Raw genomic sequence first — 55,213 nt, forward strand, 5'->3', positions numbered from 1 at the left:
CCCGAACGAGTGACCATGCCGCGCCTCGGGACGAGGTAATTGGCATCGATTTTTGACACGCTGTTGAGTTCTCAAGAATCGGACACACACCATCAGCTGGCTCTGGGAACCAACCTCCGGGGCTCATCCACCCTACCGGGCTGATGACCGTGGTCTGACCACGCTCATCCGTCTCGCTGTCGCTGTTTCCACGCCGTCCTCGTGGGACGTCATGACTCGAGCGACTGCCACCCGCGGGACCGGCCAACTTCGCTCTCGACCATGTCGATCGCGGTGGCGTCCGTTTCTCCCTGTCGGGCTGACGAAGAGAACATTACAGGTCTTGCGCCGAACCGCCAAAACGGCCCTCTCCCCTACCCGCTGGACCCCTGCCGGCACCGCCTCAGCGGCCTCTGGGTGAGACCGCCGCCGTGCACGCTCGCCCGGTTGCGCCCCCGCGACCGGCGGGTAGGACCCATGGGACCGCAACCCGATCGAAGGAGCGCAGATGTCTGACGACGCGAAGTACGCCAAGGAGCTCGTGGAGACCCTCAAGGACGGGGAGCGGGGCTTCGCCTCGGCCGCCGAGAAGCTGCGGGACAGCGACCGCGCCGAGTGGGCCGCGACCATGCAGCGGCTCGCGGAGCAGCGTGCCGGCTTCAGCCGCGAGATCGTCGAGATGGGCCACGAGTACGGCGACGACGTCGACAAGAGCGGGTCGGCCACCGCGGCCGTCCACCGCGGCTGGATCGCCCTGAAGGACGCCGTGACCGGTGACGACGCCGGCAGCGTCCTCGGTGCCGCTGTCACGGGCGAGGACCACGCCGTGTCGGAGTACGAGAAGGCCCTCGAGGGTGACCTCAGCGCCGGCTTCCGCGAGCTGGTGACCCGCCAGCACGCGGCCATCGTCGCGGCCCGGGACGAGGTCAAGGGCCTCCAGGTCGCCGACTGACACCACGGCAGATCCTGCCGACACACGAACGCCCCTGCGAGGACCTCTCCCGCAGGGGTGTTCGTGTGTCTGGGCCGGAAAAGCTGGGTCAGGCGTCGAGGTGCCGGTCCGCGAGCTTGCGCAGCACGGGGACGGCAGCCGCCAGAGCAGCCTTCTCGTCGGCGCTCAGGTCTGCGAGCTCGGCGCTCAGCTGCGTCGCGGCCTCGTCGCGCAGCGTGTCGAGGACCCCTTGCCCGGCGGGCGAGAGCGCGAGAAGCAGGCAGCGCTGGTCGCTCGGGTCGCGGCGCCGTTCGACCCAGCCGGCCTCCGTCAGGATCTCGACGAGGCGGGTCATGCTCGGCGCCGAGACGTTCATCAGCTCGGCGAGGTCACCCTGGCGGACGCCCTCCGGGTAGCGCGTCAGCGCTGCCAGGGCGGCGAGCCGGGTCGGCGTCACCCCGGAGCGGGTCGCAGGGGTCCGCAGGTGGAAGGCGAGGCGCCCCACCTCGGTGCGCAGCTCGCCGGCCAGCCGCTCGACATCGCCCGCCAGCCGCTCGACATCGCCCGCCAGCCGCTCGACATCGCCCGCCAGCCGCTCGACATCGCCGGCCGGCCGCTCGACGGCACTGGACGGCATACCGGTCGGCGTCACGACCTCACCTGCTCCGGCTCTGCGACACCCACTCGGGGTCCGTCGGCGGCGATCTCGGCGCCCTCGTGCTGGTCATCGGCGTGGACGAACTTCCCACCCATGAACCACGACGCCACGGCGGCGACGAGGCAGGCCGCGATCGCGAAGGCGAACGCGACGATGAGCCCGTCGTGGAAGGGCCCCGAGATGAGGGACGGGAAGAACGAGTGGCCGGTCAGGTACTGCGCGTCAGTGGGGTTGAGCCGGCTGAGCGTGTGGCTCCCGAGCAGCTGCTGCACCGGGTTGTAGCCGAGCAGCGAGGCGAAGAGCACCGCGACCGGGGGCAGCCCGGCGATGGCGTGCGCCTGGGCGCCCGGCACCCCGTGGGCGCTGAGGCCCGACTGCATCGTCCCCGGCAGCGATCCGGCGAGGCCGATGATCATGAGCGAGAAGAAGATGCCGATCGAGAGCACCATCGACGCGTTCTGGAAGGTGGTGCTCATGCCGCTGCCGACACCGCGCCGGTTGGCGGGCAGCGCGTTCATGATCGCGGCGCGGTTGGGCGAGGCGAACAGGCCCATGCCGAAGCCGTTGAGGAAGAGGGCCGCCGCGAACGTCCAGTACGTGAAGTCGACGGGCAGCACCGCGAGCCACACGAAGCTGAGCGCCGCGATGACCATGCCGCCGGTGGCGAAGGGCCGGGCGCCGTGGCGGTCGGACAGCCAGCCCGAGAGCGGCCCGGCGAGCAGGAACCCGACGGTCATCGGGAGCATGAAGATGCCCGCCCACAGGGGGGTCGACTCGAAGGAGTAGCCGTGCCGCGGCAGCCAGATGCCCTGGAGCCAGATGATGAGGATGAACATCAGGCCGCCACGGCCGAGACCCGACAGCAGGCTCGCGACGTTGCCGAAGGTGAAGGCGCGGATGCGGAAGAGGTCGAGGTGGAACATGGGGTGCTCGACCCGCAGCTCGATGGCGCAGAAGACCCCGAGCAGCACGAGGCCGCCGATCATCGAGGCGAGCACCCACGGGTTGGTCCAGCCCATGACGTGGTCGCCGTAGGGCTGGATGCCGTAGGTGATGGCGACCAGCACGCCGATCAGGCCCAAGGCGAAGGTGATGTTGCCCCACCAGTCCATGACGTGGTGGCGGCGGGGGCTGAGGTCGCGCAGCTTGAGGTAGCCCCAGAGGGTGCCGAAGATGCTGAACGGCACCGACACGAGGAACACGTAGCGCCAGTGCAGGGGCGCGAGCACGCCGCCGATGACCAGGCCGAGGAACGAGCCCGCGATGCCCGAGACCATGTTGAGGCCGAGCGCCAGTCCGCGCTGGTGGGACGGGAAGGCGTCGGTGATGATCGCCGAGGAGTTCGCCATGAGCAGCGCGCCGCCGACGCCCTGCAGGATGCGCATGACGATGAGCCACAGGACGCCCGGCGTGCCGGTGAGCCAGGTGACCGACAGGGCGATCGAGAAGAGCGTGAAGATCGCGAAGCCGGCGTTGAACATCTTGACCCGGCCGTACATGTCACCGAGGCGCCCGAACGTCACGACGAGCACGGCCGTCACGACGAGGTAGCCCATGATCAGCCACAGCAGGTAGCTGGAGTTGCCCGAGGCGAGCGGGTCGATCTTCAGTCCCCGGAAGATGTCGGGCAGGGCGATGAGCAGGATCGAGGAGTTGATCGTGGCGATGAGGACACCGAGCGTCGTGGTCGACAGCGCGACCCACTTGTAGCGCGGGCCGAGGGCGGCGGGAGCGGCTGGAGAAGTCATTAGTTCAAGGCTACTAACGACATCTGGGCCTTCCCTGAGACGAGGAAGGCGGCCACTGCCGTATGCCGGGTGGCCGGGTCGCGCGGGTCAGATGCCGACGCCGGAGCGCTGGGCCTCGATGCCGAGCAGGTGGTTCAGGCTCTCGATCACCTGGCCCTTGGGGCCCTCGCCGTCCGGCGGCCCCTCGAGGACGGTGTCCTGCTCGAGGACGTACCACCCGGCATACCCGGCGTCCTCGAGGGCGCCGACGATGGCGCGCACGTCGACGTCTCCGCGGCCGAGCGGCACGTACATTCCGCCCCGGACCGCGTCCGTGTAGGTGAGGTCGCCCGACCGGACCCGCCGGGCGAGGTCGGCCCGGACGTCCTTGAGGTGGACGTGGGCGACGCGCTCCGGGTGCGCGGTGGCCAGCGCCACCGGGTCGCTGCCGCCGACGAGGAGGTGACCGGTGTCGAGGCAGAGCCCGACCGCCGAGCCGGCGAGGACGCGCTCGACGTCGGCCTCGCTCTCGACCAGGGTGCCCACGTGCGGGTGCAGGGTCGGGATGAGTCCCCGGGAGCGCACCGCCTCCGCGACCCGGTCCAGGTTGGACAGGAGGGTGGTCCACCCGTCGTCGTCGAGATCGGGCCGACGGTCGTAGCCCTCGGCTCCGCTGGCAGCGGCGAGGACGACGGTCGACGCCTCGGCCGCCACCAGGGACTCGAGCGCGCGCTCGAGCTCGGGGAGTGGGTCGTGACCCGAGTCGTGCAGGACCACAGGGACGAACTGCCCGACGGCCTGCAGGCCGTGCGCCCGCAGGGTCGCCGCCTTCTCACCGGGATCCTCGGGCAGGAAGCCGTCCGGCCCGAACTCCGTTGCCACGAGGCCACACTCGGCCATCTCGGCCAGCACCGTCGCGGCGTCGTACCGCCAGCCCCAGCCGGGCACCTCGCACACGCCCCACGAGATCGGGGCCCCGGCAACGCGCTCGTCCAGGGGCGGGACGACATCGGGGTTGCCCGGGTGGGTGCTCGTCGGGTTCACAGCGCCTCCTTCGTCTCCCACGAGCGTAGGGGAGATGGAGTGCCCGTACCCGGACGGTGCGGGCAGCGACGACGGTCAGGCGATGGGCTTCAGGACCTCCAGCCCGAGGAAGGGGCGCAGCGCCTCTGGCACGCGCACCGACCCGTCGGGCTGCTGGTGGTTCTCGAGGATCGCGACGAGCCAGCGCGTCGTGCCGAGCGTGCCGTTGAGCGTCGCGACGGCGCGGGTGCCCGAGCCGTTCGGGTCGCGCTCGCGCGTGTTGAGCCGACGCGCCTGGTAGGTCGTGCAGTTCGACGTCGAGGTGAGCTCGCGGTACTTGCCCTGCGTCGGCACCCAGGCCTCGCAGTCGAACTTGCGGGCCGCCGGGCCACCGAGGTCGCCGGCGGCCGTGTCGATGATGCGGTAGGGCACCTCGATCTTGGCGAGCATCTCGCGCTCCCAGCCGAGGAGGCGCTGGTGCTCGGCCTCGGCGTCCTCCGGACGGCAGTAGCTGAACATCTCGACCTTGTGGAACTGGTGCACCCGGATGATGCCGCGGGTGTCCTTGCCGTGCGACCCGGCCTCGCGGCGGTAGCAGGCCGACCACCCGGCATACCGCTTCGGGCCGTCGCTGAGGTCGATGATCTCGTCGGCGTGGTAGCCGGCGAGGGCGACCTCCGAGGTGCCGGTGAGGTAGAGGTCGTCGGCCTCGAGGCGGTAGACCTCCTCGGCGTGCGCGTCCATGAAGCCGGCGCCGACCATGATCTCGGGACGGGCCAGCGTCGGGGTGATCATCGGGGTGAAGCCGGCCGCGGTGGCCTGCGCGATCGCCATGTTGAGCAGGGCCAGCTCCAGCAGGGCCCCGACGCCCGTGAGGTAGTAGAAGCGCGCGCCGCCGACCTTGGCGCCGCGCTCCATGTCGATGGCACCGAGCTTCTCGCCGAGGGCGAGGTGGTCGAGCGGCTCGAAGCCCTCCGCCGCGAAGTCCCTTGGCGTGCCGACGGTCTCGAGCACGACGTAGTCGTCCTCGCCGCCGACGGGGACGCCGTCGATGATGACGTTGCCGACCTTGCGCAGCAGCGTCTCGAGCTCCGCACCGGCCTCGTCGGCGGTCGACTCGAGCGCCTTGACCTGCTCGCTGAGGCGCGCCGCGTGCGTGCGCGCCTCGTGGGCCACCTTCTCGAGGTGCTCGGCGTCGTCGGCGCCCGCCTTCTTGGCCTTCTGGAACGCGCCCATCGCGGCGCCGACCGACTTGCTCACGGTCTTCTGCTCGGCGCGCAGCGACTCGAACTCGCCGAGGGACGACCGACGGCGCTCGTCGGCGGCGAGGATCGCGTCCACGATCCCCGGGTCCTCTCCACGGGCCTGTTGCGAGGCGCGGACCCGGTCGGGTTCGTCGCGCACGAGCTTGATGTCGATCACGCGGGCCAGCCTAACGGCGCGCCACGCGCCCTCTCGACCGAGTTCAGCGGGCTCACTCCGGGTGGATGAGCACGTAGGCCGTCACGGCGTCGGGCGGCAGGTCGCGGACGTCCACCTGCACGGGCCCCGGAGGCAGCCCGAGGCGGCTCGTGCGATGCACGTGACCGTCGCAGGGGAACGCCTGCGAGTAGATCGAGTCGCCGTGCCCGTAGACGCCCGGGGCGGCGTCGTAGACGGCATAGCTCGTCCCGGTCGAGGGGCGGCTCGCGGTGCACGCGGCCTCGACGCTGTAGGTGCGCCCGGCCACCAACGGCTCGCCGCGCTCGACGCGGAAGGCCTTCGTGGCACCCTGCCGCGTCACCTCCACCCTCGCCACCTCGCCGGCGAGGCGGCGTGGCAGGGCCAGCGGCGGTGGCGCGGTCGGGTCGACCGGCGTGAACTCCACGTCCGGTCCCGTCGCGGTGAGCGAGGCCGTGGGGACCGGAGCAACGGCGGACGCCCCGCCGGTCGGCCCCACCACGGGGCCGCCGCTCGTGCAGCCCGCGACGAGGATGGTGGCCAGGGCGGTGACCGCCCCTCCGACGCGGGTCTGCCTCATCGAACGACTGTAGGTCGCCAGGGCAACCCGCGAGCGCCACCCGTGGAGGTATGCCGCGTGCCCCCGTCAGGCACGCGGCACACCTCCCGTTCGTGGTGTCGGCTACTTCACCTCGGCGCGGGTGAGGCGCCAGATGCCGACGGCCAGGGGCGCGACGACCCAGACGGCGACGGAGGTGCCGAGGTGGGCCCACTGCTGCCCGGTCAGCGAGCCCTCGAAGAGCGGCTGCATCGTCTGGTTGAGGTCGAGCCACACCGCGGCGTCGCGCAGCCACGAGACCATCGAGCCGAGGATCGACCACGCGGTCGGCAGGACGAAGTAGGTGACCACGGCGGCCGGCGTGTTCTTGAAGAGCATGCCGAAGCCGACGCCCTGGGCGATGCCGAGCAGCACGTAGCCGCCGGCCCCCACGAGCACGAGCCCGTCGATCGACCAGCTGCCGTCGATGCCGCGGAAGGTGATCGCGGCCTGGTGGGCCAGGGCCGCGAGGACGAGCGCCAGCGCGAAGGCGCCGACTCCGACGACGAGGGCCGACAGCAGCTTGGCCCACGCGATGCGCATGCGGCGCGGCTCGAGGCCGAAGGTGACGAGGCCGGTGCGCTGGCTCCACTCCGAGGTGACGGCGAGGATGCCGACGACGGGGAGGATGAGCGCCATCGGCATCGTCGTGGCCTGGAGGTACTCACCGAAGGCGTGCCGGCCGCCCTCGTTGAAGAACATGATCGTCAGGGCGATCGCGATGATCGCCGCGATGCCGATCAGGAGCCAGCGGCCGGCCCGGGTGTCGAGCATCTTGCGCAGCTCGACGTGCACGAGGCGACCGAACGGCACCCCGCTGGTGGGGCGCGGACCCTCGATGCGGCTGGGCACCTTGGCATGGGTCGGCAGCGCGGACTCGGCGTTCTTCGACGCGGGAGCCCCGGGGGAAGCGGGCGTGGTGGTCGTGGTCGCGGTCATGCCGCCACCTCCTCTCGTGCGGCGTCGGCCGTGAGGTCGAGGAACATCTCCTCGAGGCCCCGGCTGTCTGCGCCGCGAAGCTCGGTCAGGACGATCTGGTGGGCCACGGCAACCCGGCCGACGGCGATCGGCTCGGCCTCGACCTGCAGGCCGCCGGTCGGCGTGCGCTGCGCGACGATCGACTGCTCGGCCAGGGCAGCCATGAGGGCGTCGTCGTCGGTGGAGCGGGTGAACGTGCCTGCGCCGGCGAGCAGCTCGTCCTTGGTGCCCTGGGCGACGATCTTGCCGTGGCCGATGACGATGATCTCGTCGGCGACCCGCTCGATCTCGTTGAGCAGGTGGGAGCTGAGCAGCACGGTGCCGCCCTCGTTGGCGTAGCCGCGCAGCAGGTCGCGCATCCACCGGATGCCGGCCGGGTCGAGGCCGTTGGCCGGCTCGTCGAGGATGAGCACCTCCGGGTCGCCGAGCAGGGCGTGCGCGATGCCGAGGCGCTGGCGCATACCGAGGGAGTAGTTGCGCACCCGCCGGTTCGCCTCCTTCTCGGTGAGGCCGACGAGCTCGACCATCTCGTCGACGCGGTGCTTGCCGACGCCCATCAGGATGGCGCCGAGGGTCAGGACCTCGCGTCCGGTGCGGCCGGCGTGCTGCGCCGAGGCGTCGAGGAGCAGGCCGACGTGGCGGCCCGGGTTCGGCAGGGCGGCATACGGCTTCCCGAGCACCGTGGCGCGGCCCGACGTGGCGGGCGTCAGGCCGGCCATGATCCGCATGGCCGTGGTCTTGCCGGCGCCGTTCGGCCCGAGGAAGCCGGTGACGAGGCCCGGCTTGACGTCGAAGGAGACGTCGTCGACGGCCGTGAACGGGCCGTAGCGCTTGGTGAGTCGTTCCACTGTGATCATGGGCTCCACCCTCTCGAACCGGGCGAGTGCGGCACATCCGTCACAAGCCTGAATCCGACCCCTACCTTGGTCGCATGCGACCCTGACGCCGGTCAGGGTCCGTGCTCAGGGTCCGTGCTTGGAGTCGGGGTCGGCGGGGTGCGGGAGCAGACCTTGGTCGTATGCCGTCGCGTGCCGTCCGCCCCTAGGCTGGCCGGGTGTCGCCGCCCCGGATCGCCCGCACCCGGGGCGGTCACGTGTGGGGCGAGTCCTGGCGGCTCGGGACCGCGTTCCTCTTCGGGCTCGCGATCTGGGGCGCCGTGCAGGCGCAGCTCGACCAGCGCGGGGTCGACCCGGCCTTCGGCAAGGACTGGCTCCTCGTCGACCTCGGGGTCGGGGCCTGTGCGACCGCGCTGCTGCTGTGGCGTCGCCGGTGGCCGCTCGTGGTGGCCCTCGCCACGACGGCGCTCTCGGGGGTGTCCTCGGTCAGCGTGGGGGCCTCCCTCGTCGCGCTGGTGTCGCTCTCGACGCGGCAGCGCTGGCGCGAGATCGCCGTCGTCGCCCTGCCGTGGATGCTCGCCGGGGTGTCGCACTCGCTCGTCTACCCCACCGAAGCCGCGGCGATCACCCTGCCCGACATCATCATCGGGCTGCTCAGCCTCGCCGTCAGTGTCGCCATCGGGTGGGCCGTCGGCGAGCGTCGCGCCTTCGTCGCCTCGCTGCACGAGCGTGCCCTGACCGCCGAGCGCGAGCAGGCGATGCGGGTCGTGCAGGCGCAGGTCGCCGAGCGGGCCCGCATCGCGCGCGAGATGCACGACGTCCTCGCCCACCGGATCTCCTTGGTGGCCATGCACTCCGGGGCGCTCGCCTACCGCACCGACCTCACTCCCGAACAGGTCGCCGAGACGGCCGAGATCGTCCGCGCGAGCGCCAACCGCGCCCTGACCGAGCTGCGTGCCGTCCTCGGCGTGCTCCGCGACGTGCCGGGCCCCGGGGCGTCGGAGCACGGCTCGCCCGAGGCCCCGCAGCCCACCTTGGACGACCTCGACACCGTTGTGGCAGAGGCGCGCTCGGCAGGAACGACAGTGCACCTGGAGCGCTCCGGCGACCTCGACGCCGTGCCCGAGCAGGTCTCGCGCAGCGCCTACCGGATCGTCCAGGAGGGCCTGACCAACGCCCGGAAGCACGCCGCGGGTGCGGCGGTCCGCGTCAGCGTCTCGACGGCTCCCGGCGGCGGGCCCGACGACGAGGCGGTGCAGGTGACGCTGCGCAACGCGGTGCCGCGCCACGACGCCCGCGCAGCCGAAGGCATACGCCCTGAGCCCACGGTCGGGTCCGGGCTGGGACTGCTCGGCCTCACCGAGCGCGCCGTCCTCGCGGGCGGCGAGCTGACCTACGGCCCCGACAGGGCAGGCGATTTCGTCCTCAGGGCTCGGCTACCGTGGTCGCGGTGAGCGGGGACCGAGGGCGCACGCGCGTCGTCATCGTCGACGACGACGCACTGGTGCGCGCAGGACTGCGGATGATCCTCGGTGGCGCACCCGACCTCGAGGTCGTGGCCGAGGCCGGCGACGGCATCGACGCCGAGCGCGTCGTCGGCGAGCACCAGCCCGACGTCGTCCTGATGGACATCCGCATGCCGCGGCGCGACGGCCTCGAGACCACGAGATCGCTTCTCTCCGGGTCGGCTCGGGCTGCCCGCACGGCGCGTGGCGACGACCTCAAGGTCATCGTCCTCACGACTTTCGACGCCGACGACATGGTGGTGCAGGCCCTCCGGGCCGGCGCGCACGGCTTCCTCCTGAAGGACACCGAGCCACGCCGGCTCGTCGAGGCGGTGCGGCTCGTCGCGACCGGAGAGCCGATCCTGTCCCCCAGCGTCACCGCGACCCTCATCGCCCACGTCGCGACCGGCGGGGTCGCCGACGAAGCGGTCGACCCGCGCCGGGCCGACGCGGAGGCGCGGCTGGCCACGCTCACCGACCGTGAGCGCGAAGTCGCCCTGGCCATCGGACGCGGCCTGTCCAACGCGGACATCTCGCGTGAGCTCTACCTCTCGGTGCCGACCGTCAAGGCGCACGTGTCGCGCGTGCTGGACAAGCTCGGCGCCGACAACCGCGTCCAGATCGCCATCGTCGTCCACGACGCCGACCTCGTCTGAGGCGGACGCCGAAAAAGTCGGTGGACGGGCGCGCGTCCCGGCGTCTACGGTCGCACCCGTGTGGATGTCCTGATGCCTCGAGCCCGCCCGCTCGCCGCCTCCCGATGATCGGTCGAGGTCGCGCGCGGGGCCCTGCCGACCATCAAGGAACCCCACATGTCCTGTGCCCTCACGATCACCGGTCTCGACGTCGCCTTCGGCGCGCGGACCCTCTTCTCCGGACTCGACCTGACGCTCGCCGACGGCGACGTGACGGCCGTCGTCGGCCCCAACGGCTCGGGCAAGTCGACGCTGATGCGCACGATCGTCGGCGAGCTGCCCGTCGAGGCCGGTGCGATCCGGCTCGCCCCGCGCGACGCGACCGTCGGCTGGCTGCCGCAGGTCGTGCCCGACCCGGCGGAGACGCTGCTGGCGTACGCGCGCCGCCGCACCGGCGTGACCGCCGCCGACACTGAGCTCGAGGCCGCGTCGGCCGCGCTGGCGGAGGGCGCCGACGGCAGCGAAGACCGCTACGCGACCGCGCTCGAGCGCTGGCTCGCCCTCGGCGCGGCCGACCTCGAGGAGCGCCTGCCGGAGGTCACCGCCCGCGTCGGCCTCGAGGTCGCGCTGGACCGGCCGCTGGGCACGCTCTCGGGCGGGCAGGCGGCCAGGGCGTGCCTCGTCGCAGTGCTGCTCAGCCAGTACGACGTGCTCCTGCTCGACGAGCCGACCAACGACCTCGACGCCCGCGGCCTCGCCCTCGTCGCCGACTTCGTGCGCGCCCACGAGGGTCCGGTGATGATCGCCAGCCACGACCGCGCCTTCCTCGACGCGGTCGCCACGGACGTCGTCGAGCTCGATGTGAAGCAGCAGCGGATCGGGCACTACTCCGGCGGGTGGAGCGACTTCGTCGCGCAGCGAGAGCTCGCCCGCGCGCACGCGTGGGAGGCGTACGAGGGGTATGCCGCCCACCGTGACTCCCTGCTCGCGCAGTCCCGGCAGCGCCAGAGCTGGGCCGAGAAGGGCCGGCGGAGCGTGGCCGCGGGCGGGGAGCCCGACAAGCACATCCGCGAGAAGCACAAGGCGAGGGCGGATCGTCAGGGTGCCAAGGGTGCCCGGCTCGAGCGGGCTGCCGACCGGCTCGCCGCCGTCGAGCAGCCGCGCAAGGAGTGGCAGCTGCGCTATGCGATCACCGAGGGAGGACCGTCTGCCGACGTCGTGGCGACCCTCTCCGACGCGGTCGTCGAGCGGCACGGCTTCCGCCTGGGCCCGGTCAGCCTGGCCGTCGGGCGCGGTGACCGGATCGCCCTGGTCGGGAACAACGGCTCCGGCAAGACCACCCTGCTCGGCGCCCTCCTCGGCGACCTGCCCCTGACCCGCGGCCGGCAGTCCCTCGGCACGCGCGTCTCGGTCGGCGTCATCGACCAGCGGCGGCAGCTGCTCGACGACGACGCGAGCGTGCTGGAGGTCGTGCGCCGTGAGCTCGGTGCTGACCCGAAGACCGGCCGTGAGCGGCCGATCGCCGAGGTGCGCACGCTGCTGGCGAAGTTCGCCCTCGGCTCGGAGCACGTGGCACGTCCTGCACGCAGCCTGTCGATGGGCGAGCGCACCCGCGCGCTCATGGCCCTCTTCCAGGGCCGCGAGGTCAACGTGCTCGTGCTCGACGAGCCGACCAACCACCTCGATATCGACGCGATCGAGCAGCTCGAGGCCGCCGTGGCGGCCTTCGGCGGGACGGTGCTCGTGGTGAGCCACGACGAGGGCTTCCTGGACGGCATACGGCTGACGCACCGGTGGGTCGTGGCCCGTGGGCGCGTGCGGGTCGAGGCGCTCTGAGCCGGACGGGAACGCATACGGCACAATCGCGCCCATGAGTGCGCACAGGGGAGCACGGGTCCGTCGTGTCGTCGACACGTTCCGTCGTGACGGGAGGGTGGAGGTCCGGTTCAGCCGGGCGATGGTGTGGGTCTACCTCGCGATCGGAGGGGGACTGATGGCGGCCGGCCTGACCTTGGTCGGGTTGTGGACGGGCACCATCCCTCCCGGCACCGGGGAGCCGGCCGACGGCGGCGAGGCCGTCATGGGCGCCCTCTTCGCCCTCATCGGCCTCTTCATCTTCGGGCTCGGCATCGGGCAGGACCGGCCGGCCGGACCGCCCGTGGTCGCCGACGCCGAGGGCGTGCACATCCAGGGCAGGTGCGTCCCGTGGTCGGTCATCTCGGGCTTCGGCACCGGCCTGCAGGGCAATGCCGTGGACAAGAGCCACCGCGTTGCCACGATCCTCGTCGACGAGTCGACCGTGGACGCGTGGGCCGCGCAGCGCAAGAGCGCCGGTGGGCGACGTTCGCGCCTCTACGCACCCGGGGTCATCGGGAGCGAGGGGATCTGCCTCCCCTACAACCTCGCCGTCAACCCCGCACCGCTCAGCGAGGCCCTCGAGACCATCCGCGCGGACGTGCTCGCGGGACGCCAGGACCGGAACATCGAGTGACCGTGGACCGCTCCCCGCGCTCGTACGAGGTCAGTGCCCGGATGCAGTCGGCAGCCGCCTGAACTGTCGCCCGGGCAGAGCACATCCCCCGCACGGAGCACGATCTGGGGCACGCTGGAGGCATGCCTGCCACGACGGTCGTCCTGTTCGGTGCCACCGGAGACCTAGCCCGGCGCAAGCTGCTGCCGGGCATGCTTCACCTGCACGAGTCGAAGCTGCTCGCGGGCCTGCGCGTGGTCGCCACCTCCCTCGACGAGCTGACCCGCGACGAGTTCCTCGACATCGTCTTCGCCTCGGTGCGCGAGCACAGCAGCCACGACGTCAGCGACGACGACCTGCGGGAGTTCGCCGACCGCATCCACTGGGTCCCGGGGAGCGCCGGCCCCCAGGGGATTCGGGCGGCCGTGGACGACTCCGAGGCGATCCTCGGCCCCGAGGCCAGGCGCCTGCACTACCTGTCGGTGCCCCCGAAGGCGGCTCTCGCCGTCGTGCACGAGCTCGGCCAGGCGGGGCTCGTCGAGCGCAGCCGCATCGTCATGGAGAAGCCCTTCGGCACCGACCTCGAGAGCGCCCGCGCGCTCAACGCCGAGCTGCACCAGGTGTTCTCGGAGGAGCAGATCTTCCGCATCGACCACTTCCTCGGCAAGGAGCCGGCGCAGAACATCCTCGCCTTCCGCTTCGCCAACGGCCTCTTCGAGCCGATCTGGCATCGCAACCACATCGACCACGTGCAGATCGACGTGCCCGAGACGCTGGGGCTCTCCCAGCGGGCCGACTTCTACGAGGGCACCGGCGCCTACCGCGACATGGTCGTGACGCACCTGTTCCAGGTGCTCGCCTTCACCGCGATGGAGCCGCCGACGGCCCTCGAGCCGGCGGCCATCAGTGAGGAGAAGAACAAGGTCTTCCGCTCGATGTCGCCGATCGAGCCGCACGACGTCGTGCGCGGCCAGTACGTCGGCTACCGCGACGAGCCCGGCGTCGACCCGGAGAGCCAGACCGAGACGTTCGTCGCGCTCAAGTGCTTCGTCGACAACTGGCGCTGGGCGGGCGTGCCCTTCTACCTGCGCACCGGCAAGCGCCTGGCCGAGGGGGCGCGGATCATCTCGATCGCCTTCAAGGAGCCCCCGCGCTCGATGTTCCCGGCGGCGTCGGGCGTCGGCGACGAGGGCCCGGACCACCTGACCTTCGACCTCGCCGACAAGGCCCGGATGTCGCTGTCCTTCTACGGCAAGCGTCCCGGACCGGGCATGAAGCTCGACAAGCTCTCGATGCAGTTCTCGATGCAGGAGACGCACTGGGCCGGGGCGGTGCTCGAGGCCTACGAACGGCTCATCTACGACGCCGCCCGCGGCGACCGCACCCTCTTCACCTCAGCCGAGGGCATCGAGCGGCTCTGGGAGATCAGCCAGACGCTCCTCGAGAACCCGCCGCCCGTGCGGCCCTACGACCCGGGCAGCTGGGGGCCGAACCAGATCCACCAGCTCATCGCGCCGTTCGCGTGGCGGCTGCCGTTCGAGCGCCGCTGGCGCGACCCCAACGAGATGGGCGCCTGACCGCACCACACCGAGGGCGTATGCCGCCGGGCCGGGTCAGCGGGGACCGGGCACCTGGCGGGTGAACCCCTTGTAGCGCGTGCCCTGGTGGATCAGGTGGCCCCGGTCACCCTCTGCCAGCTGTCCGTAGTCGACGCCGCTCAGCTGCAGCTCGCGCCGCTCCCCCGAGGGCTCCTCGAAGGTCACGAAGTAGCTCGTGCTCGTGCTGGGGCCGGTCATCGCGACGGCCGTGCCGGAGCCGTCCACCGGTGCACCGGTCGAGCCGGCGCGGCGCCGCACGTCGGTGCGGCGCGAGACCACCATTGCGTCGACGCTGCGCAGCGGCGAGGCCTCGTTGGCCCGCCACTGCGAGATCCCGTTGACGGCGACCAAGACGAAGCCCAGGACGACCAGCGTCATGACCAGGCCGAAGAAGACGACGAAGATCGTCGAGGGACCGGGCAGGTCCGGGGAGAACGGGCCGAACTCGTCGGTGAGCATCGCAGACCTCGGTGTCTCGGGCGGGTGAGGACGGCAGTATGACTGCGGCAGGGCCCGGATGGTTGCACCGACGCTACGAGGCGTGTGCGGCCCGTCCCAGGGCTAGCGGATGGGCCGTCGGGTGAGCACCTCGGCGCCGTCGTCGGTGATCGCGATCGTGTGCTCGCTGTGGGCGGTGCGGCAGCCGGTCGCGCTCCGCAGCGTCCACCCGTCCTCCGCAGTGACGAGCTCGTCGGTGTCGGCCATCACCCACGGCTCCAGAGCCAGCAGCAGGCCGGGCCGGAGCCGGTAGCCGCGACCGGGGCGCCCGAGGTTGGGCACGTGCGGCTCCTGGTGCATGGTCGAGCCGATGCCGTGGCCGCCGAAGTCCGTGTTGACCGGGTAGCCGGCCTCCGCCAGCACCGAGCCGATGGCGTGCGAGACGTCACCGAGGCGCGCGCCGGGTCCGGCAGCGGCGATGCCGGCTGCGAGGGCGCGCTCAGTCGTCTCGATGAGCGCCACGCTCTCCGCCGGGCGGGAGCCGCCGATGACGAAGCTGACGGCCGAGTCGGCGGCGATGCCGTCGAGCGAGACGGCGAGGTCGAGCGACACGAGGTCGCCGTCCGCGAGGGCGTAGTCGTGCGGTCGGCCGTGGAGCACGGCATCGTTGACCGAGGTGCAGATGTAGTGGGCGAACGGGCCGCGGCCGAACGACGGGGCGTAGTCGACGTAGCAGGACTGCGCCCCGGCCTCGGCGATCATGGCCCTCGCCCACCCGTCGACCTCGAGCAGGTTGGTCCCCACCGCGCACCGCTCGCGCAGGGTGGCCAGGATCTCTCCCACGAGGGCCCCGGTGGCCCGCGCCCGGCGGAGCTCGTCGGCGTTCAGGATCTCGATCACGTACTGCCCCACTCTTGGTGCCAATACATATCCCGGCAATGTTATACCGGTACTAGAGTTGGTGCCATGGTCCGGTTGCCCCTCACCCCCGCAGAGCTCGCCCGCGGACAGCGCCTCGGCGCCCTGCTGCGCCGTGCCAGAGGCTCGCGGTCGATGCTCGAGACCGCGCTCGACGCCCAGGTCTCACCGGAGACCCTGCGCAAGATCGAGTCGGGTCGTGTCGCGACCCCCGCCTTCCCCACGATCGCCGCCATCGCCGACGTGCTCGGGCTCTCCCTGGACGCCGTCTGGGCGGAGATCAACGAGCCGGACCGGGCCCGCTCCCGGCGTGACGTCCGGGCGGGCGAGCGCCGAGCCTCCTGAGGCCGGGCGCGCTCACTCGCCGGGGTAGACGACCCCCACCTGGCGGCGTACGTCGTCCATCGTCTCCATGACGCGCAGCGTCGCGGCGTGCGGCATGAGCGGCGACTCCTTCTCACCGGCGACGAGGCACCGTGCGAACTCCGCTGCCTCGTAGGAGAACCCACGCACGTCGTCCGTCAGCCCCCCGGGACGTTCGTCGATCGTCTCGTTGTGGCGGTCGACGAGCCGGATCGTCGAGCCGGGCGAGTAGAACGTGCCGGAGAGCTCGAGCCGCGCCTCGGTCCCGGCCACGACGGCGGTGCAGGGCGTGACCGCGGCCATCGTGCACGACAGCAGGCCCTGGGCCCCGCCGGCGCCGGTCACGGTCATCGTGGTCGTCGCGTCGACACCCAGGTCGGTGAGCACCCCGACGGCCGAGACCGACGACGGGCCGCCGAGGACGAGGTCGGCGAAGGAGACGGGGTAGACGCCGAGGTCGAGCAGCGCCCCGCCGGCCAGCTCCGGCTGCGACAGGCGCTCCGGGCCGTCGGGGTAGAGCCGCTGCCCGTGGTCGGCGAAGACCGCGACGAGCTCGCCGACGAGGCCGGTCTCGACGACGTGTCGCACGACGTCGTAGTGCGGCAGGAACCGGCTCCACATCGCCTCGACGACGAGCAGCCCCTGCTCCTCGGCCGCCGTGAGCACGTCACGCGCCTCGGCAGCGTTGCGGGTGAACGACTTCTCGACGAGCACGGGCTTGCCCGCCTCGATCGCCAGCAGCGCGTGGTCGCGGTGCTCCGAGTGCGGCGACGCGACGTAGACGGCGTCGACCTCCGGGTCGGCGACGAGGTCCTCGTAGGAGCCGTGCGCCCGGGGGATGCCGAACTCGTCGGCGAAGTCCTTGGCCCGGTCGAGGCTGCGGGAGCCGACCGCGACGACCGACGAGGCGGTGCCGACCGCGACGGCGTCCGCGAAGGTGTGCGCGATGCCGCCCGGCGCGAGGACACCCCAGCGGATGGCGGGCGCGTCGTGCGGGTCGGGCGTGCGGGCCTCGGGCAGCCGGAGCGGCACGTCGATCGGCAGGGTCATGCGGTCACATCCCAGAGGTGGTGGCGGACGTCGTGGACGAAGTAGAGCGCGAGCGTGCGGGCGGTGAAGCGGGAGCCGTTGCTGCGCAACGCCGGCCACTCCCACTGCGTACCCGACGGGCGGGCGTATGCCGTCGCCGCCGTCTCGCACGCAGCGGTGACCTCGCGCGCCACGACCTGCGGGTCGCTCCGCCAGTACTCACCCTCGACGGCTGTCGCATCCTGGTCCCAGTTCGCGAACGTGACGACCTCGCCACCGCCGGCCAGGATCTGCTCGAGCCGGCCGGTCATGACCTCGCAGACGTCGCGGACGTGGCACGCGTACTCCAGTGGTGACCACACGCCCGCCTCCGGGCGGGTCCGCGCATCGTCGCGACCGAGCCGGACGGCATACCTCTCGGCCGCCTCACGCAGCAGTGCCGGGACGTCGGCCGTCTCGACGGCGCCGGGGTCGAAGCCACAGTCCGGGCACGGGCGCTCGAGGACCCACGTCCAGTCGGCGTCGTCGGGCCGCGAGGGTCCCGGGTCGCGGATCGGCTCGCTCATGCGCTCACCCTAGGCCCGGGCGCTCGCCCGGGCAGCGGCTGTTCGGGAGCCGTTCACGCTCGGGATACCGTATGTCTTCGTGCTCAAGGACTACCTGCCGTGGATCATCGCCGGCATCGTCGTGCTGGCGCTGGTCGTCGGAGGGCTCGTCCTCACGCGGGTGGCGCCGGAGGCGACGGCGACCCTGCGCCGCCGTCCGCGGCCGCCGCGTGACCACTTCCGGGGCGGCGACGAGCCGCCGGCACCGCTCAAGCGTGCCGGGGTGGTCATCAACCCGACGAAGTTCACCGACCTCGTGGCGGTCGAGCAGCGCATCACTGCGGCGTGCCTCGCCAACGGCTGGGGCGAGCCGCTCTTCTACGAGACCACGGTCGAGGACCCCGGCACCGGCCAGGCCGCGCAGGCCGTGCGCGACGGGGTCGACCTCGTGTGCACCCTCGGCGGTGACGGGACGGTGCGCAACGTCGCGAGCGCCCTCATCGGCACCGAGACGGCCCTGGGCATCCTGCCGGCGGGGACCGGGAACCTGCTGGCCCGCAACCTCGACCTGCCCGTCGCGCTGGAGATGGCCGTCACCGTCGCCCTGACCGGACGCAACCGCCGCATCGACGTCGGCGAGCTCGTCGTCGGCGCCCCGACGGACGCCCACACCGACGCCCCGACGGACGAGGCCGTCGCGCCGCACACGCACCGCTTCCTCGTCATGAGCGGCATCGGCATGGACGCGCAGATCATGGCCGGCACCAACGAGAACCTCAAGGCCAAGGTGGGCTGGCCGGCCTACATGGTCTCGGGCGTGAAGCACCTCGTCTCGCCGGAGTTCCGCATCGGCGTCAAGGTCGACGACGAGCTGGAGTTCCGCCGGCGCGCGCGCATGGTCGTGATCGGCAACTGCGGGCGGCTGCTCGGCGGCCTCGTGCTCATGCCGAACGCCCGGGTCGACGACGGTCAGCTCGACACGGTGATCGCCTCACCGCGGGGCGTCGTCGGCTGGGTGCCGGTGGCCACCCGCGTCGCGACCCGCCGCCGCAAGGGTCACCCGACGCTCGACCACAAGGTGTGCCGGGAGGTGCGGGTGCGCACCGACCGGCCCGTGCCGGTGCAGATCGACGGCGACGTCATCGGCGAGGCCACCGAGGTGAGTGCGACAGTGCTCCCGGGGTGCCTGACGGTCCGCGTCAGCCAGTAGCCGTCGCCCGCCGTTGACCGAACGCAGCGTTCGGTCGCGAACTCAGTGTTCTAACAGCGCTTTCGACACCGAACGCAGCGTTCGGGCCGGGAGGGGTCAGGCGAACAGCGCCTGACCCCAGTGCTCGCCGTCCTTCAGCCCGGGCGGGCACGCGAAGACGGCCGAGCCGTTGTGCTGGATGTACTCGTTCAGGCCGTCGGCCTTGGCCAGCGCCCGCTGCATCGGCACGAACTGCCTGCCCGGGTGACGCATGTAGGCGAGGAAGAAGAGGCCCGCGTCGAGGTGCCCGACCCCGTCGGAGCCGTCGGTGAAGTTGTAGCCGCGTCGCAGGAGCCGTATGCCGCCGAGGTGGCTCTCGTGGGCCAGGCGCACGTGGGCGGTCAGCGGGATCGCAGGCGCGCCGTCCGGTCCCTTCTTCGCGAAGTCGAGGGCGTCGTGCTCCTTCGCCGCGCCCAGCGGCGCGCCCTCCTTCTTGTCGCGGCCGATGACGTCCTCCTGCTCCTGCAGGCTGGTGCGGTCCCAGACCTCGATGTGCATCCGGATGCGCCGGGCGACGAGGTAGGAGCCACCGGTCATCCAGGCCGCGCCGCCGGTCTCGTCGCCGGGACCGACCCACACGTGCTGGTCGAGCGCCTCGGGCTCCTCCGCCTTGAGGTTGTTCGTGCCGTCCTTGAAGCCGAAGAGGTTGCGGGCCGTGGACTGGGAGGTGGACGTCGAGGAGGTGCGCCCGAACTCGAGCTGCGACCAGCGGACCGCCACGACCCCGAAGCCGATGCGGACAAGGTTGCGGACGGCGTGGACCGCGACCTGCGGGTCGTTGGCGCAGGCCTGGATGCAGAGGTCGCCGCCGCTGCGCCGGGGGTCGAGCTGGTCGCGGGTGAAGGCCGGCAGGTCCTGCAGGGCCGCCGGCCGCTTCGGGGCGAGGCCGAACCGCCCGTCGAAGAGGGAGGGGCCGTAGCCGATCGTGATCGTCAGGCCGGAGGCCGGCAGGCCGTACGCCTCGCCGGTGTCCTCGGGTGCACGGTTCGGTCCACCGCCGACGAGACCGCCCGGTGCCGCCTCGGCGCCGGCCGTCATCCGCTCGGCGGCGCGCGTCCACTCCTCGAGCAGGCTGCGCAGCTCCTCGCGGTCCTTCGTCACGACGTCGAGCGCCACGAAGTGGAGCCGGTCCTGGGCCGGGGTGATGATGCCGGCCTGATGCGTCCCCCGGAAGGGGATCGGCGCGTCGAGCGAGACGGCAGGGGCCGCCGTGGACTCGGTGGCACCCGCGGGGGCGGCATCGAGACCGCGCGACACGGCATACCCGGCCAGTCCTCCGCCCACGACCCCCGCGCCGGTGGCGCCGAGGAGCCGGCGACGGCTGACGCCCGCCGCTGCCCCGCCGCTCACCTGGCCTCCACGACTCCGGGCACCTTGGCGACCTGCTCGGACAGGGCATCGAGCGAGACCGTCAGTGCCTTGATGTCGGCGGGGGTCAGCGAGGTGTAGCTCGTGTAGTCGGCGCCGTCCTTGTGGGCGCCGAGCAGGGTCTTGAGCTCGGCGAAGCGGGTGTCGAGCGCCTTCTGCAGGGCCGGCTGCCGCTCGGTGATGACCGGGCGCAGGGCAGCGAGCGCCTGCTGGGAGCCCTCGAGGTTGCCGTCGAAGTCCCAGAGGTCGGTGTGGGAGTAGCGCTCCTCCTCGCCCGTGACCTTGCCGGTGGCAACCTCGTCGAGCAGGGCCTTGGCGCCGTTCGCGATGGACAGGGCCGTGGGCTCGACGGTCTTGCTCCTGGCCGCGATCTGCTTCACGTCGGCGAGGAGCTGGTCGGCGATCGCGGCCGAGTCCTTCTGGAGGCCGTCCTTCCAGAGGTCCTTCTCGAGCCGGTGGTAGCCGGTGAAGGCCATGCCGTCGGCGACGACGTCCTCGCGGCCGTCGATCTTCGGGTCGAGGCCGCCGAAACCCTCGGCGACCGGCTCGATGGCCTCCCACGGGTGCCGCGCCTGCGCATACAGCGCCTTGGCCCTGGCGACGTCGCCGGCCTTGACGGCGGCGGCGAACCTCTCGGTGCCCTCGACGAGCTCGTCGGCCTCGGAGGCGACGTAGGCGCGGTAGTCGGTGATGGCCTTGGCCACCTTGGCGTCGGCGCTGCCCTTGGCGGCCGTGCCCGTGACGGTGAAGGTGCCGCGGATGCCGTCGCCGACCATGCCGGGCTTGCACGCGGTCGTGAAGGTGCCGGGCTCGGTGAGCTCGACCTTCAGCTCGCGGCTCAGGCCCGGGGTGATGTTCTCGACCTCGGAGACGATGCGGTCACCCTCGGCATACAGGTAGAACTCGTTGGTCTTCGTGCCGGTGTTGCTCACCTGGAAGGTGATGGTGCCGGCCTTGGCGGTCGTCGCGCTGAGCGTGCACGCCGTGTCACTCGCCTGGACCGTGATCGGCCCGCCGGCCGAGCCGGCCGAGCCGTTGGTGCCTGCCGTCGCGGTCGGCTTGTCGGCGCAGCCGGTGAGGGCGAGGGCTGCGGCGAGCGTGAGCGCGACCGGGGCGGCGGCACGCGCGACGGGACGCAGGGCAGGGCGGGGCATGGCGAGGTCTCCTGGCGAGGTGTGAGTGCGAGGGCTGGTGCGGCGGCAGGCGGTCAGGCGGTCAGGCGGCGACGCTGGGACGACCGGTCGCGCTCGTGGCAGCAGCCGAGGGCTGGGCGGGGGTGCGGGCCGGGCGCAGGAAGAGGGTCAGCACGACGCCGACGTAGAGCACCCAGGCCACCGCCTGCAGCACGGTCGTCTCGGGCGTGAAGTTGAAGATGCCCTTGGCGAGGGCGGCGTACCAGCTGCCCGGGTCGACGGTGTTGCTGACGTCGAAGGCGAGCGTCGACAGGCCGGGGAGGAACTGCGCCTCCTGGAGGTCGTGCAGGCCGTACGCGAGGATGCCGGCGGCGACGAGGACGAGCAGGATGCCGGTCCAGCGGAAGAACTTCGACAGGTTGATCTTCACGGCGCCGCGGTAGATGAGCCAGCCGAGCACCGCCGCCGCGCCGAGCCCGATGACCCAGCCGACGAGCGGCTGGCTGTTGCCCTGGCCGGCGGCCTGCGTGGTGGCATAGAAGAAGATCGCCGTCTCGAGACCCTCACGGCCGATGCCGAGGAAGGCGACGAGGGCGATGGCGAGCGGCCCCATGTCGAGGGCCTTGTCGAGCTTGCCCTTGAGCTCGCCCGAGATGGTGCGCGAGGCCGACTTCATCCAGAAGACCATGAAGGTCACGAAGACGACGGCGATGATCGAGGCGCTGCCGCCGATGAGCTCCTGGGCCTCGAAGGTCAGCTGCCGCGTGCCGTAGGTGAGCAGGGCGCCGAGCGCGACGGAGAGCGCCACTGCGACACCGACACCGGTCCAGACGTAGCGCAGGGCCCAGCGCCGGTCGGTCTTGACGAGGAAGGCCACGAGGATGACCACCACGAGGGCGGCTTCCAGCCCCTCACGGAGTCCGATGAGCGCGTTGCTCGCGAGCACGATGGGCCTTCTCTCGATCTGCTGCCTGGATATACGACACGGCGGCGTGACGGAATTCAGCAAAGCACAGGTAAGCCTTGCCTAACAAGCTGGCCCGGATGTCAGAGTCGCCACATGAGCACGCCCTTCCCAACGTTCTCCGGCTTCCCGCAGAGCGCCCTGTCCTTCTACGCCGAGCTCGAGGAGCACAACTCACGCGACTGGTGGCTGGCCCACAAGGACGCCTACGAGCGCGACGTCCGAGAGCCGATGCTCGCGCTGCTCGACGGCCTCGAGGACGAGTTCGGCGAGGCGAGGCTCTTCCGCCCGAACCGCGACGTGCGCTTCAGCGCGGACAAGTCGCCGTACAAGACCCACCAGGGCGCGCTCGTCGGCTCCGGGACGGTCCTCGGCTACTACGTGCAGGTGAGCGCGGACGGCCTGCGCGCCGGTGGCGGGTTCCGCGCGGCCGACCCCGGCCTGACCGCCCGCTTCCGCAGTGCCGTCGACGCCCCGTCCAGCGGGCTCCGGCTCGAGGAGGTCCTGGGCGCCTTGCGCCGCAGCCGTTTCGAGCTGCTCGGCGAGAAGGTCAAGACGGCCCCGAGGGGGTACGCCGCCGACCACCCACGCATCGACACGCTCCGGCACAAGGAGCTCATGGTCGTCCGGGACTTCGGCGCTCCCGCCTGGCTGTCGACGCGTCGCGCCCTCACCATGGTCCGGGACACCTGGCGGGCCGTGCGGCCGCTCGCCGACTGGCTGCAGGAGCACGTCGGCGCCGACTGACCTCGCAGGCGTGGACCGACCGCTACCTTGGGCCGGTGACCCAGCGCAGCGTCCCGGTCGACGCGTACATCATCGGTGGGGGCCCGGGCGGCCTGGCCACCGCCGCGGCGCTGAAGGCCCGCGGGCTCCACGGCGTCGTCCTCGAGCGGGCCGACCGCATCGGCTCCTCGTGGCGCGGCCACTACGACCGCCTGCACCTGCACACCCCACGCGAGCTCTCGGGCCTGCCCGGCCTGCCGATCCCCAAGGAGATGGGCCGCTGGGTCTCGCGCGACGACGTGGTGCGCTACCTCGAGCTGTATGCCGCCCACCACCGCCTCGACGTGCGCCTCGGCGCCGAGGTCAGCCGCCTCGACCGCTCCCCCGACGCCACCTCGTGGACCGTCACCCTCGCGGACGGCAGCACGCTCACCGCGCCCTACGTCGTCGTGGCGACCGGCTTCAACCACACCCCGCACACGCCGGACGTGCCGGGACTCGATGACTACACCGGCACCGTCGTGCTGGCGCGCGACTACCGCAACGGGGCGGCCCACACCGGCAAGGACGTGCTCGTCGTCGGCACGGGCAACACGGGCACCGAGCTCGCCGTCGACCTTGCCGAGCACGGCGCCGCGCGCGTGCGCCTGGCCGTCCGCACCGCGCCGCACATCCTGCGCCGCAACACCGGGCCGTATGCCGCGCAGTACACCGGCATCGCCGTGCGGCACCTGCCCACCGCCCTCGTCGACCGCGTCGCGCCGATCGTCGAGCGGATCCAGACGCCGGACCTGTCGGAGCACGGGATGCCCCGTCCCGACACCGGGCTGCTGACCCGGGTCGAGCAGGACAACGCGATCCCGGTGCAGGACGTCGGCATCATCGACGCCATCCGCACCGGCACGGTCGAGCCCGTCGCAGCCCTGGGCGCCTTCGACGGCGACGCCGTCCTGCTGGCGGACGGCACGCGCCTGCAGCCGGACCTCGTCGTGCTCGCGACCGGCTACAGCCAGGGCCTCGAACCGCTTCTCGGGCACCTCGGCGTCCTCGACGACCGCGGCAGGCCGTGCGAGCGCGGCGGCCGCAGCCCCCGAGGCGCACCGGGACTGTGGTTCACGGGCTTCACGAACCCCATCTCGGGCATGCTGCGCGAGCTGTCGATCGACGCCCGCAAGATCGCCCTGTCGATGGCCCTGCGCAAGCGCCGCGAGATCAAGGCCCGCCGCGCCGCCGCCTAGCACCGCCCGTCCGGGCGCCCGGAACCTCAGGGTCGGTGCTGACCACCCAGGCTGAGGAACGCCGCCGCGACGTCGTCGGTCTCCGCGACCGCTCGTGCCAGCGCCTCGTCGCTCGGCAGTCCGGAAGCCAGGAGCCCGTGGTGCCGCGTCATCGTCGCCGCGGCGACGTCGTCCGGGACCGGGGCCACCGCCGCGACCACCGAACGTGCGCCGAGCGAGAGCAGCGACAGAGCGAGGCCGAGCGACTCGTGCCCCGGGCGGGCCGAGGCCAGACCGACGTCGCAGGCCGAGAGCACCACGTGGTCCGCGCGCACTCCCGTCGGTTGCAGCTCGTGAGCGAACACCGGTCCGTCGTGCAGCACGAGCGAGGAGAAGAGCGGCGACTCCACCTGGTGGGTGCCGTGCGCGGCGACGTGGACGACGCCGGGACGCGCGAGAGCGTCGACCAGCAGGTCACGGCGCGATGGCTCGGCGAGCGCCCCACGGCCGCCCCACGTGCCGAGCACCGATCGGCCCTCGCTCAGACCACGCGGCACTCCCGGACCCACGCTCACGTGCAGGTCAGGCATGCCGGGAGCGTCGGAGACCTCGGCGTCCCGCGCACCGAGCCGGCTCCCGGCACGCCCCCGACGCGCGTACGAGGTCAGCGAGAGCGCCACCGTGAAGGGCCGCCCCGCCATCGACGGCAGCACCGCCCACGGCAGGGCCGAGACCTCGGGGCAGGTGACCGCGACGAGCCCGCGGTCGGAGCGCCACGGCCGCACCAGGGCCTCGTCGAGCTCGCGGGCGCTCGCCCGGAGCGAGGACCAGACGGCTCCCGCGAGCGGACCGAGGTGGTGCGTGGCAGCGGCGCGCAGGTCTACGCGTACGCGTTGGGCGAGCTCGGCGGCCCGCTCGACGGGCATCAGGTCGCGCATCGACGCCCGGCCACCCACGATCCCCACCGCGCACAGCCTGCCCCGGTGCCGGAAGAACCACAGCAGGTCACGGTCGACCCGGACCAAGTGCTCGCGGGCCTCGCGCAGCCGCACCGGAACGGCCCGCGTGGAGTCGTCACTGCGGCTGAGCGCCCAGTCCCGGGCGCGGATCCGACGCTCGAGCCGGCCGGCCTGCTCGTTCAGCTCCCGCACCTGCTGAGGATCGCTCTCCCCACGCAGCTGCCCGCGAACGGCGCGCAGCTGCTCGGTCAGCACGGCGAGCTGCTCGTCCGCCGGGCGCCCGAGCGACGGCAGGCGGTCGGTGGCGCTGCGCCAGCGTTCGAGCGCCTCCAGCACGGCGCCGCTGCCGAGGGGGACGGCGAGCTCGAGGTCGAGCTCGGCGAGCCGAGCCCCGTGGATGGCCCGCGCCGTGCGCAGGTCGAGGCTCGCGCTGCCCTGCTGCCCCGCCGCCAGACGGCGGGACGCTCGCGAGAGGAGGCCGCGGGCGGCGCGCCGGTCACCCGTGGCCACAAGGCTCATCGCCTGGACCACCGCCGAGTCCAGCTCGTCGGCCAGGGACCCGTTCGCGGTCTGCTCGAGCTGCGACAACCGGGCCTGCGCCGCGGCCGGGTCACCGGCGAGCAGCAGCGCCTGCGCCGCCACGACCCGCGCGTTGTCGGCCAGCTCCGCGTCGCCCAGCCCGGTCGCCGTCTGCGTGAGCTCGTCGGCCGTCGCCGCCGCGGCGAGCGCCGTGACTCTGCCGGCCGGGTCCGCATCCTCCCGGGGCGCCCGCCGCTGCCGGTCGAGCTCGGCGAGCAACCCCACGAGCGTCGCCTTCGCCGTCCACGCGGTCGCGCCGAGTCGGGCGTAGGTGTCCCGGGCCGACGCCGCGGCCCTGGCAGCGAGGTCCACGTGCCCGAGCAGCCGGTGCGCGCGAGCCAGCGCCAGCTCGAACTCGGCCCGCATCTGGTCGTGGCCGTCGCGGTCGAGCTCGGCCAGCCCGGCCTCGAGCGCCTCGATCGCCTCGCCGGCCAGCCCCGCCTCGAGCAGCACCTGGGCCCGGTCCAGGCGGGCCGGCCCGAGGAAGACGTCGGCGTCGAGCTCCTCCGCGCGAGCCATGCCCGCCAGGGACCGCGGGAGGTCACCGAGGAGGTAGGCCGCATACCCCTCGTTGTGCCGCGCCATGAACTCCTGCTCCGCGCGGCCGAGCTCGTGGGCGAGGCGGGCCGCCTCGGCGAAGGACTCGAGGGCCTCCCGCGGGCGCAGGAGCTCGAAGGCGAGCATCCCGCGGCTCAGGTGCACCGAGCACTGCTCGTGCTCGGAGAAGGCGTCGAGACGGCGCACGGCGCCCTCGAGGCCGTCCCAGGCCGAGGCGAGGTCGCCGACCCGGCCGTGGATGTTGGCGCGCTGGTAGTCCAGTCGGGCCCGGAGCACGTCGTCGTCCAGCTCCACGACGAGCTGCTCGGCCTGCGCCAGCCGGGCCACCGCGCTGTCGACGCCCTCGAGCATGAGCTCGGTCAGCGCCAGGGTCACCAGGGTGCGGCAGCGCAGCTCCAGGTGCTCGCGCGACGGTGCGTCACCCGCCGTGCGGTCGATCTCCTCGAGGGCAGCCGCCAGCGTCCGCGCGGCCTCCACGGGTCGCCCGGCGACGTTCTCCGCAGCCCCTTGCTCCCGCAGGGCGCGTGCGCTCTCGAGCAGGTCGATGGTGGGCTGCCGCCCTTTCGGTCGGGCGCGGTCACCCTCCCGCTGAGCAGGGCCTGCCTCAGATCTGGATCGTGGGTGTGATGACCGGTCGCAGGTCGTCGTCGTCGGGGTCGGTCACGACGAAGTGCACCGGCCCGTGGGGTAGATCATCCAGAACGAAACGCCCGTTCGTATCGGAAACGGCCGAGATGCTCCCCTCGATGGTCATCGCCTCGACCCGCGCGCCCGGCATCGTCACCCAGCCGTCGACGCGTACGCGGTCGTCTGACGTGTCCGTGGACGTCGGCGAGGCCGAGACCATGAGGCTGAGCGAGGCGGCCGTGAAGGTCACCGACTCGGTCCGGGTCGGCTCGACCGCCGCGTCGGTCCCGCGCGTCGCGAGCAGCGCCGTGTCCATCAGCTCGGCGACCTCGGCGTGCAGGGCGTGCACCGTCAGGGCGAACTTCACGCGCTCGGCGAGGCCCCCGGGCACCGGGTCCGCGTGGGCAAACAGCTCGCGCACGTGGGCGAGGTTGGCCTCGTCGCGCAGGTCGATGGCGTCAGTGTGAGAAGTCATGGTCAGACCGCCCATCCGGGATCGGAGCCGAGGGTGGTCCTCAGCTTCTGGAGGCAACGGCCACGGGTCGGGCCGATGCTGCCGACCGGCATCCCGAGCGACTCCGCGATGGCGGCGTAGTCCGGGCGGTCGGCGAACGCGATGACGCGGATCAGCTCCCGGCACCGCGGGGACAGCCCCGTGACGTGCTTCCACAGCACGCGCTGGCGCTCGGAGAGGATGGAGAGCGTCTCGGGATCGAGCTGCTGGTCGGGCGCCTCGGGAACCTCCTCGACGCCGACCTCGCGGCGCGAGCCCCGAGCCAGGCGCCAGACCTCGCGCTTGACGACGACGACGAGCCAGCCGAGCACGGCCGCCGGCTCCTGGATCGACTCGGCGCGGTCGACGAGCTGCAAAAAGGCCGTCTGGACGGCGTCCTCGCACGCGGCCGCCGTGCCGCCCTGGGAGCGAGCCGCGTTCCAGAGCACCGGGGTGACGAGGTCGACGAGCTCGGAGAGCCGCTCGCGGTCGCCGTCACGGTAGGCGGCGAACGCGCGGCCGGCGCGGGTCCCGATCCCGTCGGGGGCGGTGGGTCTCGAGGTCATGGCTTGTCCTTGTCCGTGCAGCAGTGGAGGGCGGTGATCGAGCGGCCGCACATGGCTGCGGGGCGCACGTCCTTGAGGCCGCCCTGCTCGACGAGCGAGGCGGCGAGCTCGGCGGCGAAGACGGGGGTCGAGAAGGAGGTGCCGCTCCAGACCCCGAAGCCGCCGGTGTAGTCGTCGGGATCGACGGTGCAGCGCACGAACGTGTCGCCGGGGATGCGCGACGACGGCTGGCCCATCCCGTCGGTGAGCGGCAGGGTGCTGACCAGGGAGACGCCCGGTCGGATCGCCGTGATGACGGTGAGCGGGTTGCTGAAGAGCGCGACCGTCGTGCCGTCGGGGTTGCCGGCTCCGACACTGGAGACGGGCGGGACCTGCGGCAGCTTCGGCCCGGGCAGAGGGGTCGCCAGCGACGCCGGTACGAACGGCGAGCTGGTGCCGTCGTTGCCGGCGCCGGCCACGACGGTCACACCCGCAGCCGTGAAGCGGCCCAGCATGAGGGCGACGGGGCCGCTGGTGAAGGAGCTGTCCTCGGCGTAGTAGCCCATCGACAGCGACAGGATGTCGACGACGTCCGCCTTGCGACCGCCGCGCTTCTGGCCCCGCTCGTGACGCTCCAGCAGGGCCTCGAGCACGTCGAGCAGGTGGCTCTCGTCGACGACGCCGTCGTCGTCCATGACAGGGATCGACAGGACCGTCGCCTCGGGGCAGCCCTGCCGCAGCAGCCCCGCGATGAACGTCGCGTGGCCCTGCAGCAGGCCCACGGGCTCAGCGGGCGCCGGAGTGGGTGCTGGTGTGGGCGTTGGTGTGGGTGCCGGTGTCGCTGCCTGCGGGTTCGCCGAAGCCGCGCTCGGCGAGGTCACCGGAGGGTCGTCCGGCACGAGCCGCCCGTTCTCGTAGCGCAGCCGGACGAGGCGCTCGGGGTCGCGGAACCACGGGTGGTCGGCGACGGGGGTGTCGAGGAGCGCGACGACCGGGCTGCGGTCCACCTTGCGGGCGCGCAGGGCCGGGTCGGGCAGCGCCAGGCTGACCGGCATACGGCCGCCGCGGCCGGGCACGGCGTACTCCTGCAGCGCGGACCCACCGATGCCACCCCAGTAGCCGATGCCACCCCAGTAGCCCCCGATCCCGCCCCAGTAGCCTCCGATCCCGCCCCAGTAGCCTCCGATGCCGCCCCAGTAGCCGTCGGCGGGGCGCAGGACGTGCTCGAGGCTGAGGCTCTCGGCGACCGGGTCGCCGGCCTCGCGCAGCTGCTGCAGCACCTCCCACGCGTCGACCGGCTGGATGGCGCGGCGCGGGACCAGCGTGATGCTCCTGCCCCAGCCACCGGGGGCGAGCTCACGCGGCCCACCGGGGCGCGGGGTGTCCTCGTAGTCGAGTCCGAGCCGGTCGAGCGCCGCGCCGAGTCCCGCGAGCCCGCGGGTGGGACCGGGGTCGTTGCGCACGAGGAGCCGGTTGGACACGTAGAGCGCCGGGAGCGGTGCGCGCCCGTCGGTCAGGCGTGTCGCCGTCGCCGGGTCGAGCGCGCGCAGCGGTGGACGCTCGGGCCGGGCCTGGCCGCCCGCTGCGTCGCCGCCTGCACCCCGAGGGGCGCCTGGACCGGAATCCGACATCGACAACCTCCTGTGCGGCGACGGTGATGGAAGGACCCTTCCACCCGACTGAGAGGCCGGAGGCCGTTTCCTGATACATCCGCCTTCCCGAACTTTCTCCCGTCGGGATGTATCAGCAGCCGTGGCCGCTGCTCTGGACGGCGGGGGAACGGTCATCGAGCTGTTGCAGGGCACCGTGGAGGGGCGGTGGGCTCGATGGCCTGCAGGACTCGGGACCGCTGTGGGGGCGGTCCCGGGCGTGGGGCGCCGGGCCGGGCAGCACCGGCGCCCCCTCCCTCCCCACCGACGTCGCCGGCTTGCGCCGGAAATCTGGACGAAGCGGATGATTCGGGCGTGTGCCGTCGCGCGAGTCGGGCTCGTCCGCCCGCTGCCGCCAGCGCATACTGGAAGCACGTGCGCGGACACCAGGGACCGTCACGAGCTCAGGGGGCAGCAGGATGCAGGGCACGGCAGGGGTGAGGGGCCGCATCGGCCGACGAAGAGGTGTCGCCGTCGCGGCGACGGCGCTGGCCGCGGGGCTCGCGCTCTCCGCGTGCGGGCCGCTCACGCTCGAGCAGACGGCCGCCGCTCGCCCGACGCCGGCGTTCGGCACCCCGACTGTCACGGACGCGCCGACCGAGCCCGTCGTCGAGGCCGCGACCGACTCCGTGGAGGAGCCGCTGCCCACGGTGACGGCCGACCCGCTGAGCCCGTCGCGGCCGACGCCGGCCACGACGACCCCGGCCGCTTCCGTCACGCCGGTGGCGCCGGCTGCCGTGCCTGCGGCGGCCACCCCGACGAGCGCGCCGACCACGACGGCGCCGCCGACCACCGCCACCCAGCCGCCACCGCCCACCGGAGGCCCCGGCACGGTGGAGGGCTCGTGCGCTCGGACGCTGCCGGCATACCCCGTGCTCGAGCCGGGCGCCCGCGGCACGGCCGTGCGCGCCCTGCAGTGCTTCCTCGACGACGCCGACTTCGGGCCGGTCACCGTCGACGGCGTCTACGGCCCCGAGACGCTGGCAGCGGTCCGCCGGGTGGAAGCGGCCCTCGACGGCCCGCCGCCGCACCCCGGCCGCGTCGACGCCGGCCGCTGGGTGATGCTCATCTCCCGGTCGCTCGGCGACGTCAGTCTCAAGGCGGGCTCGACGGGCCCCGACGTCGTGACGCTCCAGCGTGCCCTGCGCGCGGCAGGTGCCACCGTGTCGGTCGACGGCCGCTTCGGCTCCCAGACCAAGAAGGCGGTCGAGCGGCTCCAGGACGCCAACCGCGTCGGCGCCGACGGCGTCGTCAGGGACGAGACGCTCTTCCTGCTCAAGATGGGCGCCACCATCGGCTGACGAGCCGGCTCAGGCCCGCAGGTCGTCCAGCCACGCCCTGGCCCGGTCGAAGTCCTCGTCGGTGGTGCCCGGTCGGGTGCCGGGCCGCCCACCGTCGGCCCGCGGGTAGGAGCCGAGGAAGCGCACCTCGGCGCACACGCGCCGCAGCCCCATCAGCGTCTCGCCCACGCGCGCGTCGAGCAGGTGGCCCTCGAAGTCGATCGAGAAGCAGTACGACCCCATCGCCTCGCCCGTGGGCCGCGACTCGAGGCGGGTCATGTTGACCCCGCGCACCGCGAACTGCTCGAGCAGCTCCAGCAGGCCTCCCGCGTGGTCATCGCGCTGGAAGAGCACCACCGTGGTCTTGTCCGCGCCCGTGGGGGCCGGCAACGTGCCGGGCCCCGCGACGAGCACGAAGCGGGTCACCGCAGAGCTGTTGTCGCCGATGTCCTCGGCCAGCACCTCCAGCCCCTCGTTGCGTGCCGCGACGGGCGCACAGACCCCGGCGTCGAACATCACCTCGCCGGCCTGACCGAGGGCCGCTGCGCTCGCGGCCGTCGACAGCGTCGGCACGTAGACCGCGTCCGGCAGGTGCCGCCCCATCCAGCCGCGCACCTGCGCCCACGCGTGCGAGTGCGTGCCGACCGTGCGGATCCGGTCGAGCGTCACACCCGCGCGCGCACACAGCACGAAGGTGATCGGCACCAGCACCTCGCCGATGACCACGAGCGGCTCACCCGTCGCGAGCGCGTCGAGCGTGGCGGAGACCCCGCCCTCCACGGAGTTCTCGATCGGCACCATGGCGGCGTCGATGTCACCGCTGCGCAGCGCCGTCAGCGCCGCGTCGACCGATCCGAAGGGCACGTGCTCACGCCCCTCGGCGGCGTCCCAGGCGTCGAGTGCCATCTGCGTGAAGGTGCCGCGTGGGCCGAGGTAGCCGAAGCGGTGCAGCTGCTCCGGGGTGCGCGGCGGGGTCACGAGGCGTCCTTCGTCCGGGCGGGCACGCGACCCTTCTCGTCCTTCGTCGCCGAGGACAGCGCCTGCTGCTCCTCGGGCGTCAGGGTGATGCTCGACCGGCCCCCGACGACGCCCTTGGCATAGGTCCGCGACTCGCCCCGCGCGTGGATCGAGCTGAGGACGATGCCGTCGCCCAGGTCGTCGACGATGGCCGCCGAGAACGACAGGCGTCCGCCCATGTCGCCGAACGCGTCGTAGCGCACCACCGCGACGTTGCGCAGGCTCTGGCGCACGTCCTCCTCGGCGCTCGCCACGTGCTCGCGCAGCCGGGAGACCTCGGCGGTGATGCGGTCGATGCGCTGGTTCTGGCCGGCGGCGACGCGCGCGATGTCGGTCGTGCCGTCACCGCCGAGCGCGGCGAAGTCGCGGCGCACCTGCGCCAGCCGCCGCTGCGACCCGATCGCCAGGACCAGGGCCGCGAGCGCGACGACGACGGCCGCGATGGCGAGCGTCGTCAGCGTCGGGGCGTCCACGATCGGCAAGGGTAGCCGCGCGGACGGCTCGCAGCCCCCTCGTACCAGTCCCTGACCGGGACGGCCGCGGACAGGACCGGTTTGTAGGGTGTCCTGCGTGATCCGCCGCCACCCCGTCAAGACGCTCGTCGTCCTGCTCCTGGTGATGGCGGCGGCACTGACCCTCGCCTACGTCAAGCGCACGACCGTCCCGGTGCCGCCCACCACCGCGCCGCAGCCCGGCGAGTCGCTCGTGGTCGTCGGCCTCGGCGGCCTGTCGTGGGACGACGTGTCGGCCAAGGAGACCCCCACCCTGTGGGGGCTGCTGCGCGACGGCGCGGCCGCGTCGGTCTCGGTCAAGACGCTGCCGCTGACCACCTGTCCCACCGACGGCTGGGCGACGGTCTCGGCCGGAGAGGCGGCCGGACCGGCCACCAGCGAGACGCGCCCCCGGTGCGCCCCGCTCCCGACCGTCACGGGCGATGCCACGACCGGCTTCCGCGTGGCCGGCTTCGACGCGCTGGCCAAGGCCTCGCGCGAGGACGAGTTCCGGGCCCAGCTCGGGCTGCTCGGCGACAGCTTCGCCGCCGACAAGACGTGCATCCAGGCCATCGGACCCGGCGGCGGGCTCGCGGCCGCCACCTCCGACGGCAAGGTCGCGCGCTACAGCCCCTTCCAGGCCACCACCCTCGTCTCCGACCTCGCCCAGTGCCCCGTCAGCATCGTCGACGTCGGCAGCATCGACACCACCGACCCGAACCCGACCCGGCACCGCGAGCTCGTCGACGGCCTCGAGCGCCGGATCGAGCTCGTCATGGACGCCATGCCCAGCGGCGCCGACCTGCTCGTGGCCGGCCTCGCCGACCGCGACCAGCAGGAGCGTCTGCGGCTGCTCGCAGCCAGTGGACCCCACTACGGCCCCGGGCTGCTGGCCTCCGCCTCCACCCGCCTGACCGGTGTCGCGCAGCTGTCGGACATCACCGCCACGATCCTCCAGCGCGGCGGCGTGCACCCGAAGACGGAGATCGGCGGACGGGCCCTCAGCATCGTGCCCTCGGCCAACAACAGCGAGGACACGGCCGCCAGCAAGCTGACCGTGCTCACCGACATCGACACCAAGGCCGACGCCATGCACCGCATCGTCGCGCCGTTCCTGACGATCTGGCTCGCCGGCACCCTCCTGGTCATGGTCGTGCTGTGGGTGACCATCCGCCGCTCGCGACCCTGGAACCGCCGGCTCACGCGCGCCCGCGTGCTGCGCATGACCCGGCTCACGGGACTGCTGTCGGCGGCGATGCCGGCCGCGACGTTCCTGGCCAACCTCGTGCCGTGGTGGCGCGCCTCCACCAACACCGTGGCGCTCGTGACGATGCTCCTCGTCCTCGTGCTCGTCATCAGCGGCGTGCTGACCCTCGTCTGCCTCAAGGGCCCGTGGAGCAGCTCCTCGCTCGGGCCCCTCGCAGCGATGTCGGCGATCACCGCAGGGGTCATCGGCATCGACCTGCTGACCGGGTCGCACCTGCAGATCTCCTCGATCTTCGGCCTCCAGCCGCTCGTCGGCGGCCGCTTCTACGGGATGGGCAACGTCGCCTTCGCGCTGTATGCCGCCGCCGTCCTGCTGCTGTGCGCGGCCCTCGCGCACGCGTTGATGCGGCGCGGTGCCCCCCGGCTCGCGGCCTGCGCCGCCGTGCTCGTCGGCGGCTGCGCCCTCGCCGTGGACGTGCTGCCCGCGTGGGGCGCCGACTTCGGTGGCCCGATCGCGCTGGTGCCCGCGCTGGGGTTCCTGCTCATGGGGGTCCTCGGCTGGAGCACGTCGGTGCGCAACATCGCAATCGTGCTCGTCCTGGCCGGACTCGTCGTCGGCCTCGTCTCCTACCTCGACTGGCGCCGCCCGGAGGCCGAGCGCTCGCACCCCGGCCGCTTCCTGCAGACCGTCCTCGACGGCGGCGCCTGGGACGTCCTCTCGCGCAAGCTGGTCGCCAACGTCGACCTCGCCGTGGCCATGCCCTGGCTGCTGGTGCTCGTCGTCGCGCTCATGGTCTTCGTCGTGCTCGTCGTGCTGCGCCCCGGCATCCTGGGCACCGAGCCGCTGCGGCGCCTGCTCGAGGAGGCGCCGATCCTGCGCCGTGGCCTGTTGTCGATCATCGTCATGGCCGTCATCGGCTTCCTCACCAACGACTCGGGTGCGGCCATCCCGCCGGTCGCCGCGATCTTCACCGCGCCGCTCGTCGCGTCGGCGGTCATGCACTTCCTGTCGATCGAGGCGCGCAAGGCGCCGGTCCGCCGACGCCGCGACCGCCACCACCTCTGAGTTCTCTGGGCTCGCTCCGCTCGCCGTGTCCGGCTCAGGCGGGGCCGAGGCGGCGGCGCAACCGGCGTACGCCCAGGGCGAGCGCGACGTCGCGGTACTGCGCGGCCCGGTGCACCTGCGAGCGCCAGTCGGTGCCCGTCACCCGGTGCTGCAGGTCGCAGGGCACCTCGAGGATGCGCAGGCCCGCGTCGAGCACGTCGATGGTCATGCCGACCTCGACCCCCCACCCGCGGGCGAAGGGCGTCGCGGCGGCGACCGCTGCTGCGGACAGGCAGCGCATGCCCGACAGCGGCTGGACCGGCGACCACCCGGTCAGGTCCTCGATGCCGCGACGCGCGAGCGTGACGACGAGGCCGTGACCGCCGGCGCTGCCCTGCTGGCGCGGGAGGGTGGCGATGGTGAGGTCCGCCTCGCCCCGGGCCACCGGCATCACCAGTGCACCGACGGCCTGGGCCGAGGCCTCGAGGTCGGCGTCGACGAAGAGGACCGCGGCCTCCTCGTCGAGGCGGCCGGCCCGACGCAGCCCGCGGACCCGGCCGAGGCCGCTCATCATGGCGTCGGCCTTGCCGTGGTTGCGCGCGTGCCGCACGACCTCGGCGCCCTCACCGGCCGCGATGGCGTGGGTGCCGTCGGTCGAGCCGTCGTCGACGACGACGACCTCGGCGACGCCCGGGATGGCCCGGACCCCGCGGATGGTCTCGGCGATGCGCGCCGACTCGTCCTTGGCCGGGATGACGACGACGACGGACGGCGCACTGTTCTGCGTCATCGGAACGGTCTCACGTGTCTCGGGAGGACTGGGGAGGTCTGCGGAGGTCTCGGTACGCCGGGTCAGCGCAGGGTGACCTGGCGGTTGGTGAGGCCGGCCTTGGCGCCACGCTCGGCTGCGGTGAGGGGGTCGGTGGACGCGGCGGCCTCGTCGATGGCGGTCCGCATCGCGGCCACCGCATCCTCGAACTCGGCAGCCTCGGCCGAGGGGTCGACCTCCCAGACCGGGATGAGCAGGCCGCTGGAGCGGAAGCAGCCGAGCAGGCGGCCCTCGCCGAGGTGGCTCCGGCCGGCCGCGTGCAGCCGGGCGAGGGCGTCGGTCGCGGCGTCCTCGGCGAACGGCAGCACCCAGCGGACATAGGTGCGGTCACCGATGCGGCACCAGAACGCCGAGGGCGCCGCCTGGAGCTTGACGGTCGGGATGACCGACTCGTTGGCGCGCTCGAGCGACTCCTTGCCGTCGGCGTCCAGGTCGGCCTCGGCCACCCAGAACTCGAAGCCCTCGTGCAGCTGCATCTCGAAGGGTGCCTCGAGGTCGAGCACGTCCTGCAGCCGGGGGCTGTCGACCGAGGCGACGGGAAGCGTCTCCACGGGCGACCCGGGGGCCGCGGCGCAGGTCAGGGCGATGGCCTGGGCGATGTCCCGGCTGGTGTCGCCGCTGGCGTTGCCGGACTGGATGCCGACGAGCACCTCGCCACCCTCGCGGTGCAGGCCGGGCCACGCAAGCGGCAGCACCGTCGCGATGGTCACCTCGTCGGGCGCCCCCTCCGGGGCCCGGCCTTCGGCGAAGCGGACCGTGGCGGTGGCTGCCGGCACGATCTCGCGCATCGCGACCCAGTCGGTCTCGTTGGGCAGGCCCTCGAAGGGCCGAGCCACGAACGGAGCCGGAAGCGGACGTGCGGAACGGTCGGCGCGCTCGCCGCGCGGTCGACGTGATGCCTTACCCATGCGCGCCACCTTAGTGGCCGGGTGGACACCGGCCGCACCCGGCGCTTCCCGCGCGAGGTGGCCGGCCGGGTGCCGGCCGGGTGCCGGTCGGGGTAGCCGGTCGGTCAGTGCGAGCGGCGCCGTGACGGCCCGCCGAGCGAGGCCCACACCGTGCGGCCGTTGTGGTCGTCGATGACTCCCCACTCGTGGGCCAGGGACCGGACGATCCGCAGGCCTCGTCCGCCCGGCGCCCACATGGCCGGTGGCGCCGGCCGGGGCACGGTGGGGCCGCCGCCGTCGGAGACCTCGACCTCGACGACGTTGTTCTTGACCTTCCAGTGGATCCGGATGGCCCCGTCGGCCAGTGGCCGGGCGTGCCGGATCGCGTTGGCGACCAGCTCGCTGACGACGATCTCGGCCTCGTCGATGACCTGCGGCGAGACCTCTCGGGCGAGCAGGTCCTCGACGAGCTCCCTGCGGATCCGGGGAGCGGCGGCCGGAGCCCACTGGAGGCGTACGGTCCGCTTCTCTCCCAGCGGTGCTGCCGGGACGTTGCTCATGGGTCTCCTCGTGATGGATCCGGCTCGGGCATGCGTCCGTGCGTAAGCCGCCGAACCGTTCCCCTGTGTGCTCGCCACGTCAAGTCCTCCTCACGGGCGACGTGCGCTCCCCTGCCGCTGCACGCTAACCAAACCTTCGCCCTACCTCAATGAACTGTGACTTTTTCTCCCAAGCGCCGCAGTTCGCTCGTGTCACCCAGCGCTGTCTAGTCCTACGCCTAGACGAACCGATACGCGTGGATCGAACGTCTCCCACCTCTGTATCTGGCCCATACCCACCGGTGCGCGGCCATTGATCTTCTGATACCAGCGATATATCGTCGACGTATCGCGACTGTTCGTGAGTCGCAGGAAAGGAGAACCACCATGCATGGACACCGACACACCCGACGCGAGTCCGGTTGGGACGCCGGCTGGGGCGGCTGGGGAGGCGGCGGCGGCTTCGGTCCCGGCCGTGGCACCTGGGGCGGTCCCGGCGGCCCTGGTGGGCCGGGCGGCCCCGGCGGGCGGGGACGGCCCGGGCCGCCCCCGTGGGTCGCCGACCTCGTCCGCCACTTCGGCGGGCCCGGCTTCGGCCCCGAGTTCGGCGGCCGCCGCGGCCCGCGGGCCCGACGCGGCGACGTCCGCGCCGCGATCCTCGACGTGCTCGCCGGCGACGAGATGAACGGCTACCAGCTCATCCAGCAGATCTCCGAGCGCACCGGCGGGGCGTGGAAGCCCAGCCCCGGCTCCGTCTACCCGACCGTCCAGCAGCTCGAGGACGAGGGTCTCGTCGAGGGCCGCGAGGTCGACGGCCGCAGGCTGCTGCGCCTGACGGACGCCGGTCGCGCCTACGTCGAGGAGAACGCCGAGGAGATGGCCGCCACCTGGCGTCCCTTCGAGGCGCCGGCCGAGGAGGACGAGGCTCCCCGGCAGTCCGGCGGCGCCGGCGACCTCATGCCGCTCGTCGGCCAGGTGATGGGCGGGATGTGGCAGATCGTCACGACCGGCACGTCACAGCAGCGGGCCGAGGCGGCCGAGGTCCTCACCGAGACGCGGCGCAAGCTCTACCGCCTGCTCGCCGACGGCGACCCCGAGTAGTCCGAGCAGCCCTGAACGGCCCTGAGCAGCCGTGCCGCCTGCACCCCGAGCGCCTCAGTCGCGCTCGGGGTGCAGCACGAAGACCCCGAGCTCACGGCCACCGGCACGCTGCTCGTATGCCGTGTAGCCGGCGTACCAGCGCAGCGCCGCCTCGCGCACGCGCTCCCGCTCCGAGCCCCGCACCTGCTCGGCCCACACCCGGTGCACGACTCCGTCGACCTCCAGGGAGGCGTACGCGTGTGCCCGGAGGTTGTGGTGCCAGGCGGGCGGCCGGCGCGAGCCGTAGTGCGAGGCGATGACGCCCCAGCCGTCCTCGAGCGGCACGAGCATGAGGGGCACCGTGCGCGGCTGACCGGTCCGCGCGCCGGTGGTGGTGAGCAGCCCGACGGGCACGGCCGCGAGCCACTGGCTCGGTGGAGTACGCCCCGGAAGGAAACGGTGCGCCAGCAGGTCGACCCGGTGGAGCACCCGCTTGCCGACCCAGGCGCCGGGCCGCGACGCGACGAGCGAGCGCAGCCCGCGCTGGACCGGGTTGGCCTGCTCGAGGCGGCGCAGCTGCATGCGTGCAGCCTAGGCGCGCGGTCGGGCACGATGGCGGGGTGACGCCCTCCCCTTCCGACGTGCAGGCGGTGGTCCGGCGCCTGCGGGTCATCGGCGTCGGCCTCGGAGACCCCGAGCACGTCACCCGTGAGGCACGAAACGCCTTGGCGACGGTCGACGTGCTCCTCGTCCCGGACGAGGAGGAGAGACACCCGGATCTGGCCGCAGCGCGGCGGGCAGTCTGCGATGCACTCGTCCCGGCCGACCACCCCTACCGCGTCGCCGTGGTCGCCGGAGCGGCGGCCGCCCTGGGTGTCATCGGCGCGCTGGACGAGGACGAGACAACAGTCGGGCTGCTCGTCTGGGGTGACCCTGCGTTCGCCGACACCGTCCTGCGCCTCGTGGACGAGCTCGTCGAACGGTGCGCCGCGGCAGGCATCGAGCTGCAGCACGACGTCGTCGCCGGGATCGGCGCGCCCCAGCTGCTGGCCGCTCGTCACCGGGTCGCGCTCGGTCGTGACGCTCCCGTCCACCTCACCACGGCCGATCGTCTCGTCGACGAGTACGACCCGTCCCTCGTCGACGTCGTGGTCACGCTGGACGCGGACCTTGCCTGCGCGGGGCTGGCGGACGCCTTCCCGGACCTCGAGCTCTACTGGGGCGCCCACCTCGGCACGCCCGCTGAGCAGCTGGCCCACGGCCGGCTGGCCGACGTCCTGCCGGAAGTGCGGCGGCTGCACGCGAGGGCCCGCGAGCTCGGCGGCTGGGCCCTGGGCACCTACCTGCTGCGAGCGCCCGCGGACGCGAGAGCCCCGCGCGGCCCAGCCGGCTTCCCCGACACCGGCAACCTGACCGACGGCGTGGTCTCGGTGCGCCCGACGACCACGGCCGACTGGCAGGTCGTGCGCGACGAGCACAACAACGAGGAGTCCCTGCGCTGGGACTTCACCGGCGAGCCGGTGACGGACGAGCAGGCCCGGCGCCGGGCGGCGAGCGCCGTCTTCGAGTGGCGACGCGGCCGCGCAGCGCGCTTCGTCATCGTCGACGCGGCGACCGGCGAGGGCGCAGGGGTCATCGGCGTGCTCCGGCTCGGACCACCGGGCACCGGGCTCGTCGGCTACGGCGTGCTGCCGGCCTACCGCGGGCGCGGCTTCACCGCACGCGCCCTCCGTCTCGTCTCACGGTGGGCGTTCGAGGAGGCCGGTCTCGCCCGGCTCGAGCTCGGGCACAAGGTGGGCAACGTCGCGTCCGGCCGAGCCGCCGAGAAGGCGGGCTTCCGCGCCGAGGGTCGGCTGAGCGGCCGCCTGCCCAACCCGGACGGAACGTGGTCCGACGAGGTCTACTACTCGCTGACCCGGGCGGCGTTCGCCCACCAGTCTCGCGACTGACCGGTGCCCGCTGCCGGGGCGCCCTACAGCCGAGCCAGGAACGCGAGCACGCGCTCGCGCACCAGGCCCGCGGCCTGCGGATCGTATGCCGTGGTGCTGGCGTCGGCGAAGAGGTGCCCACACCCGGGGTAGGTGAACAGCTCGCCGTCGGCGGCTGCCGCGACGATGCCTCGCGCGGCATCGACGTCGCCCTCGTCCATGAAGAACTCGTCAGCCTCGCCGCCGTGCACCTGCACCGGCACCCCGCCCGGCCAGTCCGGTGCGAACTCGCCCAGCGGGATGGCCGAGTCGAGCAGGACGGCTCCGCGAGCGCCGGCCCTGGTCTGGGCGAGGCGCTGGGCCGGCATCACCCCGAGGGAGAACCCGGCATACACCAGCTCCGCGGGAAGGCCGTCCGCGGCGGCGACTCCCTGCTCGAGGAGGCCGTCGAATCCGACGGAGCGCGCCTTGGCCATGCCCTCCTCCAGGGTGGCGAAGCTCTGCCCGCCGTAGAGGTCGGGCGTGTGGACGGTGTGCCCGGCAGCCCGCAGCGCCTCGGCGAAGTCGAGGAAGCCGGGCGTCTGGCCCTGGGCGTGGTGGAAGAGGAGGACGTCGGCCATGCTTGCTCCCGTGCTCGAGGGTTCACCTGCTGACGATCCGCCAATCTAGACTGATCCAACTATGTCGATCAATAGGCAACGGCTGCCCGACTACGACGTCGCCGACTCCGTGGAGCTGACCACGCCTGCCCAGCTGCGAGCGATCGCGGACCCGCTGCGTTCCTCGATCCTCGACCTGGTGCTCGAGCGCGCCGCGACCGTGTCCGAGCTCGCCGCCGCCGTCGGCCGCCCGAAGAGCACGGTGGCCCACCACGTGGGCGTGCTCGTGGACGCCGGGATGCTCAAGGTCGTGCGCACCCGGCGGGTGCGGGCGATCGACGAGCGCTTCTACGGCCGAACCGGGCGCACGATCACCATCGGGATCGCCCGCCGACCCGGCGACGACACCGTGCCGGTGTGCGTCAACCAGCTGTCCGTCGCGGCGGCCGAGTCGGTGCCGGCACATGAGGACGACACCCTCTACAGCACGCTGCGGCACGCGCGGATCCCTCGCGAGAGCGCCTCGGAGTTCTGGCGCCGAGTCGAGGCCCTCGTCCGCGAGTTCAGCGCCCTCCCCCGCTCGGGTGAGACCGTCTACGGACTCGCCGTCGGCCTCTACCCGACCGACCAGCCGGTCCTTCCGGAGGCCCTGCCCGCCGGCGACGAGGAGCACTGACTGTCGCCGTCGCCTGCCATGCTGGCCCGCATGCAGCTCGAGTTCAGCGGTGAGGTGTGGCAGTGGCGCGGCCCGGCGCCGTACTACTTCGTCACCGTGCCGCAGGGCGAGTCCGCGGCGCTGCACGACGTGGCCCACGTGAGCTACGGGTGGGGCATGATCCCGGTGACCGCGCGGCTCGGCGGCACCGAGTGGACGACCTCACTGTGGCCCAAGGACGGTGGCTACGTCGTCCCGCTCAAGGATGCCGTCCGTCGCGCCGAGGACGTCCGCGAGGGAGACACCGTCGCACTCGGCCTCGACGTCCGGGTCGACGACTGAGCGACCGGGGACCCGCTCCGGCGTTCGCGCAGCGCGGTCACGACGAAATCCGCAGATTCGGCAATTCGTTATGACCGTTCCGCTCCGATACGTCCGGTTGGGCCCCATGATGTGTATCGCACGCCGTCGGGGGACCGCGGGCGTCGACGACGCGTACAGGGGAGGAACACCGGATGACTGACGTCTGCACGGGCTCAGGCCTGCCAACGGGGCTCGAGCCGGGCCTGGATTCGGGCACGACCACGGTGACCGCGCACGGTGGCCGGGTCTCCTTCGACGTCCCGCTCGGCTGGAACGCGATCGAGCGTGCCCCCGGGGAGGTCGTGGCCGCCGTCGAGCCCGACGACGCCGACCGCTTCCGCACCAACGTCGTCGTGACCGTGGCGCCGGTCGACCGGCCCGTGGTCGAGTGGGACCTCGAGACGTCGCGACGCGAGGCCGCCGAGCTCGACGGCTACCTGCTGCTCGACCGCGCCGAGGTCGAGGTCGGCGGTCACCCGGGCACGCGACGGCTCACCACCCACTCGACGCCTGCCGGGGAGTCGGTGACGACCGCGTCGTGGTCCACCGTCGTCGACGGTGTGGGCATCACCCTCACCGCACGGGTCGCCACCCTGCGGGTGCCCGAGATGGCCGCGGTCGTCGCCGCGGTCGCGGCCAGCCTCGTCGTGCGCAGCGACCGGCAGGCTGCGGCGTGAGCGTCGTCTTCGACGCGACGACCGGCCACCTGCAGCTCGACCCGGAGGCTTTCGTCGGGCTGGTCGACTACGCGGGCGACCCCGGGAGCGTGGGCGACGAGGTGCTGGCGCGGCTGCGCTCGGCGGGAGCCGTCGTGGGCGGCGCGCCGCACCCGCGGCTGCAGGGCGCCCTGGCCGCGGTGGCCAACTCCCTCGGTTCGCTCCAGGTGCTGCGCAGCGACACCGTCGAGGTGTCGCTCCACCAGTCGTGGGTCGCCTTCGTCAGCGCGATGCTCACCGACCTCGGCGACGGTACGTATGCGTTCGCCGCGGTGGGCACCGACTTCCTGCCCGCCGAGGTGGCCCGGTTCACCGGACTCTCGCCCCGTCCCCTGCTCGCGGACGCCGAGGCGGTCGTCGACGAGTCACTGCTCGACGCCCTCTCCGCAGGCGCGGCGCCCACCCGCGCCGCCGGCAGTGCGACCCTCGCCGACGCGCTCGCGCCGTGGCCTGCAGCCGCTGCAGCCGTGCGCGCAGGCCGCTGGAGCCTGGCCGTCGTCGACGTCGCCTTCCCGGCGCCGACCGGCACCGTGGTCCGTCGCCTCGCCTGGGTGGACACCGAGGCCGGACTGCTGCGGGTCGAGGTGGACGACCGCGGGCCCGTCCTCGTGCCCACGACCTCGACGGCGCTGTGGGAGGCCGTCGTGGCGCTGCTGCCGACCGACGCCGAGACCGGGCTCCTGCCCCGCACGGCCTGAGCCTCAGGCCGGCTCGAGCGACACCTCGTCCCCGACGCGAATCGTGCCGGAGGTCAGCAGCCGGAAGACGGTCCCGGCCCGCGCGTGCAGCGCCCGGGCCGCTCCGGGGCCGAGCTCGTCGTCGAGCAGCCGGCAGGGTGCCGCGACGCGCACCACCTCGAGCTCCACGTCGCCCACGCGGATCCGGGTGCCCGGCCGCGTCGGGATGTCGCCGCCGGAGATCGTGAGGTTGCGCCGGGTCAGCCCCGGGTCGACGGGCCGTCCGAGCTCCGCCGCGGCGGCCTCGAGGTCGGGCAGTGCCTGGATCGTCACGTGCCGGTGCCGGCTGCCGTGGTAGCGGTCGCCGACGAGTCCGGCCCCCGCCTCCGCCTCGACGCTCGGGACGGAGCGGGTCGGCAGCCGTCGCCCCTTGGCGACGTGGATCGCTACGACGGTGGGCGTCATGCCGCCGAGCCTAGGGGTCGGCCTCGGGCTCGGGCTGCGCGGGGACCGGCGGGATCCGCAGCCCCGGCGGCCCGGAGCCGTGCTCGCGCTCGTACCACGCGGCATACGCGGCGACGGCGGTCGGCAGCGTCGGGAAGATGAGGTCGGCGCCCACTTGCTCGACGAAGCCGGCGGCCTCGAGGGACAGGCGCAGGTCCTCCTTGACCCGCGCCATCGCGAACCGGATCCCCCGGTCGGCGAGCGTGGAGCGCAGCGTCTCCAGGGCATCGGCCGCGGTGAGGTCGACCTCGGTGTTGGCCTCGGCGTTGAGCAGGAACCACTCGACCGCCTCGTGCGCTTCCGCCTTGTCCACGACGGCCACCGCCCGCTTGACGAAGTCGTCGGCGTTGGCGAAGAAGAGCGGCGAGTCGTAGCGGTAGACCACCAGGCCCGGCACCTGCACGGCGTTCGGGTGGTCGTCGATGTCGTGCATGCCGGCCACCCCGGGCACGTAGCCGAGGACACCGTCGTGGGGGTGGACGATCCGGCGGAGCAGGTCGAGCAGCGAGAGCCCGACGGCGACGCCGATGCCGGGCAGGACGCCGAGCAGCAGCACCGCCACCGTGGTCGAGACGGCCAGGACCAGCTCGCTGCGCCGGAAGGCCGCGATCCGACGCAGCTCCCCGACCTCGACGAGCCGGACCGCGGCGAAGACGACGACGGCGCCCAGCGCGGCCGTGGGGAACGCCCCGATGACGGGCCCGAGCCACAGCAGCGTGGCGACGACGAGGACGAGCGAGACGAGCGAGTGCAGCTGGCTGCGCGCCCCCATCGAGTCGGCGATGACGGTGCGGCTGCCGCTCGAGCTGATCGGGAAGCCCTGGAGCAGCCCGGCACCGATGTTCGCGCTGCCGAGGGCCAGCAGCTCCTGGTCGGCGTCGATGGTGTGCGGGATGCTCGAGTCGCGCCCGCTGAAGGCCCGGCCGGTGAGGACGTTGTCGGAGTAGCCGACGACGGCGACGCCGAGCGCCGCCGGCAGCAGCGCCCAGACGTCGATGCCCGTCGGGTCGGGTAGCTGCAGCGAGGGAAGGCCTTGCGGCACGGTCCCGACGACCGCGATGCCCGCGCGGGCCGTGAGGTCGAGGACCTGGACGACCACGGTGGCCCCCAGCATGCCGATGAGCGGTCCCGGCCAGCTCGGCTCGAAGCGCGCGAAGACGAAGAGGACCGCGAGGACGGCGCACGCCAGCACGAGCGTCGGCAGGCTGACCTGCGCGAGGTGCGTGACGGCATACCCGAGCTCGGAGAGGAAGGAGCCGCTCGGCACTTGCAGGCCGGTCACCTTGCCGATCTGGCTGACGACCATGAGCGCCGCGATGCCCGCGAGGTAGCCGACGAGCACGGGCTTGGACAGCAGGTCGGCGAGGAAGCCCAGCCTCGCGACGAACCCGACGAGGCAGATGAGTCCGACCGCGACCGCGAGCAGCGCGGCGACCTGCTGTCGCATCGCCGTGCCCCCGGCAGCGGTGACAAGGGCGCCGACGCCGGCCGCGGTCATCAGGGCGGTCGTCGACTCGGGGCCCACCGACAGCTGCCGCGAGGAGCCGATCAGCGCGTAGACGAGCAGGCCCGGGACGGCCGCCCACAGCCCGGTGACGGCGGGCAGGCCGGCGATCTCCGCGTAGGCCAGCACCTGTGGCACGAGGTAGGCGGTGACCGTGATGCCGCCGAGCACGTCGCCGCGCAGCCACGCGCGGTCGTAGTGCCGCAGCACCACGACCCCCGGGAGCCGTCGCTGCCACCTCGTCCGCTCGGCCTGCGCCTCGACCCGCCCGTCGGCCACGGGTCGAACGTACGCCGAGGCCGTATGCCATCTGGCCGGTTTCGCCGGCGAGGTGGCCTCAGGCGGGGATGCGCAGGCGGCGGGTCATCTCGCCGACGGCCACGGTGATGGAGTGGCCGAGGTGCACGCAGGGGCCGTTGATCTCGTTCTGCTGGCTGCCGCCGAGGCCGATGACGACCTCGGGGTGGGTGCGCCCGATGGTGTCGACGATGTCCTGGGCGGCGGTGATGTCGATGTCGCGCGGCACGGCCATGACGATGCCGGCGGCGCGGCGTGCCTCGATGGCGCGGACCCAGTCCTCGGCAGGCAGGTCGGCGCCGACGTAGACCGTGGCGAAGCCGGCCCGGCGCGCGGCGACGGCGAAGGCGAGCAGCCCGAGCTCGTGGCGCGAGCCCGGGGGCAGGCCGATGAGCAGGGTCGGGCCGTCGACCCGGCCGGACGCGGCCTCGTAGGCGGCCGCGAGACGCCGCTGGACGGCATACGACACGAGGTGCTCACCGGCGACGGTGAGGCGGCCGTGGGCCCACTCCTCGCCGACGAGCTTGAGGGTGGGCATGAGCCAGTCGTCGACGACGTGCTCGAAGGTGCCGAGGGCGAAGCGCGCGTCGAGCACGGCGGTCGCGGAGGCGGAGTCGAGGCGCTCGGCGGCACGGACGAAGGCCTCCGCGTCCTCGGACTGGTAGCGCGCCCCGGGGCGCAGCGGGGCGACCCGACTCCCCCGGCCGTCACGTCCGTCGCGGCCGTCGCGACCCGTGGACGACTCGCGGCCGCCGGAGTCGCGGCCCGAGAGGCGGCGCAGCGTCTCGGCCGCGGCCTCGCGGGCCGACCAGCCCTCGTTGACGAGGGAGTTCATGATGGCCAGCGCCCGCACGTCCTCGGGGCCGTAGAGGCGGTAGCCGCCGTCGGAGCGCTGGGGGCTGACGACGCCGTAGCGGCGTTCCCAGGCGCGCAGGGTGGCGACGCTGATGCCGGTCAGCTCCGCCGCACGCTTGATCGTGTACATCTCTTACTCCAACTTGCCAAGCGCCTCGCGCAGTCCCCGCTCGGCGTCGTCCCCGAGCTTCTTCAGCGCCGGGGACAACAGCGGGGCCACGTACCTGGCGAGGCCCTTGAACTCGAACTCCGCACGATAGGTGACCGTCGTGCCCTCACCTGCGGTCGTACCCGACCGGGTCGCGGCAGGCACGATGGTCATCGTGTCGTGGGCGACCACGGTGGCGTTCTCACCGCGGAGCGCGAACCGGTGGTCCGGCTCGTGCTCGACCACAAGGTAGTCCAGCTCGGTCTCGCGCCCGAGGAACTTGCTGACATTCCGGTAGTGCGTGCCGACGCCGCCCTCGCCGGAGACGCGGTCGGTGCGCACCGTCCCGGGGTCCCACTCGGTGGTGGTGGTGAAGTCACTGAGGTAGGCGAAGACGCGGTCGACCGGCTGGTCCACCGTGACGGTGCGTTCGATCTCCATGCGCTCTCTCCAAACCTTTGACAGACCTTGGACACGCACTCTACGGTCAGCATCAGCGGGTCGGCAACGTGTCCATCTGCACACGACTTGTCACCCATCCGCCAGGGCCTCGGCCCCGAATCCCACGGGACCACGCCAGCCACGAGGAGGCCCTCGGTGACCCAGCCAAACGCGAACCCCAGCACGAGCCGTCCCACGGCAGCCGTCATCGGAGCAGGAGTCTCCGGCCTGACGGCGGCCCACGTGCTCAGCCGGACGCACGACGTCACGCTCCTCGAGGGCGACAGCCGCTTCGGCGGGCACGCCCACACCCACGACGTCGCCGGACGCGACGGGAGCCTGCGCATCGACAGCGGCTTCATCGTGCACAACGAGCGCACCTACCCGCACCTGCTGCGCCTCTTCCGCGAGCTCGACGTGCCCACCCAGCCCACCGAGATGAGCATGAGCATCACCTGCTCGGGCTGCGGGCTGTCGTATGCCGGGGGGCGCGGTCCCAAGGGGATGTTCGCCCAGCGCCGCCGCCTCGCCGACCCGCGCTTCGTCAAGATGCTCAGCGACGTGCCGCGCTTCCACAAGGCAGCCCGGGCGCTGCTCGCCGACCCGTCGGCCGACCTGACGTGGGGCGAGTTCCTGGCGCAGCAGCGCTTCTCCGACTACTTCGTGCGCCACTTCGCGATCCCGCTCGTGGCCTGCGTGTGGTCGTGCGGCGACCTCGACGCCTCGTCCTACCCGGCGCGCCACCTGTTCCGGTTCCTCGACCACCACGGGATGCTCACGGTCACCGGCTCGCCGACCTGGCGCACGGTGACCGGCGGGTCCGCGACCTACGTCGACCGGCTCGTCGAGCGCCTGCCCGACGTGCGCAAGGAGAGCCCGGTGACCGCCGTGACGAGGCACGACGACGGCGTCGACGTGCGGGTGCGCGACGGGCACTCGACGACCTTCGACCGGGTGGTCGTGGCCACCCACGCCGACCAGGCGCTCGAGCTGCTCGCCGACGCGACGCCGGACGAGAAGCGCGACCTGGCGGCGATCCGCTACTCCCGCAACGAGACCTGGCTTCACCGTGACTCGTCGGTGCTGCCGAAGGAACGCCAGGCCAAGGCGTCGTGGAACTACCGGATGCGCGGCTGCGACACCGCCGCCCCGGACGTCACGGTCAGCTACTGGATGAACCGGCTGCACGGCCTGACCGACGCCGAGGACCACGTGGTCACGCTGAACCCGGCCGGCACCGTCGACGAGTCGCTGGTGACGGCGCGGATGTCCTACGAGCACCCGATCTTCACCGGCGAGGCCGTCGATGCGGCCGGCCGGCTGCGCGACGCCGGCGGTGAGCGCCTCGCCTTCGCCGGTGCCCATCTGGGCTGGGGCTTCCACGAGGACGGCTGCCGGTCTGGTGTGGAGGCGGCCGAGTCCTTCGGGGTCCGCTGGTGACGGCGGTCCTCACCCCGCCTCCGGTGCCGGCCCTCGTCGACGGCACCGTCTCCCACTCGCGCCGAACACCCCTGCGGCACAGCTTCACCCACGGCCAGTACCAGTGGCTGGTCGACGTGGACGACCTTCCACAGCTGCGTTGGCCCGCAGGGGTGTTCGCCCGGTTCGATGCCCACGATCACCTCGACGAGGGGCGCCTCGGCGGCGGCATCCGGGGCGACGTCTCGCGCTTCCTGGCGGCGCGTGGGGTCACCCTGGCCCCGTCGGACCGGGTGCTCATGCTCGCCAACGCCCGCGTCCTCGGTCACGTCTTCGACCCGCTCTCCGTCTTCTGGTGCCTGCGCCCCGACGGCTCCCTGCTCGCCGTCGTCTTCGAGGTGCACAACACGTACGGCGAGCGGCACGCGTACCTGCTCGACGTCGCCGACGACGGCACCGCGACGGTCGACAAGGCCTTCTACGTCTCCCCCTTCAACGACACGAGCGGGGAGTATGCCGTCCGCCTCGTGCTGCAGCCCGACGCCGTCGCCGTGACGGTGGCCCTCGAGCGGGACGGTGAGCGCATCCTCACCGCGGTGACCCGTGGGACCCCGGAGCCGGCGACCACGCGCGCGCTGCTCCGGCTCGTGCGCCGCCACGGAATGATGACCCAGCGGGTGACTGCCCTCATCCGACTGCACGGCATCCGCCTCTGGCTGCGCCGACTTCCCGTCCTCCCCCGCCCCTCACATCCCAAGGAGGCCGTCCGATGACCGCCCACCCCTCGATCGCGCAACCGATCTGCCTGCGCCGGCCGGCGCTGCGGGTGCTGTGCCTGCGGGCGCGCCTTGCGCGGAGCATCCTGGCCCAGGTGGCCCAGCGCGTCCCGGTCGACGTCGTGATGCCCGACGGCAGCCTCCTCGGCGGCGGCGCCCGCACGGCCGGGCGGCCGGCGCTGGAGATCGTGCGACCGGGCGACCTCTTCGAGCGGCTCGCCCACCACCCCAAGATCGGGATCGGCGAGGCGTACATGGCCGGCGACTGGCGGGCCGCGGACGGCACCGACCTCGCGGAGCTGCTCGTGCCGTTCGCCGAGCGGATGACCACGGCGGTGCCTGCCGGGTGGCTGCGGTTGCGCGCTTTCGTCGACCGGCGCATCCCGCGCATCCAGGAGAACTCGCTGCTCGGGTCGCGGCGCAACATCGAGGCGCACTACGACCTGTCCAACGACCTCTTCGCGACCTTCCTCGACGAGACGATGAGCTACAGCTCGGCCCTCTTCGACGAGGACCAGCCGCTGCGCACACAGTCGTTCGAGGAGGCGCAGCTGCGCAAGGTGCACGCCATCCTCGACCTGGCCAAGGTGGGCCAGGACACCCGGCTGCTCGAGATCGGCACCGGCTGGGGCACGCTCGCGCTCGAGGCGGCCCGCCGCGGCGCGACCGTCACCAGCGTCACGCTGTCCAAGGAGCAGGCGGCCCTGGCGCGCGAGCGGGCGGCGGCCGCCGGGTACGCCGACACCGTGGACATCCGCATCCAGGACTACCGCGAGGTCGAGGGCCTCTACGACGCGGTCGTCAGCGTCGAGATGATCGAGGCCGTCGGCGAGGAGTACTGGCCCGCCTACTTCCGCACCATCGACGAACGCCTCGCGCCGGGAGGCATCGCGGCGGTGCAGGCCATCCTCATGTCGCACGAGCGGCTGCTGGCCACCAAGCACTCCTACGGCTGGATCCAGAAGCACATCTTCCCCGGCGGGCTCATCCCGAGCCTGCAGGCGATGAGCGAGACGGCCGAGGACGAGACCGCGCTGCGGATGACCGCCGTCGAGCCCTTCGGCACCGACTACGCCGAGACGCTGCGCCGCTGGCGCGAGACGTTCCTGGCCCGGTGGCCGGAGGTCGAGGCGCTCGGCTTCGACGAGACCTTCCGCCGGCGGTGGGAGTTCTACCTCGCCTACTGCGAGGCCGGCTTCGCCACCGGCTACCTCGACGTCGCGCAGGTGCGGTTCGAGCGGGAGGGCGCCGCGGTCGCGGCCTCGTGATGGCAGAGTCCAACGGCACGGCGATCCTGTGGTTCCGGCGCGACCTGCGCCTGAGCGACCACCCGGCCCTGCTCGCGGCGGTCGAGTCCGGGGCCCACGTGCTGCCGGTCTTCGTGCTGGACCCGAAGCTGCTCGACACCGACACGCCGCGGTCGCGCCGGCTGCTCGCGTCGGTGGCGGCACTGTCGAAGGACACCCGGGGAGCGCTCGTGGTCCGGCGCGGCGACCCGGCCGACGTCATCCCACGGCTCGCGAAGCAGGCCGGCACGCAGCAGGTGCACGTGTCGCGGGAGACGACGCCCTACGGCCGCCGGCGCGACGAGGCCGTCGAGAAGGCGCTCACCGCCGACGGCCGCGAGCTCGTCGCCACGGGCACGCCGTATGCCGTCGGGCCGGGTCGCGTCCTCAACGGGTCGGGCTCGCCGTACAAGGTGTTCACGCCGTTCGCGAAGGCCTGGCACCAGCACGGCCGGCCCGCCCCGGCGGAGCGCCCCAAGCGCGTCCCGTGGCTGCGCGACGACGTGCACTCCGACCCGCTGCCGAAGGTGGACCTCGACGGCATCGAGGCCGGCGAGGCGGCCGCGCGGAAGCGGTGGGAGGCGTTCCTCGAGGACGGGCTGACGGCATACGACAGCGAACGGGACCGACCCGACCTCGACTCGACGAGCCGGATGTCGGCGCCCCTCAAGTACGGCGAGATCCACCCGCGCACCATGCTGGCCGACATCGCCGCCCACCGGGGTGGGCGGTCCCGGGCTGCCACGACCTATGTGACGGAGCTCGTCTGGCGGGAGTTCTACGCGGACGTGCTGTGGCACAACCCCGAGTCCGCCTGGCACGACCTTCGGCCGGAGCTGGCGAAGCTGCCCTACGACTCCGGGCCCGAGACCGACCGGCTCGTCGACGCGTGGCGCGAGGGGCGCACCGGCTACCCCATCGTCGACGCCGGGATGCGCCAGCTGCTCGCCGAGGGCTGGATGCACAACCGGCTGCGGATGATCACCGCCAGCTTCCTCACCAAGGACCTGCACGTCTGGTGGCCGGTGGGCGCGCAGCACTTCCTCGACCACCTCGTCGACGGCGACATCGCCTCGAACAACCACGGCTGGCAGTGGGTGGCGGGCACCGGCACGGACGCGTCGCCCTACTTCCGCGTCTTCAACCCGGTGACGCAGGGGCGCAAGTTCGACCCGGACGGGGAGTACGTGCGGCGCTGGGTGCCGGAGCTGCGCCACCTCGCCGGCGCGGCTGCCCACGAGCCGTGGAAGCACGACACCGGGTACGACCACGACTACGCGCAGCCGATCGTCGACCATGACGAGGAGCGCAAGGAGAGCCTCGCCCGCTACGAGCGGGCGAGGCGCTGACCGGGTGTCGTCGAGGGTGGAGGAGCGCAGGTGAGGGGACCGGTCGCCGAGCTGCGTGCGTTCCTCGACGCCGCGCTGCTCGAGCCCGTCAAGAACCAGCACCCCGACCCGCCGCAGGCGCGGACGCGGCGCCGGGTCGTCGTCGCGGTCACCTTCGTCGTCGGTACGGCGGTGCTCGCCTGGGCCCTGCACATCAAGCCGGGCGACCCGCTCTTCTACACCGGCTCGCTCGCCCTGGCCGCCGTCTGGGTCGTCGGGGCCCTCGCCTCAGGCCCGCTGCACTTCGGCTGGGGCCACACCCGTTCCGGCGACAAGGAGTCGCGACCCGTCGTGCAGTCGCTCGCGCTGGGGGCGCTGCTGCTCCTGGTCTTCCTCGTCGGATCGCTGCTGGTGGCGCGAATCCCGTTCCTGCGCCAGCCGGTCGACGCGCTGCTCGACCACGCGCGTTTCGGCTCGCTGGCGGCGGTGCTCGTCATCACGATGCTCAACGGCGTTGCGGAGGAGCTCTACTTCCGTGGCGCGCTGTATGCCGCCCTGCCGTCCCACGCGGTCGCCGTCACGACCGTGCTCTACGCCCTGACCACGGTGGGCAGCGGCATCCCGCTGCTCGTGCTGGCCGCGGCCGTCGTCGGGCTCGTCACCGCGCTGCAGCGGCGGGTCACCGGCGGCATCCTCGGGCCGATCATCACGCACGTGACCTGGTCGACCGGGATGCTCCTGCTCCTCCCACCCGCCCTCGAGCTCACCAGGTGATCCGATGACCTCCTCCCCGACCACTGCTCCCGATCGCACCGCGCTCGTCACCGGCGCGTCCGGCTACATCGGCGGCCACGTCGTGCCCCGACTGCTCGACGAGGGCTGGTCGGTCCGGGTTCTGACGCGCCGCCACGGCTCGCTCGCCGACCGGCCCTGGGTCGGTCGCGTCGAGGTCGTCGAGGGCGACGTGGGGTCGGTCGACGACATGCGCCGCGCCCTGTCGGGGGTGGACGCCGCGTGGTACCTCGTGCACTCGATGGACGACAAGCCGGACTTCGCCCAGCGCGACCGGGCCGCCGCGACGCACTTCGCCCAGGCGGCGAAGGATGCGGGCGTCTCGCGCATCGTCTACCTCGGCGGGCTGCACCCCGACGACGAGGAGCTCTCGCCGCACCTGGCCTCGCGGGTCGAGGTCGGGCGCATCTTCCTCGACTCGGGCGTGCCGACGGCTGTGCTGCAGGCCGCGGTGGTCCTCGGCGACGGGTCGGCGTCATTCGACATGCTGCGCTACCTCACGACCCGCCTGCCGGCGATGGTCGCGCCGAAGTGGCTCGACAACAAGATCCAGCCGATCGCCATCGACGACGTCGTGACGCTGCTCGTCGGCGCGGGAAGCCTCCCGGCGGACGTCAACCGGACCTTCGACATCGGCGCTCCCGAGGTGCTGACCTACCGCGAGATGATCGGGCGGTTCGCCGACGCGACGGGTCGGCGGCGGCCCGTCGTCGTCACGGTGCCGGTGCTGACTCCGCGGCTCGCCAGCCACTGGGTGGGCCTCGTGACGCCGATCTCCGCCGGCCTGGCCAAGCCGCTGGTGGGCAGCCTCGTCCACGAGGTCGTCGCCAAGGAGAGCGACCTGCTCGACTTCGTCGAGGTGCCGGGCGGGTTCACCGACTTCGACACCGCCGTGCGCTCTGCCATGCAGGCGGCCAGGCCGGACACGGCGATGCGCAACCTCGCCCTGACCAGCGCCGCGACGGTGGTGTGCGTCGTCGCCGGCTCGATCGCGACGAAGCCGGACTCGCAGTGGTACCGATCGCTCGACCTGCCCGACTGGCAGCCGCCCACCCTCGCCTTCCCGGTGGTGTGGACCGCGCTCTACGCGGACATCGCGGGCGGCTCGACTGCCGTGCTCAACGCATACGACAAGGCCGGCGATCGCGAGGGGCGCGGCCGCTACCTCAAGGCCTTCGGGACCAACCTCGCCCTCAACGCGGCGTGGAGCGTGCTCTTCTGGCGCTCACGCCGGCCGTGGGTGGCGGCGGCGCAGGCGGCGCTGCTCACGGCGAGCTCGGCCGACCTCGCCCGGCGCGCAGGTCTGGTGAGCAAGGGGGCCGGTATCGCCCTGTCGCCGTATGCCGTGTGGTGTGGTTTCGCGACCGCCCTGTCCACCGCGATCGCCCGCCGCAATCCTCAGTGATCGGACTGTCTACGGTTCTCTAGGTTCTGGCCGAGATGGGCGCAGACGCCTGAATCGAAGCCGCCGGCCCCGCGTGGGCCGGCGCCTGTCGGCCGCAGCTGTCTCAGACGGCAGCGGGCTGGTGGGCGAAGGCGCGGCGGTAGGCGGCGGGCGGGATGCCGATCTCACGCTGGAAGTGGTGGCGCAGGACGGCGGCAGTGCCGAAGCCGCTCTCGCGGGCGATGCGCTCGACGTCGAGGTCGGTGGACTCGAGCAGGTGCCGGGCGCGCAGCACGCGCTGGCTCGTGAGCCACTTGTGCGGCGTCGTTCCGACCTCGGCCGTGAACCGCCGGGCGAAGGTGCGCTCCGACATGGCGGCCCGCCGCGCGAGGGTCGGCACCGAGTGCTCCTCGTCGAGGTGCTCGGCGACCCACTCCAGGACGTCCTGCAGGCTGTCGCACGGTTCAGCCGGGAGGGGGGTCTCGACGAACTGGCGCTGGCCGCCCGAGCGGTGCGGCGGCACCACCATGCGTCGCGCGATCCGGGTCGCCACCTCTGAGCCCAGCTCGGTTCGGACGAGGTGCAGGCAGGCGTCGATCCCGGCGGCCGTGCCGGCGCTCGTCAGGATCGGGCCGTCCTCGACGTAGAGCACGTCGAGGTCCACGCGGGCGAGGGGATGCTCGTCGGCGAGCCTGGCGGCATACCTCCAGTGCGTGGCGCAGCCGCGTCCGTCGAGCAGGCCCGCGGCGGCGAGCTGGAAGGCCCCGGAACAGACCGACAGGACCCGGCCGCCCGCGCTCGCGGTCTCGCGCAGGATGTCCAGGACCGCCGGGTCGTAGGGGCCCTGGACCGGGCCTCCGGGGATGGCGACGAGGTCGGCGCCGCGAGCTGCCTCCAGCGGATGCGTGGCGACGAGGGCGGGTCCGCTCGTGGTGCGCAGAGGCTCTCCCGGGCGCGACGAGCACACCCGGAAGTCGAAGGCGGGGACCCCGTCGTCGGTGCGGTCGATGCCGAAGACCTCACAGAGCACGCCGAGCTCGAACATGGCCACGGGCTCTTGTGCGATCACAGCGATCGTGTGCAGCATCCGGCCAGCATGACAGCCGTGGCAGGATCTTGTCGAACATCGACCTTTCCGCCACTCGTGGCAGGATCATTGCGCGCGCAGTATTTCTGCCATGGACATCTTCTTCTTCGCCCTCATGTTCGTCGCTTTCCTCGCAGCCCTTGGGCCGCACCACCGCCGCACCTTCACCCTCCCCCGCGCCCCGTTCGGCGCCGACGCCCTGGTCGACCGCGATCTCGAGCGGGTGCTCCACGACGCGCCGGCCGACGACCGCGCCTCGACGATCGGGGCCGACTCTGCTGACACGGCCGACCTGGCCGGCACGGCCGCGCGGCGAGGCCGCCGGCACGTGCGAGGGTTGAG

At 72.8% G+C, this 55,213-nt stretch carries 55 protein-coding genes (1 of these 55 cut by a window edge); 25 read left to right on the forward strand and 30 right to left on the reverse strand.

Annotated features, from left to right (window positions below; all coding sequences use genetic code 11):
• Positions 1-487 precede the first annotated feature (487 nt).
• The gene (locus tag AB0316_RS00005) at positions 488-931 is read left to right on the forward strand and encodes a PA2169 family four-helix-bundle protein (protein WP_366269381.1); all 444 of its coding nucleotides are present in this window, start codon (positions 488-490) and stop codon (positions 929-931) included.
• A gap of 88 nt (positions 932-1,019) precedes the next feature.
• Here the strand turns inward: AB0316_RS00005 and AB0316_RS00010 are convergent, their stop codons facing one another.
• The 7 genes from AB0316_RS00010 to AB0316_RS00040 form a co-directional block, all read right to left on the reverse strand.
• Positions 1,020-1,562, reverse strand: coding sequence for a MarR family transcriptional regulator (locus AB0316_RS00010; protein WP_366269383.1), 543 nt, complete (start codon positions 1,560-1,562; stop codon positions 1,020-1,022).
• Positions 1,559-3,316, reverse strand: coding sequence for an MFS transporter (locus AB0316_RS00015; protein ID WP_366269385.1), 1,758 nt, complete (start codon positions 3,314-3,316; stop codon positions 1,559-1,561). The genes AB0316_RS00010 and AB0316_RS00015 overlap by 4 nt, the downstream gene beginning before the upstream one ends.
• An 87-nt stretch (positions 3,317-3,403) precedes the next feature.
• The gene (locus tag AB0316_RS00020; RefSeq protein WP_366269387.1) at positions 3,404-4,339 is read right to left on the reverse strand and encodes a TIM barrel protein; all 936 of its coding nucleotides are present in this window, start codon (positions 4,337-4,339) and stop codon (positions 3,404-3,406) included.
• Positions 4,340-4,414: 75 nt separating this feature from the next.
• A complete protein-coding gene (gene serS, locus AB0316_RS00025) occupies positions 4,415-5,740 on the reverse strand; it encodes a serine--tRNA ligase (RefSeq protein ID WP_366269388.1) in 1,326 nt (441 codons plus the stop codon).
• A 52-nt stretch (positions 5,741-5,792) separates the two neighbouring features.
• The gene (locus AB0316_RS00030; protein ID WP_366269390.1) at positions 5,793-6,338 is read right to left on the reverse strand and encodes a hypothetical protein; all 546 of its coding nucleotides are present in this window, start codon (positions 6,336-6,338) and stop codon (positions 5,793-5,795) included.
• 102 nt (positions 6,339-6,440) lie between these two features.
• Entirely contained in the window at positions 6,441-7,295 is an 855-nt protein-coding gene (locus tag AB0316_RS00035; RefSeq protein WP_366269392.1) for an ABC transporter permease, read from the reverse strand.
• The gene (locus AB0316_RS00040) at positions 7,292-8,191 is read right to left on the reverse strand and encodes an ATP-binding cassette domain-containing protein (protein WP_366269393.1); all 900 of its coding nucleotides are present in this window, start codon (positions 8,189-8,191) and stop codon (positions 7,292-7,294) included. Before AB0316_RS00040 ends, AB0316_RS00035 begins: the two co-directional genes overlap by 4 nt.
• Before the next feature lie 197 nt (positions 8,192-8,388).
• On the opposite strand from AB0316_RS00040, the gene AB0316_RS00045 reads away from it, so the two are divergent.
• The 5 genes from AB0316_RS00045 (at position 8,389) to zwf (ending at position 14,357) form a co-directional block, all read left to right on the forward strand.
• Complete coding sequence (locus tag AB0316_RS00045; RefSeq protein WP_366269395.1) at positions 8,389-9,624, forward strand: histidine kinase; 1,236 nt, start codon at positions 8,389-8,391, stop codon at positions 9,622-9,624.
• Entirely contained in the window at positions 9,621-10,331 is a 711-nt protein-coding gene (locus AB0316_RS00050) for a response regulator transcription factor (RefSeq protein WP_366269396.1), read from the forward strand. Before AB0316_RS00045 ends, AB0316_RS00050 begins: the two co-directional genes overlap by 4 nt.
• Before the next feature lie 156 nt (positions 10,332-10,487).
• The gene (locus AB0316_RS00055; protein ID WP_366269398.1) at positions 10,488-12,146 is read left to right on the forward strand and encodes an ABC-F family ATP-binding cassette domain-containing protein; all 1,659 of its coding nucleotides are present in this window, start codon (positions 10,488-10,490) and stop codon (positions 12,144-12,146) included.
• Between the two features lie 34 nt (positions 12,147-12,180).
• Positions 12,181-12,801 (forward strand): hypothetical protein, encoded by a 621-nt coding sequence (locus tag AB0316_RS00060; RefSeq protein ID WP_366269400.1) that lies wholly within the window; start codon positions 12,181-12,183, stop codon positions 12,799-12,801.
• A gap of 122 nt (positions 12,802-12,923) precedes the next feature.
• Positions 12,924-14,357 carry a glucose-6-phosphate dehydrogenase gene (gene zwf / locus AB0316_RS00065; protein WP_366269402.1) on the forward strand — a complete coding sequence of 478 codons (1,434 nt, stop codon included), beginning with the start codon at positions 12,924-12,926 and terminating at the stop codon, positions 14,355-14,357.
• Between the two features lie 36 nt (positions 14,358-14,393).
• On the opposite strand, the gene AB0316_RS00070 is transcribed toward zwf, so the two are convergent.
• Both AB0316_RS00070 and map read right to left on the reverse strand, forming a co-directional pair.
• Positions 14,394-14,837, reverse strand: coding sequence for a DUF2500 domain-containing protein (locus tag AB0316_RS00070; RefSeq protein ID WP_366269404.1), 444 nt, complete (start codon positions 14,835-14,837; stop codon positions 14,394-14,396).
• 102 nt (positions 14,838-14,939) lie between these two features.
• Positions 14,940-15,716 (reverse strand): type I methionyl aminopeptidase, encoded by a 777-nt coding sequence (gene map, locus AB0316_RS00075; protein ID WP_366269406.1) that lies wholly within the window; start codon positions 15,714-15,716, stop codon positions 14,940-14,942.
• 66 nt (positions 15,717-15,782) lie between these two features.
• Here map and AB0316_RS00080 point away from each other — a divergent pair, with 66 nt between their 5' ends.
• Complete coding sequence (locus tag AB0316_RS00080; RefSeq protein ID WP_366269408.1) at positions 15,783-16,079, forward strand: helix-turn-helix transcriptional regulator; 297 nt, start codon at positions 15,783-15,785, stop codon at positions 16,077-16,079.
• A gap of 12 nt (positions 16,080-16,091) precedes the next feature.
• Here AB0316_RS00080 and AB0316_RS00085 read toward each other — a convergent pair whose 3' ends face one another.
• Together AB0316_RS00085 and AB0316_RS00090 are read right to left on the reverse strand one after the other, a co-directional pair.
• On the reverse strand, positions 16,092-17,147 hold the full coding sequence (locus tag AB0316_RS00085) for a Gfo/Idh/MocA family oxidoreductase (protein WP_366269409.1): 1,056 nt from the start codon (positions 17,145-17,147) through the stop codon (positions 16,092-16,094).
• Positions 17,144-17,692 (reverse strand): DinB family protein, encoded by a 549-nt coding sequence (locus tag AB0316_RS00090; RefSeq protein ID WP_366269411.1) that lies wholly within the window; start codon positions 17,690-17,692, stop codon positions 17,144-17,146. The genes AB0316_RS00085 and AB0316_RS00090 overlap by 4 nt, the downstream gene beginning before the upstream one ends.
• A gap of 79 nt (positions 17,693-17,771) precedes the next feature.
• Here AB0316_RS00090 and AB0316_RS00095 point away from each other — a divergent pair, with 79 nt between their 5' ends.
• Positions 17,772-18,881 carry a diacylglycerol kinase family protein gene (locus AB0316_RS00095; protein WP_366269412.1) on the forward strand — a complete coding sequence of 370 codons (1,110 nt, stop codon included), beginning with the start codon at positions 17,772-17,774 and terminating at the stop codon, positions 18,879-18,881.
• A 96-nt stretch (positions 18,882-18,977) separates the two neighbouring features.
• Here the strand turns inward: AB0316_RS00095 and efeB are convergent, their stop codons facing one another.
• The 3 genes from efeB to efeU form a co-directional block, all read right to left on the reverse strand.
• Positions 18,978-20,270, reverse strand: a complete 1,293-nt coding sequence (efeB, locus tag AB0316_RS00100) for an iron uptake transporter deferrochelatase/peroxidase subunit (RefSeq protein ID WP_366269414.1) — start codon at positions 20,268-20,270, stop codon at positions 18,978-18,980.
• On the reverse strand, positions 20,267-21,442 hold the full coding sequence (gene efeO / locus AB0316_RS00105) for an iron uptake system protein EfeO (RefSeq protein WP_366269416.1): 1,176 nt from the start codon (positions 21,440-21,442) through the stop codon (positions 20,267-20,269). Before efeO ends, efeB begins: the two co-directional genes overlap by 4 nt.
• Before the next feature lie 61 nt (positions 21,443-21,503).
• Complete coding sequence (efeU, locus tag AB0316_RS00110) at positions 21,504-22,367, reverse strand: iron uptake transporter permease EfeU (RefSeq protein WP_366269417.1); 864 nt, start codon at positions 22,365-22,367, stop codon at positions 21,504-21,506.
• Between the two features lie 114 nt (positions 22,368-22,481).
• Here efeU and AB0316_RS00115 point away from each other — a divergent pair, with 114 nt between their 5' ends.
• Both AB0316_RS00115 and AB0316_RS00120 read left to right on the forward strand, forming a co-directional pair.
• Positions 22,482-23,132, forward strand: coding sequence for a DUF2461 domain-containing protein (locus tag AB0316_RS00115; protein ID WP_366269419.1), 651 nt, complete (start codon positions 22,482-22,484; stop codon positions 23,130-23,132).
• Between the two features lie 35 nt (positions 23,133-23,167).
• Positions 23,168-24,349, forward strand: a complete 1,182-nt coding sequence (locus AB0316_RS00120) for an NAD(P)/FAD-dependent oxidoreductase (protein WP_366269421.1) — start codon at positions 23,168-23,170, stop codon at positions 24,347-24,349.
• A 26-nt stretch (positions 24,350-24,375) separates the two neighbouring features.
• On the opposite strand, the gene AB0316_RS00125 is transcribed toward AB0316_RS00120, so the two are convergent.
• The 4 genes from AB0316_RS00125 to AB0316_RS00140 form a co-directional block, all read right to left on the reverse strand.
• Positions 24,376-26,901, reverse strand: a complete 2,526-nt coding sequence (locus tag AB0316_RS00125) for a CHAT domain-containing protein (RefSeq protein ID WP_366269423.1) — start codon at positions 26,899-26,901, stop codon at positions 24,376-24,378.
• Positions 26,902-27,028: 127 nt separating this feature from the next.
• The gene (locus tag AB0316_RS00130) at positions 27,029-27,526 is read right to left on the reverse strand and encodes a hypothetical protein (RefSeq protein WP_366269425.1); all 498 of its coding nucleotides are present in this window, start codon (positions 27,524-27,526) and stop codon (positions 27,029-27,031) included.
• Between the two features lie 2 nt (positions 27,527-27,528).
• Entirely contained in the window at positions 27,529-28,110 is a 582-nt protein-coding gene (locus AB0316_RS00135; protein WP_366269426.1) for a sigma-70 family RNA polymerase sigma factor, read from the reverse strand.
• Positions 28,107-29,720: a S8/S53 family peptidase gene (locus AB0316_RS00140; protein ID WP_366269428.1), complete on the reverse strand. Its 1,614-nt coding sequence runs from the start codon at positions 29,718-29,720 to the stop codon at positions 28,107-28,109. The genes AB0316_RS00135 and AB0316_RS00140 overlap by 4 nt, the downstream gene beginning before the upstream one ends.
• 437 nt (positions 29,721-30,157) lie before the next feature.
• Between AB0316_RS00140 and AB0316_RS00145 the strand changes: the two genes are divergently transcribed.
• Entirely contained in the window at positions 30,158-31,039 is an 882-nt protein-coding gene (locus AB0316_RS00145) for a peptidoglycan-binding protein (protein WP_366269430.1), read from the forward strand.
• 9 nt (positions 31,040-31,048) lie between these two features.
• Here AB0316_RS00145 and pheA read toward each other — a convergent pair whose 3' ends face one another.
• Together pheA and AB0316_RS00155 are read right to left on the reverse strand one after the other, a co-directional pair.
• The gene (gene pheA, locus AB0316_RS00150) at positions 31,049-31,996 is read right to left on the reverse strand and encodes a prephenate dehydratase (protein WP_366269431.1); all 948 of its coding nucleotides are present in this window, start codon (positions 31,994-31,996) and stop codon (positions 31,049-31,051) included.
• Positions 31,993-32,508 (reverse strand): DUF4446 family protein, encoded by a 516-nt coding sequence (locus AB0316_RS00155; RefSeq protein WP_366269433.1) that lies wholly within the window; start codon positions 32,506-32,508, stop codon positions 31,993-31,995. The genes pheA and AB0316_RS00155 overlap by 4 nt, the downstream gene beginning before the upstream one ends.
• A gap of 97 nt (positions 32,509-32,605) precedes the next feature.
• Here AB0316_RS00155 and AB0316_RS00160 point away from each other — a divergent pair, with 97 nt between their 5' ends.
• Entirely contained in the window at positions 32,606-34,798 is a 2,193-nt protein-coding gene (locus AB0316_RS00160) for a hypothetical protein (protein ID WP_366269434.1), read from the forward strand.
• Between the two features lie 34 nt (positions 34,799-34,832).
• On the opposite strand, the gene AB0316_RS00165 is transcribed toward AB0316_RS00160, so the two are convergent.
• The 3 genes from AB0316_RS00165 to AB0316_RS00175 form a co-directional block, all read right to left on the reverse strand.
• Positions 34,833-35,567 (reverse strand): glycosyltransferase family 2 protein, encoded by a 735-nt coding sequence (locus tag AB0316_RS00165; protein WP_366269436.1) that lies wholly within the window; start codon positions 35,565-35,567, stop codon positions 34,833-34,835.
• A gap of 62 nt (positions 35,568-35,629) precedes the next feature.
• Positions 35,630-36,442, reverse strand: coding sequence for a DUF5926 family protein (locus AB0316_RS00170; RefSeq protein ID WP_366269437.1), 813 nt, complete (start codon positions 36,440-36,442; stop codon positions 35,630-35,632).
• 176 nt (positions 36,443-36,618) lie between these two features.
• The gene (locus AB0316_RS00175) at positions 36,619-37,053 is read right to left on the reverse strand and encodes an ATP-binding protein (RefSeq protein ID WP_366269439.1); all 435 of its coding nucleotides are present in this window, start codon (positions 37,051-37,053) and stop codon (positions 36,619-36,621) included.
• 366 nt (positions 37,054-37,419) lie between these two features.
• Between AB0316_RS00175 and AB0316_RS00180 the strand changes: the two genes are divergently transcribed.
• The gene (locus AB0316_RS00180; RefSeq protein WP_366269440.1) at positions 37,420-38,133 is read left to right on the forward strand and encodes a PadR family transcriptional regulator; all 714 of its coding nucleotides are present in this window, start codon (positions 37,420-37,422) and stop codon (positions 38,131-38,133) included.
• A 54-nt stretch (positions 38,134-38,187) separates the two neighbouring features.
• On the opposite strand, the gene AB0316_RS00185 is transcribed toward AB0316_RS00180, so the two are convergent.
• Entirely contained in the window at positions 38,188-38,694 is a 507-nt protein-coding gene (locus AB0316_RS00185; RefSeq protein ID WP_366269442.1) for a nitroreductase family deazaflavin-dependent oxidoreductase, read from the reverse strand.
• A gap of 38 nt (positions 38,695-38,732) precedes the next feature.
• Here AB0316_RS00185 and AB0316_RS00190 point away from each other — a divergent pair, with 38 nt between their 5' ends.
• On the forward strand, positions 38,733-40,061 hold the full coding sequence (locus AB0316_RS00190) for a GNAT family N-acetyltransferase (RefSeq protein ID WP_366269444.1): 1,329 nt from the start codon (positions 38,733-38,735) through the stop codon (positions 40,059-40,061).
• Positions 40,062-40,084: 23 nt separating this feature from the next.
• On the opposite strand, the gene AB0316_RS00195 is transcribed toward AB0316_RS00190, so the two are convergent.
• Positions 40,085-40,660, reverse strand: coding sequence for a dienelactone hydrolase family protein (locus AB0316_RS00195; protein WP_366269445.1), 576 nt, complete (start codon positions 40,658-40,660; stop codon positions 40,085-40,087).
• A gap of 61 nt (positions 40,661-40,721) precedes the next feature.
• Here AB0316_RS00195 and AB0316_RS00200 point away from each other — a divergent pair, with 61 nt between their 5' ends.
• The 4 genes from AB0316_RS00200 to AB0316_RS00215 all read left to right on the forward strand — a co-directional run bounded on the left by AB0316_RS00200 (position 40,722) and on the right by AB0316_RS00215 (position 43,071).
• A complete protein-coding gene (locus AB0316_RS00200) occupies positions 40,722-41,315 on the forward strand; it encodes a helix-turn-helix domain-containing protein (protein WP_366269446.1) in 594 nt (197 codons plus the stop codon).
• A gap of 30 nt (positions 41,316-41,345) precedes the next feature.
• On the forward strand, positions 41,346-41,636 hold the full coding sequence (locus AB0316_RS00205) for a DUF1905 domain-containing protein (RefSeq protein ID WP_366269447.1): 291 nt from the start codon (positions 41,346-41,348) through the stop codon (positions 41,634-41,636).
• A gap of 173 nt (positions 41,637-41,809) precedes the next feature.
• Positions 41,810-42,334 (forward strand): hypothetical protein, encoded by a 525-nt coding sequence (locus AB0316_RS00210; RefSeq protein WP_366269448.1) that lies wholly within the window; start codon positions 41,810-41,812, stop codon positions 42,332-42,334.
• Positions 42,331-43,071, forward strand: a complete 741-nt coding sequence (locus tag AB0316_RS00215; protein ID WP_366269449.1) for a hypothetical protein — start codon at positions 42,331-42,333, stop codon at positions 43,069-43,071. The genes AB0316_RS00210 and AB0316_RS00215 overlap by 4 nt, the downstream gene beginning before the upstream one ends.
• A 3-nt stretch (positions 43,072-43,074) precedes the next feature.
• Here the strand turns inward: AB0316_RS00215 and AB0316_RS00220 are convergent, their stop codons facing one another.
• From AB0316_RS00220 to AB0316_RS00235, 4 genes are read right to left on the reverse strand one after another with little or no spacing between them, the layout of a single operon-like run.
• Positions 43,075-43,515, reverse strand: coding sequence for an MOSC domain-containing protein (locus AB0316_RS00220; RefSeq protein ID WP_366269450.1), 441 nt, complete (start codon positions 43,513-43,515; stop codon positions 43,075-43,077).
• A 10-nt stretch (positions 43,516-43,525) separates the two neighbouring features.
• Complete coding sequence (locus tag AB0316_RS00225) at positions 43,526-45,337, reverse strand: SulP family inorganic anion transporter (protein ID WP_366269452.1); 1,812 nt, start codon at positions 45,335-45,337, stop codon at positions 43,526-43,528.
• A gap of 58 nt (positions 45,338-45,395) precedes the next feature.
• On the reverse strand, positions 45,396-46,340 hold the full coding sequence (locus AB0316_RS00230) for a MerR family transcriptional regulator (protein ID WP_366269453.1): 945 nt from the start codon (positions 46,338-46,340) through the stop codon (positions 45,396-45,398).
• A 3-nt stretch (positions 46,341-46,343) separates the two neighbouring features.
• Entirely contained in the window at positions 46,344-46,799 is a 456-nt protein-coding gene (locus AB0316_RS00235; protein WP_366269454.1) for an SRPBCC family protein, read from the reverse strand.
• A 156-nt stretch (positions 46,800-46,955) separates the two neighbouring features.
• On the opposite strand from AB0316_RS00235, the gene AB0316_RS00240 reads away from it, so the two are divergent.
• Genes AB0316_RS00240 through AB0316_RS00265 form a run of 6 tightly spaced genes read left to right on the forward strand, consistent with a single transcriptional unit; the run spans position 46,956 to position 53,805 of the window.
• Complete coding sequence (locus AB0316_RS00240; protein WP_366269455.1) at positions 46,956-48,239, forward strand: FAD-dependent oxidoreductase; 1,284 nt, start codon at positions 46,956-46,958, stop codon at positions 48,237-48,239.
• Complete coding sequence (locus AB0316_RS00245) at positions 48,236-48,991, forward strand: DUF1365 domain-containing protein (RefSeq protein ID WP_366269456.1); 756 nt, start codon at positions 48,236-48,238, stop codon at positions 48,989-48,991. Before AB0316_RS00240 ends, AB0316_RS00245 begins: the two co-directional genes overlap by 4 nt.
• Entirely contained in the window at positions 48,988-50,262 is a 1,275-nt protein-coding gene (locus tag AB0316_RS00250; RefSeq protein WP_366269457.1) for a cyclopropane-fatty-acyl-phospholipid synthase family protein, read from the forward strand. The genes AB0316_RS00245 and AB0316_RS00250 overlap by 4 nt, the downstream gene beginning before the upstream one ends.
• Positions 50,262-51,629: a deoxyribodipyrimidine photo-lyase gene (locus AB0316_RS00255; protein ID WP_366269458.1), complete on the forward strand. Its 1,368-nt coding sequence runs from the start codon at positions 50,262-50,264 to the stop codon at positions 51,627-51,629. The genes AB0316_RS00250 and AB0316_RS00255 overlap by 1 nt, the downstream gene beginning before the upstream one ends.
• A gap of 30 nt (positions 51,630-51,659) precedes the next feature.
• Positions 51,660-52,382 carry a CPBP family intramembrane glutamic endopeptidase gene (locus AB0316_RS00260; RefSeq protein ID WP_366269459.1) on the forward strand — a complete coding sequence of 241 codons (723 nt, stop codon included), beginning with the start codon at positions 51,660-51,662 and terminating at the stop codon, positions 52,380-52,382.
• 4 nt (positions 52,383-52,386) lie between these two features.
• On the forward strand, positions 52,387-53,805 hold the full coding sequence (locus AB0316_RS00265) for a tryptophan-rich sensory protein (protein WP_366269461.1): 1,419 nt from the start codon (positions 52,387-52,389) through the stop codon (positions 53,803-53,805).
• Between the two features lie 103 nt (positions 53,806-53,908).
• Here the strand turns inward: AB0316_RS00265 and AB0316_RS00270 are convergent, their stop codons facing one another.
• The gene (locus tag AB0316_RS00270) at positions 53,909-54,871 is read right to left on the reverse strand and encodes a helix-turn-helix domain-containing protein (RefSeq protein ID WP_366269462.1); all 963 of its coding nucleotides are present in this window, start codon (positions 54,869-54,871) and stop codon (positions 53,909-53,911) included.
• 91 nt (positions 54,872-54,962) lie between these two features.
• Between AB0316_RS00270 and AB0316_RS00275 the strand changes: the two genes are divergently transcribed.
• A protein-coding gene (locus tag AB0316_RS00275) for a hypothetical protein (RefSeq protein WP_366269464.1) crosses the window boundary here: on the forward strand, positions 54,963-55,213 show its 5' portion. Its footprint extends 64 nt past the window's final position; the window shows 251 of its 315 coding nt (coding positions 1-251); its start codon is at positions 54,963-54,965; its stop codon lies off the right edge, out of view.

Origin of the sequence: Terrabacter sp. NPDC080008, from assembly GCF_040702505.1 — a bacterium.
Taxonomy (GTDB): domain Bacteria; phylum Actinomycetota; class Actinomycetes; order Actinomycetales; family Dermatophilaceae; genus Terrabacter.

What these genes read in the sequence shown, in the direction of transcription:
- AB0316_RS00140 (WP_366269428.1), bottom strand. Translation starts at nt 29,720, where the DNA reads ATGTCGGATTCCGGTCCAGGCGCCCCTCGGGGTGCAGGCGGCGACGCA.
- AB0316_RS00230 (WP_366269453.1), bottom strand. Translation starts at nt 46,340, where the DNA reads ATGTACACGATCAAGCGTGCGGCGGAGCTGACCGGCATCAGCGTCGCC.
- AB0316_RS00030 (WP_366269390.1), bottom strand. Translation starts at nt 6,338, where the DNA reads ATGAGGCAGACCCGCGTCGGAGGGGCGGTCACCGCCCTGGCCACCATC.
- AB0316_RS00115 (WP_366269419.1), top strand. Translation starts at nt 22,482, where the DNA reads ATGAGCACGCCCTTCCCAACGTTCTCCGGCTTCCCGCAGAGCGCCCTG.
- AB0316_RS00035 (WP_366269392.1), bottom strand. Translation starts at nt 7,295, where the DNA reads ATGACCGCGACCACGACCACCACGCCCGCTTCCCCCGGGGCTCCCGCG.
- AB0316_RS00090 (WP_366269411.1), bottom strand. Translation starts at nt 17,692, where the DNA reads ATGAGCGAGCCGATCCGCGACCCGGGACCCTCGCGGCCCGACGACGCC.
- AB0316_RS00255 (WP_366269458.1), top strand. Translation starts at nt 50,262, where the DNA reads ATGGCAGAGTCCAACGGCACGGCGATCCTGTGGTTCCGGCGCGACCTG.
- AB0316_RS00250 (WP_366269457.1), top strand. Translation starts at nt 48,988, where the DNA reads ATGACCGCCCACCCCTCGATCGCGCAACCGATCTGCCTGCGCCGGCCG.
- AB0316_RS00085 (WP_366269409.1), bottom strand. Translation starts at nt 17,147, where the DNA reads ATGACCCTGCCGATCGACGTGCCGCTCCGGCTGCCCGAGGCCCGCACG.
- AB0316_RS00080 (WP_366269408.1), top strand. Translation starts at nt 15,783, where the DNA reads ATGGTCCGGTTGCCCCTCACCCCCGCAGAGCTCGCCCGCGGACAGCGC.
- AB0316_RS00145 (WP_366269430.1), top strand. Translation starts at nt 30,158, where the DNA reads ATGCAGGGCACGGCAGGGGTGAGGGGCCGCATCGGCCGACGAAGAGGT.
- AB0316_RS00055 (WP_366269398.1), top strand. Translation starts at nt 10,488, where the DNA reads ATGTCCTGTGCCCTCACGATCACCGGTCTCGACGTCGCCTTCGGCGCG.
- zwf (WP_366269402.1), top strand. Translation starts at nt 12,924, where the DNA reads ATGCCTGCCACGACGGTCGTCCTGTTCGGTGCCACCGGAGACCTAGCC.
- AB0316_RS00185 (WP_366269442.1), bottom strand. Translation starts at nt 38,694, where the DNA reads ATGCAGCTGCGCCGCCTCGAGCAGGCCAACCCGGTCCAGCGCGGGCTG.
- AB0316_RS00235 (WP_366269454.1), bottom strand. Translation starts at nt 46,799, where the DNA reads ATGGAGATCGAACGCACCGTCACGGTGGACCAGCCGGTCGACCGCGTC.
- AB0316_RS00135 (WP_366269426.1), bottom strand. Translation starts at nt 28,110, where the DNA reads ATGACCTCGAGACCCACCGCCCCCGACGGGATCGGGACCCGCGCCGGC.
- AB0316_RS00180 (WP_366269440.1), top strand. Translation starts at nt 37,420, where the DNA reads ATGCATGGACACCGACACACCCGACGCGAGTCCGGTTGGGACGCCGGC.
- AB0316_RS00270 (WP_366269462.1), bottom strand. Translation starts at nt 54,871, where the DNA reads ATGCTGCACACGATCGCTGTGATCGCACAAGAGCCCGTGGCCATGTTC.
- AB0316_RS00265 (WP_366269461.1), top strand. Translation starts at nt 52,387, where the DNA reads ATGACCTCCTCCCCGACCACTGCTCCCGATCGCACCGCGCTCGTCACC.
- AB0316_RS00005 (WP_366269381.1), top strand. Translation starts at nt 488, where the DNA reads ATGTCTGACGACGCGAAGTACGCCAAGGAGCTCGTGGAGACCCTCAAG.
- AB0316_RS00220 (WP_366269450.1), bottom strand. Translation starts at nt 43,515, where the DNA reads ATGACGCCCACCGTCGTAGCGATCCACGTCGCCAAGGGGCGACGGCTG.
- AB0316_RS00130 (WP_366269425.1), bottom strand. Translation starts at nt 27,526, where the DNA reads ATGACTTCTCACACTGACGCCATCGACCTGCGCGACGAGGCCAACCTC.
- AB0316_RS00070 (WP_366269404.1), bottom strand. Translation starts at nt 14,837, where the DNA reads ATGCTCACCGACGAGTTCGGCCCGTTCTCCCCGGACCTGCCCGGTCCC.
- AB0316_RS00195 (WP_366269445.1), bottom strand. Translation starts at nt 40,660, where the DNA reads ATGGCCGACGTCCTCCTCTTCCACCACGCCCAGGGCCAGACGCCCGGC.
- efeO (WP_366269416.1), bottom strand. Translation starts at nt 21,442, where the DNA reads ATGCCCCGCCCTGCCCTGCGTCCCGTCGCGCGTGCCGCCGCCCCGGTC.
- AB0316_RS00015 (WP_366269385.1), bottom strand. Translation starts at nt 3,316, where the DNA reads ATGACTTCTCCAGCCGCTCCCGCCGCCCTCGGCCCGCGCTACAAGTGG.
- AB0316_RS00060 (WP_366269400.1), top strand. Translation starts at nt 12,181, where the DNA reads ATGAGTGCGCACAGGGGAGCACGGGTCCGTCGTGTCGTCGACACGTTC.
- AB0316_RS00200 (WP_366269446.1), top strand. Translation starts at nt 40,722, where the DNA reads ATGTCGATCAATAGGCAACGGCTGCCCGACTACGACGTCGCCGACTCC.
- AB0316_RS00210 (WP_366269448.1), top strand. Translation starts at nt 41,810, where the DNA reads ATGACTGACGTCTGCACGGGCTCAGGCCTGCCAACGGGGCTCGAGCCG.
- AB0316_RS00175 (WP_366269439.1), bottom strand. Translation starts at nt 37,053, where the DNA reads ATGAGCAACGTCCCGGCAGCACCGCTGGGAGAGAAGCGGACCGTACGC.
- AB0316_RS00165 (WP_366269436.1), bottom strand. Translation starts at nt 35,567, where the DNA reads ATGACGCAGAACAGTGCGCCGTCCGTCGTCGTCGTCATCCCGGCCAAG.
- AB0316_RS00040 (WP_366269393.1), bottom strand. Translation starts at nt 8,191, where the DNA reads ATGATCACAGTGGAACGACTCACCAAGCGCTACGGCCCGTTCACGGCC.
- AB0316_RS00205 (WP_366269447.1), top strand. Translation starts at nt 41,346, where the DNA reads ATGCAGCTCGAGTTCAGCGGTGAGGTGTGGCAGTGGCGCGGCCCGGCG.